Annotated in this window: 40 protein-coding genes; 32 read left to right on the top strand and 8 right to left on the bottom strand. The window is 56.6% G+C overall.

Annotated elements, in window-relative coordinates:
* The 5 genes from BIS10_RS02125 to BIS10_RS02105 form a co-directional block, all read left to right on the top strand.
* Positions 1-394: DUF6691 family protein (locus tag BIS10_RS02125; RefSeq protein ID WP_253501952.1), on the top strand; the 394-nt coding region annotated here is incomplete at its 5' end.
* 141 nt (positions 395-535) lie between these two features.
* A complete protein-coding gene (locus tag BIS10_RS02120) occupies positions 536-1237 on the top strand; it encodes a response regulator transcription factor (RefSeq protein ID WP_062375013.1) in 702 nt (233 codons plus the stop codon).
* Entirely contained in the window at positions 1234-2547 is a 1314-nt protein-coding gene (locus tag BIS10_RS02115) for an ATP-binding protein (RefSeq protein ID WP_083025616.1), read from the top strand. The genes BIS10_RS02120 and BIS10_RS02115 overlap by 4 nt, the downstream gene beginning before the upstream one ends.
* Before the next feature lie 37 nt (positions 2548-2584).
* Positions 2585-3247, top strand: a complete 663-nt coding sequence (locus tag BIS10_RS02110; protein WP_083025617.1) for a cytochrome c — start codon at positions 2585-2587, stop codon at positions 3245-3247.
* On the top strand, positions 3244-4266 hold the full coding sequence (locus BIS10_RS02105) for a c-type cytochrome (RefSeq protein WP_253501949.1): 1023 nt from the start codon (positions 3244-3246) through the stop codon (positions 4264-4266). The genes BIS10_RS02110 and BIS10_RS02105 overlap by 4 nt, the downstream gene beginning before the upstream one ends.
* 71 nt (positions 4267-4337) lie before the next feature.
* Here the strand turns inward: BIS10_RS02105 and dsbG are convergent, their stop codons facing one another.
* The 3 genes from dsbG to BIS10_RS02090 form a co-directional block, all read right to left on the bottom strand.
* A complete protein-coding gene (gene dsbG, locus BIS10_RS02100; RefSeq protein ID WP_253501946.1) occupies positions 4338-5120 on the bottom strand; it encodes a thiol:disulfide interchange protein DsbG in 783 nt (260 codons plus the stop codon).
* A 51-nt stretch (positions 5121-5171) separates the two neighbouring features.
* Entirely contained in the window at positions 5172-5987 is an 816-nt protein-coding gene (locus tag BIS10_RS02095) for a TlpA family protein disulfide reductase (RefSeq protein ID WP_083025622.1), read from the bottom strand.
* Between the two features lie 98 nt (positions 5988-6085).
* The gene (locus BIS10_RS02090; protein ID WP_253501943.1) at positions 6086-7846 is read right to left on the bottom strand and encodes a sugar phosphorylase; all 1761 of its coding nucleotides are present in this window, start codon (positions 7844-7846) and stop codon (positions 6086-6088) included.
* Positions 7847-8106: 260 nt separating this feature from the next.
* Here BIS10_RS02090 and nrdR point away from each other — a divergent pair, with 260 nt between their 5' ends.
* From nrdR to BIS10_RS02025, 13 genes are all read left to right on the top strand, one after another.
* On the top strand, positions 8107-8604 hold the full coding sequence (nrdR, locus tag BIS10_RS02085) for a transcriptional regulator NrdR (protein WP_044630383.1): 498 nt from the start codon (positions 8107-8109) through the stop codon (positions 8602-8604).
* Positions 8604-9752, top strand: a complete 1149-nt coding sequence (gene ribD / locus BIS10_RS02080) for a bifunctional diaminohydroxyphosphoribosylaminopyrimidine deaminase/5-amino-6-(5-phosphoribosylamino)uracil reductase RibD (RefSeq protein WP_044630382.1) — start codon at positions 8604-8606, stop codon at positions 9750-9752. Before nrdR ends, ribD begins: the two co-directional genes overlap by 1 nt.
* 72 nt (positions 9753-9824) lie before the next feature.
* Complete coding sequence (gene ribBA, locus BIS10_RS02075; RefSeq protein ID WP_213262907.1) at positions 9825-10991, top strand: bifunctional 3,4-dihydroxy-2-butanone-4-phosphate synthase/GTP cyclohydrolase II; 1167 nt, start codon at positions 9825-9827, stop codon at positions 10989-10991.
* A 4-nt stretch (positions 10992-10995) separates the two neighbouring features.
* On the top strand, positions 10996-11484 hold the full coding sequence (ribE, locus tag BIS10_RS02070; RefSeq protein ID WP_044630380.1) for a 6,7-dimethyl-8-ribityllumazine synthase: 489 nt from the start codon (positions 10996-10998) through the stop codon (positions 11482-11484).
* Entirely contained in the window at positions 11481-11984 is a 504-nt protein-coding gene (nusB, locus tag BIS10_RS02065) for a transcription antitermination factor NusB (protein WP_044630379.1), read from the top strand. Before ribE ends, nusB begins: the two co-directional genes overlap by 4 nt.
* A gap of 34 nt (positions 11985-12018) precedes the next feature.
* The gene (gene thiL / locus BIS10_RS02060; protein ID WP_058578374.1) at positions 12019-12996 is read left to right on the top strand and encodes a thiamine-phosphate kinase; all 978 of its coding nucleotides are present in this window, start codon (positions 12019-12021) and stop codon (positions 12994-12996) included.
* Positions 12993-13466 (top strand): phosphatidylglycerophosphatase A, encoded by a 474-nt coding sequence (locus BIS10_RS02055; protein WP_044630377.1) that lies wholly within the window; start codon positions 12993-12995, stop codon positions 13464-13466. The genes thiL and BIS10_RS02055 overlap by 4 nt, the downstream gene beginning before the upstream one ends.
* Positions 13467-13562: 96 nt before the next feature.
* Entirely contained in the window at positions 13563-14816 is a 1254-nt protein-coding gene (locus BIS10_RS02050; RefSeq protein WP_062375004.1) for a DUF945 family protein, read from the top strand.
* 117 nt (positions 14817-14933) lie between these two features.
* A complete protein-coding gene (gene lon, locus BIS10_RS02045; RefSeq protein ID WP_253501940.1) occupies positions 14934-17393 on the top strand; it encodes an endopeptidase La in 2460 nt (819 codons plus the stop codon).
* Positions 17394-17553: 160 nt separating this feature from the next.
* Entirely contained in the window at positions 17554-19725 is a 2172-nt protein-coding gene (locus BIS10_RS02040) for a PAS domain-containing methyl-accepting chemotaxis protein (RefSeq protein ID WP_253501937.1), read from the top strand.
* 202 nt (positions 19726-19927) lie between these two features.
* Positions 19928-22120, top strand: a complete 2193-nt coding sequence (locus BIS10_RS02035) for a methyl-accepting chemotaxis protein (RefSeq protein ID WP_253501934.1) — start codon at positions 19928-19930, stop codon at positions 22118-22120.
* Between the two features lie 144 nt (positions 22121-22264).
* A complete protein-coding gene (gene ilvD / locus BIS10_RS02030) occupies positions 22265-24109 on the top strand; it encodes a dihydroxy-acid dehydratase (protein ID WP_253501931.1) in 1845 nt (614 codons plus the stop codon).
* Positions 24110-24185: 76 nt separating this feature from the next.
* On the top strand, positions 24186-25241 hold the full coding sequence (locus BIS10_RS02025) for an oxidoreductase (RefSeq protein WP_253501928.1): 1056 nt from the start codon (positions 24186-24188) through the stop codon (positions 25239-25241).
* 61 nt (positions 25242-25302) lie between these two features.
* Here BIS10_RS02025 and nudE read toward each other — a convergent pair whose 3' ends face one another.
* Positions 25303-25917, bottom strand: a complete 615-nt coding sequence (gene nudE / locus BIS10_RS02020; protein WP_253501925.1) for an ADP compounds hydrolase NudE — start codon at positions 25915-25917, stop codon at positions 25303-25305.
* 70 nt (positions 25918-25987) lie between these two features.
* Between nudE and yrfG the strand changes: the two genes are divergently transcribed.
* The 9 genes from yrfG (at position 25988) to rsd (ending at position 35890) form a co-directional block, all read left to right on the top strand.
* Entirely contained in the window at positions 25988-26665 is a 678-nt protein-coding gene (gene yrfG, locus BIS10_RS02015; RefSeq protein WP_253501923.1) for a GMP/IMP nucleotidase, read from the top strand.
* 25 nt (positions 26666-26690) lie between these two features.
* Positions 26691-27080, top strand: a complete 390-nt coding sequence (gene hslR, locus BIS10_RS02010) for a ribosome-associated heat shock protein Hsp15 (protein ID WP_062361748.1) — start codon at positions 26691-26693, stop codon at positions 27078-27080.
* Positions 27081-27134: 54 nt separating this feature from the next.
* On the top strand, positions 27135-28010 hold the full coding sequence (hslO, locus tag BIS10_RS02005) for an Hsp33 family molecular chaperone HslO (RefSeq protein ID WP_253501921.1): 876 nt from the start codon (positions 27135-27137) through the stop codon (positions 28008-28010).
* Between the two features lie 310 nt (positions 28011-28320).
* Positions 28321-29877, top strand: coding sequence for a phosphoenolpyruvate carboxykinase (locus BIS10_RS02000; protein ID WP_253501918.1), 1557 nt, complete (start codon positions 28321-28323; stop codon positions 29875-29877).
* Between the two features lie 137 nt (positions 29878-30014).
* Entirely contained in the window at positions 30015-30512 is a 498-nt protein-coding gene (msrB, locus tag BIS10_RS01995) for a peptide-methionine (R)-S-oxide reductase MsrB (protein ID WP_083022890.1), read from the top strand.
* 88 nt (positions 30513-30600) lie between these two features.
* Complete coding sequence (locus BIS10_RS01990) at positions 30601-32955, top strand: Tex family protein (protein ID WP_253501915.1); 2355 nt, start codon at positions 30601-30603, stop codon at positions 32953-32955.
* Between the two features lie 142 nt (positions 32956-33097).
* Positions 33098-34738, top strand: a complete 1641-nt coding sequence (gene gshA / locus BIS10_RS01985) for a glutamate--cysteine ligase (protein ID WP_253501912.1) — start codon at positions 33098-33100, stop codon at positions 34736-34738.
* On the top strand, positions 34735-35235 hold the full coding sequence (locus BIS10_RS01980; RefSeq protein WP_253501910.1) for a disulfide bond formation protein B: 501 nt from the start codon (positions 34735-34737) through the stop codon (positions 35233-35235). The genes gshA and BIS10_RS01980 overlap by 4 nt, the downstream gene beginning before the upstream one ends.
* 166 nt (positions 35236-35401) lie before the next feature.
* Entirely contained in the window at positions 35402-35890 is a 489-nt protein-coding gene (rsd, locus tag BIS10_RS01975; protein WP_253501907.1) for a sigma D regulator, read from the top strand.
* Positions 35891-35958: 68 nt separating this feature from the next.
* On the opposite strand, the gene BIS10_RS01970 is transcribed toward rsd, so the two are convergent.
* Both BIS10_RS01970 and BIS10_RS01965 read right to left on the bottom strand, forming a co-directional pair.
* Positions 35959-39021 (bottom strand): efflux RND transporter permease subunit, encoded by a 3063-nt coding sequence (locus BIS10_RS01970; protein WP_253501904.1) that lies wholly within the window; start codon positions 39019-39021, stop codon positions 35959-35961.
* Positions 39005-40096 carry an efflux RND transporter periplasmic adaptor subunit gene (locus BIS10_RS01965; RefSeq protein ID WP_253501902.1) on the bottom strand — a complete coding sequence of 364 codons (1092 nt, stop codon included), beginning with the start codon at positions 40094-40096 and terminating at the stop codon, positions 39005-39007. Before BIS10_RS01965 ends, BIS10_RS01970 begins: the two co-directional genes overlap by 17 nt.
* A gap of 225 nt (positions 40097-40321) precedes the next feature.
* Between BIS10_RS01965 and BIS10_RS01960 the strand changes: the two genes are divergently transcribed.
* Positions 40322-41296 carry a malate dehydrogenase gene (locus tag BIS10_RS01960; protein ID WP_253501899.1) on the top strand — a complete coding sequence of 325 codons (975 nt, stop codon included), beginning with the start codon at positions 40322-40324 and terminating at the stop codon, positions 41294-41296.
* 100 nt (positions 41297-41396) lie between these two features.
* Here BIS10_RS01960 and BIS10_RS01955 read toward each other — a convergent pair whose 3' ends face one another.
* A complete protein-coding gene (locus tag BIS10_RS01955; RefSeq protein WP_253501896.1) occupies positions 41397-42053 on the bottom strand; it encodes an HAD family hydrolase in 657 nt (218 codons plus the stop codon).
* A 163-nt stretch (positions 42054-42216) separates the two neighbouring features.
* Between BIS10_RS01955 and BIS10_RS01950 the strand changes: the two genes are divergently transcribed.
* Positions 42217-42711 carry an RNA pyrophosphohydrolase gene (locus BIS10_RS01950; protein WP_253501893.1) on the top strand — a complete coding sequence of 165 codons (495 nt, stop codon included), beginning with the start codon at positions 42217-42219 and terminating at the stop codon, positions 42709-42711.
* 87 nt (positions 42712-42798) lie between these two features.
* Positions 42799-45060: a phosphoenolpyruvate--protein phosphotransferase gene (gene ptsP, locus BIS10_RS01945; protein WP_253501891.1), complete on the top strand. Its 2262-nt coding sequence runs from the start codon at positions 42799-42801 to the stop codon at positions 45058-45060.
* Between the two features lie 7 nt (positions 45061-45067).
* Here ptsP and BIS10_RS01940 read toward each other — a convergent pair whose 3' ends face one another.
* Entirely contained in the window at positions 45068-45835 is a 768-nt protein-coding gene (locus BIS10_RS01940; protein WP_253501888.1) for an NRDE family protein, read from the bottom strand.
* 149 nt (positions 45836-45984) lie between these two features.
* On the opposite strand from BIS10_RS01940, the gene BIS10_RS01935 reads away from it, so the two are divergent.
* Together BIS10_RS01935 and BIS10_RS01930 are read left to right on the top strand one after the other, a co-directional pair.
* On the top strand, positions 45985-47148 hold the full coding sequence (locus BIS10_RS01935; protein WP_253501885.1) for a response regulator: 1164 nt from the start codon (positions 45985-45987) through the stop codon (positions 47146-47148).
* Positions 47145-47745, top strand: a 601-nt coding sequence (locus BIS10_RS01930) for a sulfite exporter TauE/SafE family protein (protein WP_253501882.1), incomplete at its 3' end; no start/stop codon positions are given. The genes BIS10_RS01935 and BIS10_RS01930, both read left to right, overlap by 4 nt.

The raw sequence follows: 47745 nt of genomic DNA, 5'->3' as shown, positions 1-47745 counted from the left end.
GGGTTACATTGCAGGCCTGCTGTTTGGTTTGGGGCTAGCGATCTCTGGGATGACAGACCCCGCGCGGGTGCTGGGTTTTTTAGATATTACCGGTGTCTGGGACCCAACGTTGATGTTTGTACTAGGAGCCGCTGTGGGCACTACCTTTGTGGGCTACCGCTTAGTATTCGCTCGCGGTACGCCGCTTTTTAGCACCAAATTTCAACTGCCAACCAAGCAGGAGCTTGATGCCAAGCTGCTAGGCGGCGCGGCGCTGTTTGGGGTGGGCTGGGGGCTTTCCGGTTACTGCCCTGGGCCTGCCATTGCCTCCATTGGTGGGCTAACGCTGCCGCTTCTTGCACTGCTGGCGGCGATGGTGCTGGGCTGGTTTATTGCCCAGCGTATCGCTCGCTAAGTGAGCAACTCCGTTCACGATGACGCCCTTACTTTCCCTGGTAAGGGCGCTTTTTTTGATCTGGTGCAAGGGTTTTGCCAAAGGGCTTAACGTTCGGTTAATGCACGTTTGTCATGCTGCTTCCATCACAAGGAAACCGCTATGCACGTCCTACTCATAGAAGATGATCCACTGGTGGCCTCTGGCATTCGTTCTGGGCTGATGATGTACCACTTCGTGGTAGAGCACGTTACCTCGGTGCAGGCTGCGCGTCAGGCGATGCAAAGTGTCGCTAGCGACGTGGTGATTCTTGATCGTGGACTACCCGATGGCGATGGCTTGGCGCTGCTGCAATCCTGGCGCGATGAGGGCGTGACGACACCTGTGCTCATGCTGACTGCCAGGGATGCCGTGCGCGACAGAGTGGATGGGCTGCAAAGCGGGGCCGATGATTATCTAGTGAAGCCCTTTGATTTAGATGAGCTGGTGGCAAGACTACATGCGCTACTGCGGCGCGTAGCCGGGCGCAGCCAAGGGCTGACCGTGCATGGCGCGCTGACACTAGACCCCAGCGCTCGGGAGGTGCGGGTAGCGGGCGAACTGATAGCGCTCTCCCGCCGTGAGTTGGTGCTGTTAGAGGCTTTTTTACACGCCCCGCGCAGCGTGCTCTCGGCGGACCAGCTCAAAGATAGCCTCTATGGGCTAAGCGATGACGTAGAGAGTAATGCGCTCAATGTCCATATTCACCATCTGCGCCGCAAATTGGGCAGTGGGATTATCGAGACCGTGCGCGGCCTGGGCTACCGCTTGGGCAAGCCAGAAGCCGTGCTTGCGCCGGGGCAAACGCCTAAGGGGCAGCGATGAGTCTACGCGCCCGCCTGCTACTCACGCTTGGGCTGACGTTGGCGCTGCTATGGGGCGTTGCGGCTGCTTGGCTGCTCAACGATTTGCAGAAAACCTTTGTCGCCACCCTGGACCAGCGTTTGGCTCAGTCCGCGCGCATGGTGGCCGGGCTGGTGCATCAATTGCCGGAGGAGGTGTGGGAACAGAGCATGATGACGACGCTTGCCATTCCACCCATCGAGGGGCTGGCCTGCCAGGTGCACTCGCCACGCGGAGAGGTGATTGCTCGCACCCACGCCAACATGGATAGCGTGCTAGCGCCAGGGCAGCGCGGTCACACCTACCGCCAGGAAGGCGATACCACTTGGCGCGTCTTTACCTACGAGCGCGGCGGCCTGGTCATTACCACGGCGGATCGAATGGATGAGCGCACGATGCTGCTAAACGGGGTAGTTCGGGTAGCCGTCGTGCCGTTTGTGGTGGCGTTAACCGGCATCCTGATTGCGCTATGGGTGGGTATATGGCGCGGGCTGGCACCGCTGTCACGGTTGCGTGAGTCGTTAGCCAGCCGCCACCCAGAAGCGCTGGCACCGGTGGCTACCTACGGCGTGCCGAAAGAGATTAAGCCCCTTATCGATACGCTCAACAGCCTCTTAATACGCGTGCAGCAAACCCTGGTGCGGGAGCAGCGTTTTACCAATGACGCCGCCCATGAGCTGCGCACCCCTCTCACCGCTATTAAGACGCACCTACAGGTCGCCCAACGTGCTGAAGGCCCGGCTGCTCAAGAAGCCCTTAAGTATGCCGAAGCAGGCGTCGTGCGCTTGGCCCACACCTTAGACCAACTGCTCACGCTGGCCCGTGTGGAAGGCCGCATGCGCTTTGATGATGGTGAGCCAAGCGAAGTAGCCCAAGTTGTTGAGTTAGCTGTTGCTGATAGCGCCGCTGCTCAGGGGCAGTGCCAGTGGCCTGAAGTGCTGCCTCATGTGTATTTGGCCATGCCCAGAGAGCTGGCGATTACGGCGCTGCGTAACCTAGTGGATAACGCATTGCATCACGGGCCACGCGGAGCGCCCATCACCCTGACGGCAGAACAAACGCATAGCGACATTACCTTCACCGTGCATGACCAAGGCCCCGGGGTGGATGAAGAGACACTGGCCCAACTGACACAACGTTTTTGGCGGGCCAGTAAGCAGCAGGGCAGTGGTCTGGGGTTGGCCATCGTTGCAGCGATTGCCGAGCGTTTTGGTGGCGACGTGCGTTTTGAGAACGCAAAAGCAGGGGGCTTCTATGCGCATCTCACGATTCCCACGGTGTCACCGCTATAAAGCAATTCCATAACAACCGACGCGATCAGGGGGAGTAATGAAAACATCAATGTGGGGCAGGCTTAGCCTGCTGATGGGCGCTTGCTTGATGGCGAGTGGCAGCATAGCTCAAGAGGGAGATGCCGAGCGGGGTGAAGCGGCATCGGCGACATGTGTGGCCTGTCACCAAGCCAACGGAGGAGGCATGAACATTTCCGGCGGCGAATCCTGGCCGCGCTTGGCAGGCTTAAATTCCAACTACATCGCTAAGCAGCTGCACGATTTTAAAGCCGGGGACCGTCAGAACGCGACGATGGTGACGTTCGCCAATATGCTCGACGATCAGCAAATTGCCGACGTAGCGGCGTATTACAGCCAGCTACCCGCGACGCCAGGCCAAGGCGGCGACAATGCCGATGAAGCGCTGCTGGCTCGCGGCGAGCAGCTGGCCGAACGGGGCGACTGGAACGCTTATATTGTCTCCTGTAAGAGTTGCCATGGCCCGGGCGGCCAGGGTGTGGGAGAGACGTTCCCCGGCATTGCTGGGCAACATGCGGGCTATATCAGTGCACAGCTCAACGCTTGGAAGAATGACACACGCAGCAACGACCCTCAAAACCTAATGGGGGCGATTGCCAAGCGCATGAGTGAAGAGGATATTCAGGCGGTCTCCGCGTGGTACGCCACCCAGCCCGCCGCTGAATGGGAGGCCACACAATGAGCACTTACCATCGTTATATAGTGATCGCGCTATCCAGCAGCGCGCTTGCAGTGGGCACCGGTTTGAGCCTCTACGCAGCGAATGCGTTTGCCCAGCAGGAGGAGCGGGCCGATGCCGCGCTGAATCAGCTAGTACACGAACCGCCCACCATGGAAGACTTGGAGGCCTCGGATCTCCATCCAGAGCTTAAAAAAGTCATCCGCTACGGTTATGACCTATTTACCAATACCCAGCAGCTGCGAGGGGAGTATGTGTTCAACGATATGAACTGCTCAAGCTGCCACCTGGGAGAGGGTCGCGTACCGTTTAGCGCGCCGGTATGGCCAGCAGCGGTCACCTTGCCGGATTTTCGCGGCAAAAATCAGCATGTGAACAACCTAGAAGAGCGCATTGCAGGTTGCTTTGCCTACTCCATGAACGGCACGCCGCCTGAGTATGGCAGCGATGAAATGCTGGCGCTTAGCGCCTACCATCAGTGGCTCGCCACCGGCGCGCCGATGTACCCGGATAAATCGATCTATGGCCGTGGCTTCCCAGCGCCTGAACAGCCAGAAACACCCAGCTATGCCAGAGGCGAGGCGGCGTACCAGGAAAACTGCACCATCTGCCACCAGGAAGATGGCTCCGGGCACTATGAAAACGGCGAGTATGTGTTCCCTGCCCCCTGGGGCGATGGCTCCAACAACTGGGGAGCTGGTATTGCACGGGTAGAGACCATGGCCGGCTTCATCTACCAAAACATGCCCCTGGGCCAGCCGCGCTCGTTAACCGGCCAGCAGGCCTGGGATATTGCCTACTACATCAATAGCCAAGAGCGCCCCCAAGACCCGCGCTACACCGGCGATGTTGCAGAAACCGCCGAGCGATTCGGCCCCACATTCCACAACCGCTCGCTCTACGGCCAAACCCGCGAGCATGACGGCCATGTGCTAGGCGACCACGCTAATTTTGGTGAGAAAGGTGACATCCAACCCTGGAACGTTGGCATGCCACGGTTCGAAAATCTCTCTGAAGAGTAAAACGCGTTAAGACACACCAAAAGGGCGGCTATAAGGCCGCCCGTTTAGTAAAAGCCTGTGCTGTTAGCTACTTAAGGCGCTTCGCTACCCATCATCTCAATGAGGCGTTCTTGGCTGGGGAGGCCTTGGATTCGGTCAATGCGCACAGTGCCGCCTTCAGCCTCACGTTGGAAAGCGCTGGTGGGGGTGGCGTAGAGGCCTAGCTCTTCAAAGAGCTGGTTGTTGGCATATACCTGCTCTTCGATATCCCGTGGCTGTGCGCTGGGGGAGAGTTCATCACCTTCACTGTGACGGTGCAGGGCAGCGGAGGGGTCGTCAGCGCCGAGAATGGTGGCGGCTAACGCAGGGCTATTGGGGGCGAGAATACCGACCATAATATGGCGCAGCTGAACCTCGCCAGCCTCTACCCAGGGACGTGTTTGTTGCCACAGTTGACGGCAATAAGGGCAGTTGGCGTCGGTGAAGGTGTAGATGATGCGTGGGGCATCCGGGTCGCCATCCTGAATCCAGCGGCTCTCTTCAAGCAGTTCCCAGGTTTCGGCCTCTAAGGGTGCCCGTACGTGCTCGTCAAGCTGTGCCTCAGTCAGGTCGCTGCCTTCGCTGTCTACCAGCGTGCCAATAATGGCGTGTTCTCCATCAGGTGTTAAATAAATCGCCATATCTTGCCCTTGCACGCTGGCCCCAAAGCCGCGCATTCCACCTGGCGCATCAAACTGTCCATGAATCGTTAAGCCCTGGTTGGCCAGCGCCTGCACGGGGGCTGGTAGCTCGTCGGCATGGCTGGCTGCCGCTGGGCTACCCAGCGCGGCAAGTAAAGCGAAACGGCCAACATGGGGTAATAAAACACGTTGCATAGCACTATCCTTATGAAAACGGCTTGGTGTGGTGCCGTGAGGCAAAATATATTAGCGAATACGTGAAAGGCCATCTTGCAAGGTGGCGCGGGAGAGCTCGCCAAAATGGGTGCTCACGAGCTGTCCATCCGCGTTGTAGTAAAGCGTTGTGGGCATGGCATGAGCACCGGTGGTTTGGCCCAGGGCATTGCGCGGGTCCTGCCATACATTATTCAAATCAAAGCTGTTTTCGCTCATAAAAGCTTCGATTTGCTGAAGGCTTTCACCTTGGTTAACGAACACAAAGGTGATGTCTTGCGCTTGTTGCTGGGCCTCTTCAAACACCGGCATTTCACGAATACATGGCGGGCACCAACTTGCCCAGAGGTTCACCACCATGGGCTGTTGCTGCTGCTGAGCAAGTTGGGGCAGGGTAATAGGCTCGCCGCTGAGTGTAGCAAGCGGAGTAGTGGGCAGTGGGCGTGCCTGCTGTTCGATCAGTAGCGTACTGCCAGCCGTCAAGCCCCAGGCCAAACCGCCTACTAAAAGCGCCCCGGCAAGTGGCGCTCGTTGGCGCGGTGAGCGCCACATTGTCCACCCAGCGTAGCCAAGGCCCGCCACTACGCCACCGAGTATATCGAAACCGCCATCGCGAATATCCAGGCGCGACAGCAAGCCGTCATAGTCGCTCCAGTAGCGCACAACAAAGACGAGGCGTGCGGCCACCATCGCCACAAATAGCAGGGTAAATAACGTATCGCTGACCGCCACGCGATGCCGCTGACCAATAAGCGCACCCGCTAGCAGGGCCAGTAAAAAGGCAAATCCAATCATCAATTGATGCAGACTAAACCCCATGGGCCCAATCGCAACGCTTTGCTGCAACATAGTCACTCACGCTTTCACCAGTGGTTTAGCGTGAGTGTGTCAGAACAAGATTATTTAACGATTATCTCTCGTTGCCCTGAGTCGTTATGTCGCAATTTTTACGCGTCAGCAACCAGCCAGCGTACGGCATAAGGCGGCAGTGTTTCCTCGTGGTGAGCTGTGAGTGGGTCAAGCGGCTGCCAGTCGTGCTGAGTGAGCGCTTGGTTCAGGGCATCGCCTGCGAGAGCGAGATCACACTTACCATCGGTGACGTTATACAGCGCGAGCAGTCGTCGCCCGTTACGGAGTGGCCCGCGCTCGATGGCTAGCAGCTCGGGTGGCGTGTGTATCACGCGCTGTGGCGCGTTGGGGTGAAAGCAGGGCTCTTGGCGACGCTGCTCTAGTAGCCGATGAAGGGCATGGAAAACGTCATGGGTGGGGGTGGAAGGGCTCTCCAGCAGCAGTGCCAGCTCATCAAGCTGCCAGCGGCGACGGTTAATCGAGCGTAAGCGGCCGCTGCGCTCCACGCCTTCGACATCATTTAGCGTGCCGGTGAGCGTATGGATATAGAGTGCGGGTATTCCTTGCAGGCTGAGCATGATCGCTTGGCTGCATAGAAAGCGCGCAATTTGCCATGGGTCTGGCCCGCGGCGGGTGCCACGCATGGCCTCAAACCAGGTAATGTTGATCTCGTAGGGCGTGTCGCTGCCATCAGGGTTACTGCGCATGCTGACAAACCCACCAAAGCGATGCATCAGCTCCAGCAGCGCGTCGCGTTCATGGTCAGGCAGCAGGCCTTCTAGCGGCCGTACGCCAATACCATCGTGGCTCGCGGTGAAGTTTAAGTAGGTGCACTGATCAGGCAGCACCGGCAAGCTGTTTAACCACGTTTGTATCGTCGTCGCTTCGCCGCGGGTGAGGGTGTGCAACAGCAATGGCGGCAGGGCGAACTGGTACACCATGTGGGCTTCATCGGGAGCGCCTTCCGCTAATCGCTCCAAGCCAAAGTAGCTGATGTTTTCGGCATGGGGCACGTTGGTTTCGGTGATCAGCAGCGTGCCGGGGGCTATTTCATCCACGATGGCGCGAAGTAAGCGCACCACCGTATGGGTTTCTGGCAGGTGAATGCAGGAGGTGCCCAATCGCTTCCACAAAAACGCCACCGCGTCCAAGCGAATAATGCGCACCCCTTGCTGTAGGTAGAACAGCAGAATACCCACGAACTCTAGCAACACATCCGGGTTTTCGAAGTTGAGGTCTATTTGGTCTTCCGAGAAAGTCGCCCACACGTGGCGCGTACCCCGGCGCGTAGAGATCGGCACTAGAAGTGGGCTACTGCGCGGGCGGGTGACTTGGGAGACATCGGCATCCGCATCAACTTCTATAAAGTAGTCGCGACCGGGCAGGCTGCCGGTCAGGTAATCCACAAACCAGAGCGACTCTCTGGAGACATGGTTCAGCACTAAATCAGCCATCAAGTCATAGTGGCTGGCTAGCGTTTGGATATGCGCCCACTCGCCCAGCTCGCTATTGACCTCGCGGTAGTGAATCACCGAAAAGCCGTCGTCGCTGCTCCAGGGGAAAAAGGGCAGTACGTGAACCCCGCTAATGGTGTCGCCCAGATAGCGCTGTAGAAAAGTATCCAGCACCGCTAAAGGCGGCGTACCTTCATCCAAGATGGAGTCACCGTAACAAATGACCCACTGATCTTTTTCGCTCCATGTTGGTGCATCGTGGCCCGCCGTGCTAGCGGGTGGGGAAGCCGTCGAGGCGGTACGAAAATGCGCAAGATGCTGGCCAATACGCCGCTGTACTTCCCCCGCACGGGGGCCATACAGGTGGGTAAGGTAGTGGTGAACGGTCTGCTCGAAAGGGGTCATAAAGGGCGTCCTATAAATCAACCTTCGACAAACGCTGCAGCTTGTGTGCCAAATCGTTACAATACCGTGTTGATACGCGTTGTATAACACAGCTACGCCGTAAGGGCAGCGATAAGGCTGCCGCTGACAATAGGCGATAAAACAGTTTATAAAATGGCGAATAACGGGCAGGGCATGAAGCCTTGTAGCGCTTTTTATTCGTACAGGCTGACACGCTGCACGCACAGCTACTAGTGCGTACTGATAATAGGTTGACTGCCATGCATTGCCCTTTTTGTGGTGCAAATGATACCCGAGTGACAGATTCCAGGCTGGTGGCGGAAGGCGACCAGGTGCGCCGCCGCCGTCAGTGTGCCAACTGCCAAGAGCGTTTTACGACTTATGAAACCGCTGAGCTGATTATGCCGCGGGTCGTAAAATCCGACGGCTCTCGCGAGAGCTTTAATGAGGCGAAACTACGCGACGGTATGCTGCGCGCGCTGGAAAAGCGCCCGGTAAGCGCTGAAGCGATTGAAGTGTCGGTAGAGCGTATTCGCCAGACGCTGCGCGCCCGTGGCGACCGTGAAGTCAACGCGCGTGAGATTGGTGAAGCGGTGATGAAAGCGCTGCGTAGCTTGGATCAAGTGGCCTATATTCGTTTCGCCTCGGTATATCGTAAATTTCAGGATTTAGACGAGTTCCGGGCGGAAATCGACCGCCTCTCCCAAGAGCCCACGGATGAGCCAGAGGGCAGTGGGACACAGCACGGAGCATCGTAATGGGTGAATTCTCCACCGCCGACTATCGCTACATGGCTCGCGCTATCCAGCTAGCCAAACGCGGGCTTTATACCACCGACCCCAACCCCAGGGTGGGGTGTGTGATGGTGCACTTTGATGGCAGCGCGGAAGGCAGCATTGTGGGCGAGGGATACCATGTGCGTGCGGGAGAACCCCATGCAGAAATTCACGCCCTAAAGGCGGCAGGCAGCGCCGCCCAGGGTGCCACCGCTTATGTCACGCTAGAGCCTTGCTCACATACCGGGCGAACAGGGCCCTGCGCGGTGGCGCTGGCGCAAGCGGGTGTTGCGCGCGTGGTGGTGGCGATGGGGGACCCTAATCCCCAGGTCAGCGGTGGCGGTATTGAGTATTTGAAAGCAGCAGGCATTCAGGTGCAGGTAGGCCTGTTGGAAGCAGATGCCCGGGCGCTGAATCCGGGCTTTATTTCCCGTATGGAGCGTCAGCGCCCCTTTGTGCGGCTGAAAATGGCGATGAGCTTGGATGGCCGTACCGCCATGGGGTCGGGGGAGTCCCAGTGGATTACCGGCCCGCAAGCGCGCACCCAAGTGCAGCGGCTGCGCGCCCGCTCAAGCGCTATTCTGAGCGGCGTGGAATCTATCATTATGGATGATTCACGCTTAACGCTGCGTGCCGACCAACTGGCACTGGATAACGCCGCCGAGATCGTGCAGCGCCAGCCGCTAAGAGTGATCTTGGATTCGCGCCTTCGCTTACCGCTTGCCGCGGCCTGCCTACGAGAGCCAGGGCGCACGCTGATTATCACCACCGATCAGCATAGCGAAGAGAAACGGCGTAAACTGGCGGCGGCGGGTGCTGAGATTCAGGTGCTTCCTGCCGAAGGGGGCCGGATTGCGCTGGCTGACATGCTGCGTTGGCTGGCAGATAATGAGCAGGTTAACGAGCTGTTGGTAGAGACCGGCGCAACGCTAGCGGGAGCGGTACTGGAGGCGGATTTAGTCGACGAGCTGCAGCTATTTGTCGCTCCTACGCTATTAGGCGGTGAAGCAAGGCCACTATTTGCACTGCCGGGAATTACCCAGATGGCCGATCAGAAACGCTTGACGATTAAAGAGTCGCGAACCGTTGGGCAAGACTGGTGGATTACCGCCACCCCTCACGCTGACTAGCGCAAGCCGTCATTGCAAGGTACCCTGACGCCCGAAATCGCATACGATGCGACCACATTTTTTGGAGATTCCATGGCGCACTCCTCTTCTGAGGGCTTATCCCCTATCGCTGAGCTGGTGGACGATATTCGCCAGGGCAAAATGGTGATTCTCATGGATGATGAGGATCGCGAGAATGAAGGTGATATCATCATGGCCGCCGAAATGGTGAAGCCTGAGCATATCAACTTCATGGCACGATACGCGTGCGGCTTGATCTGTATGCCGATGACCCGTGAGCGCTGCGAGCAGCTCAACTTGCCGCTGATGGTACGGGACAATGGCTCAGGCTTTGGCACCAAGTTCACGCTCTCTATTGAGGCAGCCGAAGGCGTCACGACCGGTATTTCAGCGGCTGACCGCGCGCGCACTGTGCAGGCAGCCGTTGCACCGAACGCTAAACCGTCGGATATCGTTCAGCCAGGGCATATTTTCCCGCTGATGGCCGAGCCGGGCGGCGTGCTTCGCCGTGCCGGTCATACGGAGGCGGCCTGTGATTTGGCAGCGCTGGCAGGCTTCGACCCCAGCGGTGTGATTTGTGAAATTATGAACGATGACGGCAGTATGGCGCGTCGTCCGGAACTGGAAGTGTTTGCGAAGACGCATGGCATTAAGATGGGCACCATTGCCGATCTGATCCACTACCGTATTGTGAACGAGCAAACGGTGGACCATATAGAAACCTCTCAGGTGTCGACCGTTCACGGCAAGCTTGCGCTACATGTGTTCCGTGATCGCATTCAAGGTGCGCACCATTTGGCGCTGGTAAAAGGGCAGCCAACTCCAGAGCAGGCCACCACCGTACGCGTGCATCTTGCCGATACGCTGCGCGACGTGATGGGCTTAATGAAGGGTGAGCAGTGTCGGTGGGATGCCAACCGCGCTATTCATGAAATTGCCCAAGCCCAGGCCGGTGTGTTTGTACTGATTGATGATGGGCGTCCTAATCAAGATTTGAAAGACCAGCTAGATATCTTTCTGGATCGCGTACGCCAGCCGCGTACCAACGACTCAGACGGTTCTGGCAACTACTTAACGATTGGTACTGGCTCGCAGATTCTGCGCCACTTAGGCGTTGGTAAAATGCGGCTACTCAGCTCTCCGTGGAAATTCTCAGCGCTCTCTGGGTTTGGTCTTGAAGTAGTCGAGCGCCTGGGGCCCAATGACACGGCGTATGAGCCAACTTTTCAGCAGGAATAAATTGATGCAACCCCTTTCGCAAATTGAAGGCACTTTTGTAGACGTTGATGGACGCTATGTCATCGTGGTGGGCCGCTTTAATCACCACGTGGTCGATAGCTTGGTGGAAGGTGCCGTCGATAGCCTGACACGCCACGGTGTGGATGTGGAAAATATCCATATCGTTCATGTGCCGGGCGCGTGGGAACTGCCCCTGGCCGTGAAGCGTGTACTCAATGTGATGAAGCCGGATGCGGTGATTGCCCTCGGTGCGGTCATTCGTGGCGGCACGCCACATTTTGAGTACGTGGCGGGTGGCTGCAACACGGCTATTAACCATCTCCAACTTGAGTTTGATACGCCCGTAGCCAATGGCGTATTAACCGTTGAGTCTATTGAGCAAGCCATTGAGCGTGCAGGCACCAAAGCCGGTAATAAAGGCACCGAAGCGGCGATGGCCGCGATGGAAATGGTGTCTCTACTGCGCGCGTTGCCGGTAGGAGACTCTCAATGAGCGAGCGTCGTGAGCGCAAGCCCTCTGCGGCACAGCAGGGGCGTCACGCCGCAAGGGAGTTAGCGGTACAGGGGCTTTACCAGTGGCAGATGACCGGTAAGTCCATTACCACGATTGAAGCTGAGTTTCGTAGCCAAGTGGCTGACGATGACTTAGAAGATCATGAGAACTGGGTAAAGGTCATGGAAATCGCGGACAAAGCGCTGTTCCATGAGCTACTGCATAACACGGTGCGTTTCAAAACCGAGCTGGACCGTGAAATTGCCCCATTGCTTGATCGCCGTTTGGAAGATTTGGACGCGGTGGAGCTGGCGATTCTTCGTCTCGGCGCTTACGAGCTTTCCCGGCGAATGGAAGTGCCTTACCGCGTAGTGATTAACGAAGGCGTTGAGCTGGCAAAATCATTTGGCGCCACCGACGGCCATAAATACGTGAATGGCATTCTCGATAAGCTGGCAAACCGCTTACGAAGTGCCGAAGTCAGCGCCCGCCGCTTGTAAGCGGGCCGCCTGATCAAGCGTTTAAGGGGCCTTTGTGCTTGCCGAATTCGATCTGATTCGACGTTACTTTATGTCGCCGCAGGAGGCACAAGCGACAGATGGCGTTGCCCTAGGATGCGGCGATGACGCCACTCTATTGGTACCCCAGGCGGGGCAGCAGCTGGCGGTGAGTGTTGATACATCCGTCGTCGATGTACACTTTCCCCACGATGCCCCCGCCTATGCGATAGGACACCGGGGGTTAGCCGTGGCACTCAGCGACTTAGCCGCGATGGGAGCTCAGTCGCGCTGGTGCTTGATGGCTATCACCTTGGATCAGCGCGCCTTTAAAGATGACACTGCCGCTGAGCAGTGGCTTGCCGATTATGCCAGCGGTTTTCACACGCTTTGCCAGCAGCACGCGACGACACTCGCTGGAGGCGATGTTACCTCTGGCGCGCTCAGCATTAGCGTCACCGTGATGGGCGAAGTGCCTACTGGCACGGCTATAACGCGTTCGGGCGCGCAGGTGGGCGATGTGGTGGCCGTGACCGGTGCATTAGGTGGCGGTGCTGGCGGGCTAGCGTTGTGGCAACAGGGTGAACGCGACCTGAAACACCCGTTGCTACAGCGCTATCTCTTGCCTCAGCCCCGGCTAAAGGCCGGCATTGCGCTACGCGGATTGGCCACAGCGGCGATGGATATCTCCGATGGCCTGCTAGCGGATCTGGCGCATCTGCGGGAAGCGTCCCAGGTAGGTGTCGCTTTGCAGCCCGACTCGCTACCCCTAGCCGAAGGATTAGCCGAAGTGCTGGGCAGCGAAGCGGCCTTAACCGCAGCGCTATCTGGCGGTGATGACTACGAACTGCTGGTGACACTACCTCCCTCCCAGGTTGCTCAAGCGCAAATGCAGCTGGCCGAGTTAGGCCTTTCGCTTAGCATTATTGGCCGCTGCACCGAAGCGCTTGGGGTGGCGGGAGTGCCTGTAGAAGGGGCGACTGGCTGGCAGCATTTTCGTGGGGGTGACCAATGAACCGAGCACCGGCGAGCGTCTGGCGGCGCCCCACCCACTTTTTTGCTTTTGGCCTCGGCAGTGGCACGGTGCCTTGGGCACCGGGTACCTTTGGTACTCTGGCTGCGATTCCTTTCTACTGGATGATGGCCGACCTGACGCTAGGCTGGTACCTAGGCATTGTGCTGGCAGCCTTTGTGGTTGGCGTATGGCTTTGCGATAAAACGTCTCATGACCTGGGGGTGCATGATCACTCAGGGATCGTATGGGATGAGTTTGTTGGTTACTGGATTACCATGGCAGCGGTTCCTTTCTCCTGGGAGGCAGCGCTGTGGGGGTTTGTGGTATTTCGCATCTTCGATGTCTTTAAGCCATGGCCCATTCGCTGGGCTGACCGCCGAGTAGCCGGTGGCTTTGGCATTATGATTGATGATGTGATGGCAGGGGTCTACGCCTGGAGTACTATGCACCTTTGGTTTTGGCTGCATTAAGTTAAGCCTGCGCATCAACTGCTATGCTTACTGTGTTGCACGCCTACTGCTTGTATGGAGCGAAGCCTTCTTGGGGAGGCTATTCAAGGAGATAGCATGCGCAAGGAACGTTTGATCGTGCCTATCCTCGCGGCCGTGGCCGTGATCTGGATGGTCGCGCAACTGCTATCCAGCGTTCTTTTTGAACGTAGCCTACGCCAAGCGCTGGAAGATCTGGAGGCGCGGGGCGAGTGGCGTGTCAGTCGAATTGAGAACCACCAGGGGTGGCTAACCTCCCGTGGAGGGCTGGTTCTTTCTCCTCTTTTAGGTCGGCCTTGGCGTTTGGAACTGACCTACCGGGCCCGTCATGGTGTGCTCAGCACGGATGTTGAAGGCACCCTATTGCCGCGCTTGGATAGTGTATTGCAGAAAGCGGTGGGTGAGGTCTCGGCGCCTTCGGTGCCACGCTGGCAAGGCCGCTATCAAACGTTGAGTGGGCACACCGAGCTGCGTCTGGCCCTGGCGCCCTTTGTGATTCAGCAGAGCGGGCGTGAGCTGGCGGTTCGTGGTGCTCGCGTTCGGCTAGAGGGGCTGTTTGGTGACTGGCGTTTGCGCGGGTTGCTGGAACAGCTCACGCTGACCGATGGCCTTGCCCAACTCACGCTGGGGCCAACCCAGCTAGAAAGCCGTTATACCTATATTGAAGATGCCTACCATTTTGCTCAGCGCGACCATCTGCATATTGAAAGTTTAGCGCTGCGCTATCCCGCTTACGATATTCATGTCACACCCTTAGATGTGCATAGCCATATGGAGCTGGATGAGAGTGAGTTGCGCTTGAAGGGCGAGCTGATTATTGGCGATGTGCGTGTGCCTAGCGAAGCACCTGATACCTCGCTGTTAAGCGGCCGTATAGAAGCGGAGCTTTCCCGGCTAAACGGAGATGCAGTGCGGGCAACCATTCGTCGGCTGCGTCAGGAGGCTGCTTGGGGCGATGCTAGCCTGCCTATGGCAGAAGGCTTATTGTCACGCTTAGAGCCAAATTTGCTCCAGGTACTCAGTAATTCTCCGCGCTTAGATGTTACCACTATTGATATTGATAGCCCGTTGCTTGGCTTGCAGGTGGATGCCGAGGGGGCTCTGTTTTTTGATGCGCGCCGCCTGGATGAGTTAAGTATCACGGCTCTTGGTAAATCCGATGAACGTGCTCGCTGGCTAGAGCGCATCGACGGCGATTTTATTTGGCATGATGCCCCAACGGTTGCCGCCCTTTGGTTGGGCTTGCCTTTAGGCACGCGGGATCTGCAGTTTGATGTCGTTCGTGGAGTATGGCGTGTAAATGGCCGCCCTATGCCGACGCTTTGGCCATGAATGCTTTCATAACCATTGGCTAAATTGCCTTGAGGGTTGAAGTTTTCCCTGTGTGCCCACATTCCTTTAGCAATGCTGAGTGGCCCAAGCCACTAGTGACTGTTGATGGGAGGGCGCATGAGCGACCAGGATTACGATCGAGAACACGAACATCAAGACTGGCTTACTGAGAGTGAGTCGCACGATTCTCAAGAAGATAACCCCAAAAGCAACGGTTACCGCTCTGATGGGGAGCGGGTAAATTCGCTATTGCCTGCCAGTGAGATGCTGCCCGAGCGCATCTACCTGCTACCGATTCATAACCGTCCTTTCTTTCCTGCCCAGGTTCAGCCGCTGGTCATTAACCGCGAGCGCTGGGAAGAGACCATGCGCCGGGTCAATAACACGCCACACCACACTATCGGCGTTGCGTTTGTTGGGGAGCATGGCGTTGAGTCGCTGGATCATGAAGTCTTCCCCGAGATTGGCACCGCAGTGAAGGTGCATAAGCTCAAAGGCGAAGATCAACAGATTCAGTTCATTGCTCAGGGGTTGCAGCGTTTTAAAATCCAGCGCTGGCTCTCCAAAGAGCCGCCTTACTTGGTGGAAGTGACTTACCCGAAAGAGCCGGTCAATGCCGAAGATGAAGAGACCCGTGCCTATGCCATGGCGATCATCAACGGCATTAAAGAGCTGCTGCCCATTAACCCGCTCTACGGGGAGGAGCTAAAACACTACCTTAACCGTTTTAGCCCCCATCAGCCCGGCCCGCTGACCGACTTTGCCGCCGCGATTACCTCGGCCAAAGGCCCAGAGCTGCAAGACGTGCTGGCAACGCTACCCGTTGCCGAGCGGATGCAAAAAGTGCTGCCGCTGCTGCGTAAAGAGATCGATGTCGCCCAGTTGCAAAGCGAAATCAGCGAGCAGGTCAATGCCCAGATGCAGGAGCGTCAGCGGGAATTTTTCCTACGCGAACAGCTGAAGGTGATTCAGCGTGAGCTGGGCATCTCTAAAGATGACCGCGAAAACGACGTGGATACTTTCCGAAACCGGCTGGAATCCTTGGTGGTGCCAGAGCGAGTTCAGGCACGTATCGATGAGGAGCTGAATAAACTCAGCGTGCTGGAAACGGGCTCGCCGGAGTATGGCACCACCCGCAACTATCTGGACTGGTTAACCTCGCTGCCTTGGGGAGTAACCAGCCAGGATAAGCTGGATCTTGCCCATGCTCGAGAAGTCCTCGACCGCGACCACGATGGCCTAAAAGACGTGAAAGAGCGGATTGTCGAGTTCCTTGCCGAGGGCACCTTTAAAGGCGATGTAGGCGGCTCGATTGTGCTGCTGGTTGGCCCGCCAGGGGTGGGTAAAACCTCCATTGGGCGCTCGATTGCGGAAGCGTTGGGGCGTGAGTTTTATCGTTTCTCTGTGGGCGGTATGCGGGATGAGGCTGAGATAAAAGGCCACCGGCGTACCTACATTGGCGCGATGCCCGGCAAGCTCGTTCAGGCCTTCAAAGAGGTTGAGGTAGAAAACCCGGTCATCATGCTTGATGAGATCGATAAGCTGGGTCAATCTTTCCAGGGTGACCCCGCCTCGGCACTGCTCGAAGTCCTCGACCCCGAGCAAAACGTCGACTTTCTGGACCACTACCTCGACGTACGGATGGATCTCTCCAAGGTGCTCTTCGTCTGTACCGCCAACACGCTGGACAGCATCCCCGGCCCGCTGCTGGATCGCATGGAGCAAATTCGCCTGTCGGGCTATATCGCCGAAGAGAAGCTGCAAATCGCCAAGCATCACCTCTGGCCGAAGCTGCTCAAACGCGACAACCTGACGAAAAAGCGCATTAACTTGAGCGATGCGGCGCTGAAGCAGGTGATCGACGGCTATGCACGTGAAGCAGGCGTTCGCCAGTTGGAAAAACAGCTGCACCGTATTGTGCGCAAAGCTGCAGTGAAGCTGCTGGAAGAGGACGTTGAAACCGTCAAAGTCTCGGTCAAGAACCTGGAAGAGTTCCTGGGCGCGCCGCTATTCCGTAAAGAGAAAGTGCTTAAAGGCGAAGGGGTGGTGACAGGCCTTGCTTGGACCTCGATGGGTGGCGCTACTTTGCCTATTGAGGCAGGCAAAGTCCACTCGTTAGATCGTGGCTTCAAGCTAACCGGTAAATTGGGCGACGTGATGAAAGAGTCGGCTAATATCGCCTACAGCTATACGCTTGGCCATTTGGCTGAGTATGGAGCCGATGCTGACTTCTTTGACTCCGCTTTTGTGCACCTGCACGTACCGGAAGGGGCGACGCCCAAGGATGGTCCGTCGGCAGGCGTGACCATGACGACTGCACTGCTGTCGTTGGCTAAACATCAGTCGATTAACCGCCCGTTGGCGATGACTGGGGAGCTAACCCTTACCGGCCAGGTATTGCCAGTCGGTGGTATTAGAGAAAAAATCATTGCAGCACGGCGCAGCGATATTTTTGAGGTCATTTTGCCTGAGGCTAACCGCCGTGATTACGAAGAGCTGCCCGAGTACCTGAAAGAGGGTATGACGGTTCACTTCGCTAACCGCTATCGGGATGTTGCTAACGTGGTATTTAAGTAGCGCTCTTCGCTGGTTTTGCTTTAGGCAATAGGATTTGATTAGCGCCGCTCTGAAAAGAGCGGCGCTTTTTTACATCTGTTTACTGGTGAAAAGCATCGCTTAACCTGGATAATAGTGAAAAATCAAAATATTAAAAAATAGCTACCCTGGGGAACCTTCTATGCGCAACAACCAGCCCGTTACCCAACGCGAATATGTGCTTGAGGAAGAAACCGTACTTATTTCACGTACGGATTTGAAAGGCAACATTACTTATACTAACGCGGCCTTTGTGGAGGTCAGCGGCTATACGAGAGACGAGTTACTTGGCGCACCCCATAATCTAATACGCCACCCGGATATGCCTGAAGCCGCTTATGCGAACTTTTGGAAAACCATTCAAGCGGGTAAAACCTGGCAGGGAACGGTTAAAAACCGACGTAAGAATGGCGATCACTACTGGGTGCATGCCACCGTAGCACCGCTGCGCGACGGTGACCGCATTGTTGGCTACACCTCGCTGCGCCGCAAGGCAGGAGCGAAACGTGTCGCGTTGGCAGAGCAGGTCTATGCCGAGATACGTGAGAAAGGCAAATCCCGCCGCTATGCTCTCCACCAAGGGGCGTTAACACGCCGAGGCCTTGGCGGCTTTTTTGCCCGCTTTCAGTTTACCAGCCTGAAGGCCAAGTTGACTGGCATGGTAGTGGCGTCTTTGCTGCTGTTGGGGTTAGCGGGCGGCTTGGGGGTGTATGGCCTAGTGGTATCCGGTGAGCGTCTGGATACGCTTAATCGTTCAGGTTTGGAGGCGGTGGCGGAACTACAGCGTCTAGAACGCCAGTTAGGTAGGTCCGTTGAGTTGCTAGAGCCTGCCGTGCGCAACCCCAGGCGGGTGGATTTAGAGGCCTTATCAGCCTCTCTAGAGAGTGGCAGCCAATCCATATATAGCTTATGGGAGTCGTATCGTGCCACCAGCCATGCGGCCCCAGATGCACTACAGACATTCAATGAGGCGTTGACACGTTGGAATGACGGCGTCACCTCTGCCGCCACGGCGATAGAGCAGGCGCAAGGGTTTGCTGCGTTTGAGGCCTTTAATGACATCGTAAAACCCACCACCGATCAACTGCGTGAACTGAGCAGCCAGCTGGTCAGCGAAGAGCGCGCAGGAGCGCAGGCGCTGGTGGCTGAAGCTCAGCAAGGGCGTCACTATATGTTGATTGCTCAACTGGTGCTGATGTTAATTGGCCTGCTCATTATGGTCGGCTTGAGCGTGGTGATATTTAAATCGGTGTTACGCGGCTTGGAAGGTGCACGGCATATGACCTTCCAAATCGCCGCAGGTAATCTGGCTGCCCGGGAGCGCCGCCAAAGTAATGATGAGCTAGGTGAGCTGCTCTATTCGCTGGATACCATGCGGTTTAGCTTGGCCAGTATCGTCAGCGATCTGGAAAACCGAGTCTCCGTAGTGACGCCTGCTATTCAGCGGATTGCTGCTGAAAATGAAGAGCTGGCGTCACGCACCGAACAGCAGGCTTCTTCGCTGCAGCAAACGGCCTCTAGCATGGAGGAGATGACCTCTACCGTGCAGCAAAATACTGATAATGCGCGTCAAGCTACCGAGCTTGCTCAGCAAAATGCTACTAGTACCCGCGATACCCGCCAGCAGATGGAACAGTTGGTAGAGCGCATGCAGCGCATCGCCAAAAGTGCTGAGAAGATGACCGAAATGATCGGTGTCATCGATAGCATTGCTTTTCAAACTAACATTCTGGCGCTCAATGCTTCCGTCGAGGCCGCCCGAGCCGGTGAGCATGGCCGCGGGTTTGCAGTGGTGGCAAGCGAAGTGCGCACGCTGGCAAGCCGCAGCGCCAATGCCTCTCAAGAAATTCGCAAAATGATCGACAGTACCTCGCAAGAGGTCAGTGGTGGTCGTAGTGCTGTTGAACAGGCTGAGCATGCCATCGAAAATGTAATGAAGCAGGTTAATCGAGTGAGCGAGCTGATGGCCTCTATTAGCACTGCCTCAAGCGAGCAGAGTAGCGGTATCGGCCAGATCAATTCGGCCATTGCCGAGATGGATGGCGTCACCCAGCAAAATGCCTCGAAAGTGCAGTCCATAGCAGCATCAGCAGATAATCTTGCCCTCGAAGCGTTTGAGCTAGCCAATGTGGTTGATGCCTTCCGCCTGGAAGGAGCGCAGGCGGAAAGTACGAGTGTGGCTCGTGAGAAGCTTGGCAACGTTCAGAAAATGGCCAAGCAAGCAGCGCCTCGTCTGACGAATAGTAAGCCGTCTAAGCAGCAGGCCAGCATGCAAAGCTCCAGTGCAAGCACCAATGACTGGGATGAATTTTAACCCCTGTTAACCAGCATCTACTCAAACCAAAGCAGACCGCTTGGATATGCCACCCTTACGGTGGCATATTTTTTGCCTATTTAATTAATACAAGCGTATTAAATAGGCTTAGTAGCTCTGGCCGCCAAGCCATCGGCAAAACATGCCTTCCTTAGAAAAACATGTCTTTTAAAAAAAGGCATATAAAAAGTAGGGGTTCTTAATGAGCACATCCAGCCAAGCAACGTTTGAGCTTTCAGACGATCAAGTGTTGATTTCACGCTCTGATCGTCAGGGAAAGATTACCTACGTCAACCAGACCTTTATAGAAGTGAGTGGTTACTCCCAGGCGGAGCTAATGGGGGAGGCTCATAGCATTTTTCGCGATTCGGAAATGCCATCGCTGGTGTTTAAAAATATGTGGGACACCATCGAGAAAGGAAAAACTTGGCAAGGGGTGGTGAAAAACCGCTGTAAGAATGGTGATACTTACTGGGTACACACCACGGTAGCGCCGCTGCTGGATGGTGTACGTGTGGTTGGCTATACCGCTATTCGCCGTAAAGCAGCACAAAAAGCCATTGCTCGCGCGGTAAAGGGGTACGGCGCTATGCAGCACGGGCGGGGGAGAGGCTTTGCGCTCCATTATGGTGCATTACGCCGCACGGGGCTGCGCGGTTGGGTGCAACGCTTTAGCTTTAGCAGTATGCAAGCTAAGCTCATGGGCATGGTGATGGCTGCGATTGTGCTGCTAACAGTGGCAGGAGCAGCCGGTGTTTATGGCTTGACCAGCTCAGCCGAGCGACTGCGTATCCTTAACCAAACCGGGCTTGAAGGGGTAGCCGATCTTCAACAAATCGAGCAAGGTGCCGCACAGCTATTGCAGGCACTAGAGCCCGCAGTGCGCAACCCCCGCCGAGCTGATTTAGACCTACTTGAAGAGCAGTTAACCACGCTCCAAGCCGATATCAACCAAACATGGCAAAGCTTTACCGATGAGCATACGGAAGCCAGCGGCGTGCAGCAGGGGCTCACGGCGCATTTGGCCACATTTTTAACCGGTGCTGAAACGGCCTTTACGGCGATACGCGATGGAAATGGGTTTGCCGCCTTTGAGGCGTTTAACGATGTGGTGAAACCCACCTCAGACAGCATTAGTGCCACCATTAATTTGCTAGTGGATAACGAACGTGCCGCCGCCCAAGCGTTAATGGCCAATGCGGAGCGTCAGCAGCAGTGGCTACTATGGGGGCAGTTAGGCGTTCTGTTGTTCGGCATTATCTTGATGGTTTGGCTGAGTGTGGCCGTCCTGAAATCATTGCTGAAGTCGCTGAACGAAGCCCGCCGTGTCACCTTCCAAATTGCAGCGGGCAACCTTGCCAATCGGGTGACCCTCAAGCGTGATGATGAGCTGGGTGAACTGTTGGCATCTCTGGAAACGATGCGGGCCAGCTTGTCAGGGCTGATTACTGAGGTAGGCAGTAAGGTAGAGGTCGTTACCCCCGCTTCGGAGCATATTAAGCAGCAGAATGAGGAATTGGCTTCCCGCACCGAGCAGCAGGCTTCCTCGCTGCAGCAAACTGCCTCCAGCATGGATCAAATGACCGCGACGGTTCAGCAAAATACCGAAAATGCCCGCCAAGCCAACCAGCTTGCGATGCAAAATGCGACCACCAGCCGCGAAACAGGAGAACGCATGCAGGCGCTTGTGGAGCGCATGGAACGAATTGCCGAGAGTGCCAGTAAGATGAACGATATCATCACGGTGATTGACGGCATCGCTTTCCAGACCAACATCCTGGCGCTGAATGCCTCGGTGGAAGCTGCTCGAGCGGGTGAACAGGGCCGCGGTTTTGCCGTGGTCGCCAATGAAGTACGTAACTTGGCTGGCCGCAGTGCCGATGCCGCGGGTGAGATCCGCCGTTTGATCGATACCTCCTCCCAGGAAATTGCCGGAGGTGCTGACGCTGTGAAGGAGGCCGAGCAGGCTATTGATCAGGTGGTCAATCAGGTCATGCGCGTGAGTGATATCATGGGAGAGATCAGCACCGCCTCTGACGAGCAGAGTAGTGGTATCGCTCAGATCAATACGGCGGTCTCTGAAATGGATCACGTCACACAGCAGAACGCTAGCAAGGTTCAATCAATTTCCAGTGCTGCACAGCGCTTAACCAACGAAGCGTTGGACCTGGCTAACGTGATTGCTGCGTTCCGTTTGGAAGGGGCGGGCGAAGAGAGTAGTGAAACGGCTCGTCAGCGTTTGTCTCGGGACAGTTCACTGATGCCGAGCCTGTCACACCAGGAATCCTCACAACAAAATCTTTCACAAAAGAACCTTTCACCGCCAAAAGAGCCGCGTTCGGCACTGAAGCGCCCTGCAGCCGCTGTTGCTGAAGAGGAGTGGGAAACCTTCTAATAACCGACGGGCGGCTTCCTCCCGCCTTTGGTTGCCCTCTACATCTAGTCTCGGCGGTGCGCTCATGCCACAATCTAAGGCCGCTGGATTCAACTGCCTGTTGCCACGTATGCGGCAGGCCATGATAAAGATGTAGAGGACACCATGCCCGAGTATCGCTCCCGTACCACCACCGCTGGCCGCAATATGGCTGGCGCCCGTGCCCTTTGGCGTGCCACCGGTATGAAAGATGACGACTTTCATAAGCCGATTATTGCGGTCGCCAACTCCTTCACCCAGTTTGTACCCGGTCATGTGCATCTAAAAGACATGGGCCAGCTGGTGGCGCGTGAGATTGAAAAAGCGGGCGGCGTAGCCAAAGAGTTCAACACCATCGCCGTGGACGATGGCATCGCCATGGGTCACGACGGCATGCTCTACTCGCTGCCGAGCCGCGATATCATTGCCGACAGCGTCGAGTACATGTGTAACGCCCACTGCGCCGATGCGCTGGTGTGCATCTCCAACTGCGACAAAATCACCCCAGGAATGCTGATGGCTGCTATGCGCCTCAATATTCCGGTGATCTTTGTATCAGGCGGCCCGATGGAAGCCGGTAAAACCAAGCTGCTCAACCACGGCCTAGACTTGGTAGATGCGATGGTCATGGCTGCCGATGACAGTGTGGATGATGAAACACTGGCGGAAGTAGAGCGCAGTGCTTGCCCCACCTGCGGTAGCTGTTCAGGTATGTTCACCGCCAACTCCATGAACTGCTTAATGGAAGCATTGGGGCTGGCGCTACCCGGTAACGGCACCGTGCTGGCAACCCACTCAGACCGTCGTCGGCTGTTTGAAAATGCCGGTCACCGTATTGTCGAACTCGCTAAACGTTTCTACGAAGGCGACGAGGCCCACCTGTTGCCCCGTGCGATTGGCAACAAGTCGGCGTTTAAAAACGCCATGACGCTCGACATTGCCATGGGCGGCTCCACCAATACCATTCTTCACCTATTAGCAGCCGCTCAGGAAGCAGAAGTTGACTTCACTATGGCGGATATCGACCGCCTTTCTCGTGAAGTGCCGCAGCTGTGTAAAGTGGCCCCCAATACCCAGAAGTACCATATCGAAGATGTACACCGCGCCGGCGGCATTATGGCCATCTTGGGTGAGCTGGACCGGGCAGGCGTGCTGGATACCTCTGTGCCCACTGTCTATGGCGATAGCCTAAAGGCCGCGCTGGAAGAGTGGGACATCATGCGCTCGCCTAGCTCAGAAGTGGTTGAGTTCTTTAAGGCTGGCCCTGGCGGTGTACCGACTCAAACCGCTTTCTCCCAAAGCGCCCGCTGGCCAAGCCTGGATGGCGACCGCGCCACCGGCTGTATACGCGATTTGGAGCACGCGTTCTCCCGCGAAGGCGGCCTAGCCGTGCTTTACGGCAATATCGCGCTGGATGGTTGCGTGGTGAAAACCGCAGGGGTCGATGACTCCATTTTGGTATTTGAAGGCAAAGCCCACGTGGTGGAGTCTCAAGACCAAGCGGTGGCCAACGTGTTAGATGGCAAAGTGAAAGAGGGTGACGTGGTCGTCATCCGCTACGAAGGCCCCAAAGGCGGCCCTGGTATGCAGGAGATGCTTTACCCCACCTCCTACCTGAAATCGAAAGGGTTGGGTAAGGCCTGTGCACTGCTCACCGATGGTCGTTTCTCCGGCGGCACATCAGGCCTGTCGATTGGGCATGTTTCCCCGGAAGCGGCAGCAGGGGGCGCCATTGGTTTGGTAGAGCAGGGCGATACCATCCTGATCGATATCCCCAACCGCTCCATCAACGTGCAGCTTAGCGACGCCGAGCTGGCTAAACGCCGTGAAGCCATGGATGCCAAAGGCAAAGATGCATGGAAACCGGTCGAACAGCGCCCGCGCAAGGTTACCCCTGCGCTCAAAGCCTATGCGCTACTCGCCACCTCCGCCGATAAAGGCGCGGTGCGCGACCTCTCTAAGCTAGATTAATCTCTTCATCAAACAGCCCGTCTCGTACGGGCTGTTTTTTTGCCAACCTGAACCGTCACATCGACTAAGGATTGTAATGAAGGCGATCATCAACGTTGGCCTTGTTGGCTATGGGTTTGCAAGCAAGACGTTTCACGCCCCTTTGATTCAAGCGACCGAAGGGCTGGATTTAGTGGCCGTTTCCTCAAGCGATGCGGCCAAAGTGAAGGCGGACCTGCCTAACGTGGAAATAGAGAGCCAAGCGTTAGCACTATGTAAGCGCCCAGACCTTGATCTCATTGTGATTCCCACGCCGAACGATACCCACTTCCCCTTAGCCAAAGCGGCGCTCGCTGCGGGCAAGCATGTAGTGGTGGATAAGCCCTTTACCGTCACACTCTCAGAAGCAAAGCAGCTAAAAGCCCTGGCGGTGGATAAAGAACGGCTGATTTCGGTATTTCATAATCGCCGCTGGGATAGCGACTTCCTGACCATTCAAGCACTCTTAAAGGAAGGTACGCTAGGTCGCATGACCGGCTTTGAGTCGCGCTTTGATCGCTTTCGTCCTGAAGTGCGCGACCGCTGGCGGGAAAAAGCCACTCCAGGGGGCGGTATTTGGTACGACCTAGGCCCGCACCTGCTGGATCAGGCCTGCGAGCTATTCGGCACGCCCAACGCCATTTTGCTAGAGCTAGGCGTACGCCGTGACGGCGCCAAAGCCGATGACGACTTTCTCGCCTTGTTGGAATACGACGGTTTCCGAGTGAGTTTGAGTGCCGGTACGCTGGTGGCAGAACCCACGCCGCGCTACCGCATCCATGGCACTAAAGGCAGCTACATTAAGTACGGCTTAGATCCGCAGGAAGATCGCTTGAAAGCCGGGGAAACGCCGTCGTCTTCCTGGGGAGAGGACAGCCCTGGAACGCTTACCCTGCGCGAGGGAGAAGGCGAAGACGCGCCGCTGGTTCGCCACGACCACCCCACGCTGCCCGGCGACTATCTCGCCTATTACCAGGGCGTGACTGCTGCCATTCGCGATAAAGCACCGCTGCCGGTGGATATTGATGATGCCCTGCGTTGCATGGCACTGCTGGAGGCAGGTTTGGACAGCCACCGCCAGCGCCGTTGGATAGCGCTGAAGCATCATCTTTAACGTCTGCGCTTTCTAAGCATTAAGGGTGCCGCGTGGACACCCTGTCTATTTATCTCATGCTTTACAGCAAATCCATCCCGCCACGGCGCTTCTCTTCGCGCAGCTTGTCTCGCGCAATATAGAGCGCAGCGATGGCGCGGGCTTCGTGGAAGTCTTCGCGCATGAGTAGGGCAGGCAGCTCTTCGATGGCATGGGTCTCTACAATCAGCGGTTCGGGCTCGTCACCCGGTAAGCGTTTAGGGTAGAGGTCCGTTGCCATTAGCACCTGCATGCGGTGGCGCATATAGTTGGGCGCTAGCGACAGCTCCACCAACGGCTCAATGCGGTGTGCACCGAAGCCGCACTCCTCCATCAGCTCGCGGTTGGCGGCGGTAATGATGTCTTCGCCCGGGTCGACTAACCCTTTCGGCAATGTCAGTACATAGTCCTCAAACCCCGCAGCATACTCACGAATGAGCAGCACATGTTCTGGGTCTGGCATGGCAATAATCATCACCGCGCCGCGATCAGCACCGGTTAAACACTCAAACTGTCGCTCTTCCCCATTAGAGAAGCGCAAATCCAGTGACTCAATTTGAAATAAACGGCTTTGGGCGACGCGCTGGCGGGCTAAGATTTGCGGCTTGCGCGGGTAACCAATCGGCGTATCGCCTGTTGCTGTGTCGTCGCGTGACATCATGCCTCCGTGGCTGCAAAAAACGGGTTACGCTACAATAGCACGCTTACTCTTTCAGACTGGAGCGGCAATGATTGATTGGCGCGAGATCGATACCGTCCTACTCGACATGGACGGCACGTTGCTGGACCTTCACTTCGACAGCCACTTTTGGCTTGAGCACCTGCCTCGGCGCTACGTAGAGCTGCACCAGCTTGATCAGGCCAGCCAGGAGGCCCTCAAGGCGCGTATCATGGGTGAGCAGGGCACGCTGAACTGGTACAGCCTTGCCTACTGGAGCCGCGAGCTCAACGTGGATATCGTCGCGCTCAAGCGCGAAGTGCAGCACTTGATTGGGCTACGCAGCGATGCTTTAGACTTTCTAACATGGCTCAAGCAAGCGCATCCTCGCGTGGTGCTCGCTACCAACGCCGACCGCGCCAGCCTAGCGTTAAAACTGCCGCTGACAGGGTTGGAAAACTACCTAGACGCCATCATCTCATCAGAAGACGTGGGCGCTGCGAAAGAGGAGCAAGCCTTCTGGTTTGCACTTCAAGAACGCGAGCCATTTGATCCCGCCCGCACCCTGTTTATTGATGATAATGCCCGGGTGCTAGAGAGCGCTCGCGAGTTTGGCATCAAGCATCTGTTAGGTATTAAGCAGCCTGACAGCCAACGCCCAGAGAAAGAGCTACAGGAATTTATTGCCCTTGACCGATTTGCCCAGCTGCTACCCGCAGAGTTGCCAGGGCAGCGCTCACACATCTGAGTTCACACACATTAGGAGAGCGTGAATGAGTGACAGCGTTCGCTTGGATAAGTGGCTATGGGCAGCGCGGTTTTTTAAAACCCGTGCTCTGGCCAAAAAAGCCATTGAAGGCGGCAAAGTCCATTACGACGGAGCTCGTGTAAAAACCAGTAAGAACGTTGAGCTGGGTGCGCTGATCCGTGTGCCGCAAGGCTGGGATATCTTCGAGGTGGAAGTTACCGCGCTATCCGACCAGCGTCGAGGCGCACCGGAAGCGCGTAAGCTCTATGCGGAAACCGAAGAGAGCGCTAAACGTCGTGCCAAAGAGGCCGAAGCGCGCCGCTTAACCAACGAAGCCATGCAGCACCCGCTTAAACGCCCTGATAAAAAACAGCGGCGTGATATCCAGCGCTTCCAGCGTCAGCAGGGGGAGTAAGCAGCCGCTTACCCTGCTGTGCTCTCCTACTATTTCTCCTCCTATGGTCTTTTTATGTCTGATCAAATACAACGCTTTTTGTTTGACCAAACCAACGTGCGTGGCGAGATCGTTACGCTCAGCACGGCTTACCACGAAGTGCTCGACCGCCACGCCTACCCACCCGCAGTTAACCAACTGCTGGGTGAATTGCTAGCGGCGGTCGCCCTATTGACCGATACCGTTAAGCTGGATGGTACGCTCAGTATCGAAGTGCGCGGCCAAGGAGCGCTCGCCCTGTTAATGGCAGAGTCCAACCCCGGCGGCGAGCTGCGGGCCATTGCACGTATTGCCGAAGACGCCGCACTGCCCAGCGAACACGCTAGCTTCCGCGAGCTGGTAGGGGACGGCCAAATCGTGATTACCCTAGACCCTAAAGAAGGGCATCGCTATCAGGGCATCGTCGCGCTGGATCACGATACTCTGGGCGGCTGTCTGGAAGCCTACTTCGGCCAGTCGGAGCAGTTGCCCACGCGGCTTTGGCTAGCTGCTGACGGCGAACGGGCAGGAGGGCTACTTCTCCAGCGCTTACCGGATGCGTCGCAAAACCAAGATGTAGACGCCTGGGAGCGCAGCGTTCACCTAGCCGATACCATCAAGCAAGAAGAGCTGCTGGGCTTAGAGCAGCGAGAAGTGCTGTATCGCCTCTATCATGAAGAGACCGTGCGGGTCTTCGACCCCAAAGCGCTGCGCTTTGGATGCACCTGCTCGCGGGAGCGCATGAGTCATGCGCTCTACACACTTGGCAAGGATGAGCTTCGGGATATTTTGCGCGAACAGGGCGCGATTGACACCCAATGCCACTTTTGTCACACGAAATATCACTACACCGCAGCGGATATTGAAATTTTGTTGGAGGACCCTGGCGCGCCACCGCCGGTGATTCACTAATTGTGTAGTCGGCGCATAGGGCCAGCTCTGTTCAGGTCTTTTGCTGCTACCCTAGAGCACACCGTGCTTTAAGCCGAAAAGCCAAACAGATGTTTGAAAAATATACTGCGCCGCAACACAAAATGTAGTGCTATTGTAGTAGTTTAACTACAAGATATTTGGTAAAAGCCCCCGTTTCCTGGGGGCTTTCTTTTTGCCATAATGCGCCAAACTTCAGCGCACCTAGCCTGCTGTAACCGCTATAACAGGGGCTAGGATGATTTCTCAAGGCGTCGGCGACGCCCGGAAAATTAGAGACCCAGGAATCGACATGACCACGACTCAAGCCGCTCCCCAAGCCCACGTTAATCTCAGCAGCGCCGAACTGATCGAGCGCGCCGTGGCCCGTGGTGAAGGCCGCCTGTCAGCAAACGGTGCCCTGGTGGTAAACACTGGCCTGCGCACTGGGCGTTCACCGAAAGATCGTTATATTGTCGATGAGCCTTCCACCCGTGACAGCATTGATTGGGGCAGCGTTAACCGCCCCTTCGACGCTGAAAAATTCTCAGCTCTTTGGGCGCGGGTTGAAGATCACCTGGGTAACGGCGAGCACTTCATTTCTGAGCTGCACGTGGGCAGCGACGCCACTCACTACCTACCGGTACGCGTGACTACTGAAACCGCTTGGCAGAACCTGTTTGGTCGCACCATGTTTGTTCGCCCTTTGGCCTACAACCAAGCGGCGAAAGAGGAGTGGACCATTCTTAACGCCGCAGGCTTTGAGTGTGACCCGAACCGCGACGGCACCAATTCCGATGGTTGTGTAATCATCAATTTCGCCGAGCGTAAAGTGCTGATCGCTGGCATGCGCTACGCAGGCGAAATGAAGAAAGCCATGTTCTCTGTGCAGAACTTCCTGCTGCCCGCTTCCGACGTGCTGCCGATGCACTGCTCGGCCAACGTGGGTGAAGACGGCGAAACTTGCCTCTTCTTCGGCCTCTCTGGCACCGGTAAAACCACGCTTTCCGCTGACCAAGCACGCTACTTAATCGGTGATGACGAACACGCCTGGGGTGACGGCATTGTCTTCAACATGGAAGGCGGCTGCTACGCCAAATGCATCGACCTTTCTGAGAAGAACGAGCCGGTCATCTGGAACGCGATCAAGTTTGGCACCGTGCTGGAAAACGTCGTACTCGACGACCGCCGCGAGCCGGATTACGCCGACGACAGCCTGACTCAGAACTCCCGCGCCGCCTACCCGCTCGAGCACGTCGAAAAGCGCGTCGCAGAAAACCTAGCAGGCGAGCCTAATGCCATCGTCTTCCTGACCTGCGATATGTCCGGTGTGCTGCCGCCGGTCTCCGTGCTGTCTAAAGAAGCTGCGGCTTACCACTTCCTGTCAGGCTACACGGCGAAAGTCGGCTCCACCGAAATGGGTTCTTCCGAAGGCTTGGCGGCGACGTTCTCTACGTGTTTCGGCGCTCCATTCTTCCCGCGTCCGGCGCGTGAATACGCCGACCTTCTGATCAAGCGCGTTGAGAAGAAAGACGCCCAGGTTTACTTGGTCAACACTGGCTGGACCGGCGGTGCGTACGGTGAAGGCGGTTCGCGCTTCTCCATTCCGACCACTCGCGCCATTATCAGCGCGATTCAGTCTGGCATTCTGCGCGATGTAGAAACCAAGCACATTGAAGGCCTAAACCTGGAGGTGCCGGTAGCCGTACCGGGTGTTGATTCCAGCCTGCTCGACCCTCGCGAGACCTGGGCAGACCGCGACGCTTATGACCGCCACCTGCAAGAGTTGGCCACCAAGTTCGTTGATAATTTCAAGAAGTTTGAAGGCGTTAACGAAGCCATCATCAAAGCAGGCCCGCAGTTGACATAATTTTTACACCCAAGTGTAAGTTGTCGAACGTACGGACAACTAAGTAGTCAGAAAGGGACAGCGCCACGGCACTGTCCCTTTTTCATATCTGCTTGTTTCTCTTTACTATCCAACCGTTGTCGATGGGAGTTACGCCAATGAAACGTCGTCACTTTTTAGGCTTAGCAGGGTTAACCGGCTTAGCGGGTGTTTTGCCGGGTGTCTCGTTTGGCTTTCCGCGCCTTGATCTTGAGGCTGCCCCAGATTTAGAAAAACTGGAGCTGAGCGAAGATGAATGGCGCGAGCGCCTTTCTGATGATGCCTTTAATGTGCTGCGCGAAGAGGGTACAGAGGCAGCATTCTCAAGCCCGTTGGATAAGCAGTACGATGAAGGCGCATACCACTGTGCAGGCTGCGATTTGCTGCTGTTCACCAGCGCCATGAAGTACGATTCTGGCACTGGCTGGCCGAGCTTCTTCGAACATGTAGAGGGTCACTTACTGACCAAACTGGATTTCAAGCTGGTTTGGCCCCGCACCGAATACCACTGCGCCCGCTGTGGCGGCCACCAGGGCCACGTATTTGAAGATGGCCCAGAACCTACCGGCCTGCGTTGGTGCAATAACGGCGTTGCGCTGCGCTTTGTGCCCGCCTAACGGTGGGGCGAAGGGCAATCCATGCCAGTCTAGGTGGTTTGTGGTACCTTGTCGGCACCTCGAATGCTGCATGAGTTAGTTGCACGTTATGGATGTCAAACAACGCATTACTGCACGCTTGGCCGAAGAGCTAAGCGTCCGGCCTGAACAGGTCGCCGCAACGGTAGAGCTTCTGGATGGTGGCGCTACCGTTCCTTTTATTGCCCGTTACCGTAAAGAAGTCACTGGCGCGCTGGATGATACGCAGCTTCGCCAGTTGGACGAACGCCTGCGCTACCTGCGCGAGCTTGAAGAGCGTCGTGAAGCGGTACTGGCCGCCATCGATGAGCAGGGCAAGCTGGACCCCGCACTCAAAGCGACCATTCAAGCCGCAGACACCAAGCAGCGTTTGGAAGATTTATACCTCCCCTTTAAGAAAAAGCGCCGTACCAAAGCCCAAATTGCCCGTGAAGCCGGGTTAGAGCCGCTGGCGGATGCGCTGTTAGCGAACCCAATGCTTGACCCCGAAAGTGAAGCCGCCCAATACCTGCGCGAAGCCGAAGGGGATATCCCCGCCATTGAAGATGCCAAGGCGGCGCTGGATGGCGCCAAGCAGATTCTGATGGAGCGCTTTGCAGAAGACCCCGAGCTGATCGGTCAACTGCGGGAGCGTCTATGGCAAGAGGGCGAGCTCAGTGCGCGCGTGCTGGATGGCAAACAGCAGGAGGGCGCGAAGTTCTCCGACTACTTCGAGCACGATGAAAAGCTGGCGAAAGTGCCGTCGCACCGGGCGCTGGCCATGTTCCGTGGCCGCAATGAAGGCGTCTTGAGCCTAGCGATCCGCTTGCCGGGCGAAGACGACGCACCCATTCACCCCGCTCAAGTGGCGATTGCTAAGCAAGTGGGCATTAGCGATGAGGGGCGCGCGGCGGATAAATGGTTAAGCGAAGTAGTTCGCTGGACCTGGCGTGTGAAGCTTTACACCGCGCTGGAAACCGAGCTGCTGGGCCGCTTGCGTGAACATGCTGAGCAGACCGCCATCGACGTATTTGCCGCTAACCTGAAAGACTTGTTACTGGCAGCGCCTGCCGGGCAGAAAGTAACGCTGGCGCTAGACCCAGGCCTGCGTACTGGCTGTAAAGTAGCGGTGATCGACGCCACCGGTCAGTTTATTGACCAAGCAACGATTTACCCCCATGCGCCGCAAAACCGCTGGGATGAATCCCTCAACGTGCTGGCCAAGCTAGTAAAACAGCACGGCGTGGAGCTGATTGCTGTAGGTAACGGCACCGCCAGTCGCGAAACCGACAAGCTGGCAGGGGAGTTGATTAAAGCGCTGGCACCAGAGCACCGTGCCAGCAAAGTGATGGTCTCTGAAGCGGGCGCTTCTGTTTACTCGGCCTCAGAGTATGCCTCCCGCGAGCTGCCGGATCTGGACGTGACGATTCGCGGCGCTGTCTCTATCGCCCGCCGCTTGCAAGACCCCTTGGCCGAGCTGGTGAAGATCGAACCGAAATCCATCGGCGTGGGCCAGTACCAGCACGATGTTTCCCAAGTGCAGCTCTCTCGCAGCCTGGAAGCCGTGATCGAGGATTGTGTTAACGCCGTGGGCGTGGACCTCAACACCGCGTCCAGCGCGCTGCTTTCTCGGGTGGCAGGCCTAAGCGCCGCTATTGCCGAAAATATCGTCGCTCAGCGCAACCTGCAGGGGGCATTCAAGAGCCGTAAAGAGCTGCTTAAAGTGAGCCGCCTTGGCCCGAAAACCTTCGAGCAGTGCGCAGGCTTTTTGCGTATTAGCAATGCCGAAAATCCGCTGGATGCCAGCGCCGTTCACCCAGAGGCGTATACGCTGGTGGAGCGCATCGCCAAGCAGAATAGCCGTGATGTGAAAGGCCTGATTGGCGACAGCGCCACCCTGAAGGCGCTCAAGCCCGCCGATTTCGCCGACGAGCGTTTTGGTGTGCCGACGGTCAGCGACATCCTCAAAGAGCTGGATAAGCCCGGACGCGACCCGCGCCCAGAATTTAAGGCCGCTGAATTCCGCGAGGGCGTCGAAACACTCAAAGACCTCAAGCTCGGCATGGTGTTGGAAGGCACCGTTACCAACGTGACCCATTTCGGGGCATTTGTGGATATCGGCGTTCACCAAGATGGTTTGGTGCATATCTCGGCGCTTTCCGACCGCTTTATCGATGACCCACGTAGCGTCGTGAAGGCGGGTGATATTGTCACGGTGAAAGTGATGAGCGTGGATATTCCGCGTAAACGGGTAGGGCTATCCATGCGTTTGGATGACGAGCCGGAACAGCCCGAAGCACCAGGCAGCACTGCCTCGGCAGCGCCGCGCAAACCCGCTCGCAGCCAGCGCCAAGGCGGGCAGCGCCAGGGCAATCAGCAGAGCGAACCCCCTGCTGCGATGGGTGCGCTTGGGGCTGCCTTAATGAAAGCCAAGCGGGGCAAATAGTCGCGCGTCTTGAATATTTAACCATTGCCGCCATATCCTGCTGTCTATTCTCGATTAGAAAGCAGGGTAATGGTTATGGCGATGCCAGCTGACTTCAACAAGGCCTGCTTAATGCAGGCCTTACTAACAAGGAGTGTTCACCTTGTCTGAACCTCTCACTGTGCCATCTTCGCTCACCGCCCAGGTAGAGCGGCTGCTGCCAAGCGCGCGACTTGGGCGCTTAGGGCGCTTGCGTCGCGGGTTGGAGAAAGAGGGTCTGCGTGTTGATGCCAACGGCCATATTGCCCAAACGGCTCATCCGCAGGCGCTGGGGTCAAAACTGACTCATCCGCACATCACCACCGATTACTCTGAGGCGCTGCTTGAGTACATCACTCCGGTGTACTCCGAGCCCAAAGAGGCGCTGGCGTTTTTATCTGATCTGCACACCTTTACCTATCACCACTTGGAAAACGAGTGGATCTGGCCGGGCAGCATGCCCTCGCGGCTTTCAGGTAACGATAGTGTGCCCATTGCGGATTACGGCAGCTCTAACGTCGGCACCATGAAGCATGTCTACCGTAAGGGCTTAGACGTACGCTATGGCCGTATTATGCAGGCCATCGCGGGCGTGCATTACAACGTGTCGCTGCCGGACGATATGTGGCACGCGCTGCGGGAAATGGAAAAAGCCACCAACATCCCGTTTAACGATTACCGCTCGACCCGCTACTTCGGGATGATTCGCCACTTCCGCCGCCATAGTTGGTTGCTGCTCTACTTGTTTGGCGCGTCTCCTGCGATAGACAAAAGCTTCCTGCCGAATGGCCAAGTGCCGGATAAGCTGCAGCCGCTCAGCGACGATACCTATTACGCGCCTTATGCCACTACACTGCGTATGTCGGATCTTGGCTATCAGAACAAAGTGCAGTCGCAGCTTAAAATTTGCTTCAATTCGCTGTCGAACTACGTCAACACGCTGCGCCATGCCATTTCCACCCCCTGGCCGGACTACGAAGCGCTGGGCGTGAGAAACGGCGACGAGTGGCAGCAGCTTAACGCCAATATCCTGCAGATCGAAAACGAGTACTACAGCGATATTCGGCCCAAGCGCGTAGCCAAGCACAACGAAACCCCCAGCCAAGCGTTGGAGGCCCGGGGCGTCGAGTACATCGAAGTGCGCTGCCTGGATCTCAATCCGTTCGACCCGTTGGGCGTCACGGAATCCCAGATGCGCTTTGTCGATACCTTCCTGATGTGGTGCCTACTCAGCGACAGCCCCTGGATTTCCGATGAAGAGTGTGACCGCCTAGACGATAACCGCCGGCTGGTCGTAGAGCGCGGCCGCGACCCGGAACTGCGCCTAACTCACAACGGGGAATCGGTCACGCTGCCTGCTTGGGGCGAGCAAATTTTTGCTGAAATGGCTGAGGTGGCACGCTTGCTGGATGCTGTCGAGGAGGGGGAGCCCCATGCAGCAGCGCTTGAAGCCCTTGCACCACGCTTGAAAGATCCTTCGTTGACCCCCTCGGCGCAAATGCTGGCGCGCTTGCAAGAGGGCAATGGATCACTAAGCGACACGCTACTGAGCATGGCGCAGGCCCAAGCCGATAAGCTGAAAGCTACGCCGATGCTGCGTTCCCGGGAAGCGCTACTCGCTCAACTGATCGACACCTCTCACCAGCAGCAGAGGGATATTGAGGAGGCCGACCAAGAGAGCTTTAGCGAGTTCCTAGAGAGTTATTTCACCAAAGCGCGAGAGTCTCGGGCGCTTTCTGCACTGCCACCCGAGGATGCGCAATGACATCATCAGCCATTCGTCCGACGGCACTCGCCGGTGTCGCGTTTTGCGTACTGATGATGGCCGTAGCGCTGAGCCTTGAGCACATTGTGGGCTTAGAGCCCTGCCCGCTATGTATTTTTCAGCGAGTAGCGGTTATCGCCGCCGGGCTAGTGCTAGCTGTGGCAGCCATTCACAACCCTAAAGGGGGCGTGGGTAGAGGCATTTATGGCTTGTTGGGGCTAGCTGCCGTGGGCACCGGTGCCTTTATCGCCGGGCGTCATGTATGGCTGCAGGGCTTACCAGCAGATGAGGTGCCTAGCTGTGGCCCAGGGCTGGATTACATGATGGATATCCTACCTATGCAGGAAGTCGTCGCCATGGTGCTTACCGGCTCTGGGGAGTGCGCTGAAATCGATTTCATGCTGTTAGGACTATCGCTGCCCGCCTGGACCCTCATCGGCTTTTTATTGCTGGCGTTGGTGCCGCTGCGTATTTTATGGCTAGCTATTAAGCGCTAGGATGGGTAATGGCAGCCGGTAGCCCACCGGCTGCTTAATATTGGCGTTGACTATTGACGGCGCACTATTCAGTATCAAGGAAACCATACCCGCCAAGATTGACAGAGGTAGAGGGAAAGGCGAGTCTAGCCCTGTTAAAGGCGGCTATCTGCAAGGAGAAAGCCCCATGCTCGACGATTGCAAAAATGCCCTGGAGCGCTGGGGAGGCGTACACAGCTTGATTGATCGCTGGCTTGATCAGCGTCGCGCGCTACTCGTGAGCTTTATCGAACTAAAAGAAGCCTGCGATGCGGAGTTGGAAGACGTGAGCAAAGCGCGCATTGATACCTTCAGCGAACTGCTGATGGACTATATCAGTGCTGGGCACTTTGAGATTTACCCGCAGCTTGCGGAAGAAGCGAAAGCCTTTGATGACGAAAGCGCGCTTCACATTGCCGCACAACTGCTAGAGCGCCTGGAAATGTCTACTGCTATGGTGCTGGAGTTTGATGAAGACTTCGCATCCCCGGTGCGCTGCCAACAAAACCTAGCGCGGTTACCCGCTTGGATTGACCGTCTCGCCAAAGGCCTGACTGAACGCTTTGCGCTAGAAGATCAGCTCATTGCTCGCTTGCACGCCGTCCATAGCCCCAAGCAAATGAAATCTCCCGCCTAATTTTCCGCTAAGGCAGCATTTCTGGCTGCCTTAGCGGATGCTGACTTGCTAATTACTCACTCGCATCCTTAGCGGCGCAGCTTGCCGCCAATCACTAGCATGCAGGGAGTGAGCAGCAGTGTGAGGGCGGTGGCGAAGGTGAGGCCGCCGGCAATCGCGCTGGACATCTGGGTCCACCACTGGGCGGAAGGGGCGTTAAACCCAAGCGCTGGGGCGAACAGGTTAACGTTTACCCCCAGCACCATCGGCATTAAGCCCAGCACGGTGGTAATGGCGGTGAGCAGTACGGGGCGAAGGCGTAAGCAGCCTGATTCCAATGCTGCTTGAACGGGTGTCATCCCATCTGCGCGCAGCTCATTGTAGGTATCGATCAATACGATATTGTTGTTCACCACGATCCCTGCCAACGCGATGACCCCCATGCCTACCATCACAATGCCGAACGCTTGGCCGGTGATGAGTAGTCCCATCAATACCCCTGCCGTTGAGAACACAATCGCCGATAGCACCAGCACTGCTTGATAGTAGCTATTGAACTGGGTCACCAAAATCAGTGCCATTAAGCCAATCGCAATCAAAAAAGCGCCCACTAAGAACTGCATCGATTCCTGCTGATCCTCCTGTTCACCGGCCACATTCACCATTAGCCCATCGGGCAGTTGGCCCTGGCCAGCGTCTAGCAGTGCGCGCAGCCGCTCATCGGCTAAGAAGCCTGGGGCTAAGTCGGCTTCCACCGTAATAGCACGGCGGCCATCAATGCGGTTAAGCGTGCCCACTTTTGGTGCAGGAGTAATCTCCACAAAGTGCGAAATAGGCACCTGCCCCCTTGGGGTATTAATCGTCAAACGCTCAAGCTGGTTTAGCGTGCGCCAGTTTTCTGGCAGGCGAACGCGTATATCCACCTCATCATTCACCGTCGGCGGGCGGTAAGTAGCGACTTGCAGCCCGGTGGTGAGCAGTTGAACGGCACTGCCGATGGTGGTGATATCGGTTCCCATACGGGCAGCGGCTTCGCGATCCACATGCACCTGCCACTCGACGCCCGGCAGGCTGCGGTTATCCTGAATATCGGTAAAGCCGCCAAGGTTGCGCATCATCGCCGTGATTTGATCAACCCCTGCATCGGCAATGTCCGGGTCGGTAGCGCTCACTTCCAGCACAATCGGCTTGCCGCCGCCGGGGCCCATCTCCTGCTCTTGAAACTCCAGGGTAATGCCTGGGATATCCTGGGTGCGCTCAGCCATATCCGCCAGAATAGTGCGAGCAGGACGGCGCTGATACCAGTCGATAAACTGGAACTGCAGCATGCCTATCACATCGCTGCCCATTTGCTGGTCGGGCACAGCGTAAGAGCGGGCGTAGAGCGCCTCCACTTCCCCCATACCACCCAAGCGCTGCTCCACGCGCTGCAATATCGCGTCAGTTTCTTCCGCCGAAAAATCGCCACGGGCGCGTACCAGTACCTGGGCGCTGTCCGGCTCGACACTGGGAAAAAAGTCTACGCCATGGTTAAAGCGTGCATAGCCGGTGTACAGCAGTGCGATGAGCAGTACGGCAAACAGCAGTACCCAGGCTGGGTGCTGCAGGAGACGGCTCAGTATCCGACGGTAACCACGGCCTAGCGCCGTGCTTTCATCTATCGGCCCGGTACCACTGGCATGAGTGGTGCGCGTGAACAGGCGGCCCAGCGTAGGCAAGAACACCAGTGCCATCGCTAAGGAGGCCAGCAGGCATAAAATCACCGTGGCGGGCAGGTACTTCATAAATTGGCCTACCACGCCGGGCCAGAACAGTAGGGGGATAAAGACCATCACGGTCGTCGCGGTGGAGGCGATCACTGGCCAGCTCATACGCGAAGCGGCATTAAGCCACGCCTGATAAGGGGCTTGCCCCTCGTGCAAGTGGCGGTCTGCCAGCTCGCTGACCACTATGGCACCGTCTACCAACATACCTGCCACCAGGATGAGTGCAAACAGCACCACAATATTGAGCGTAAATCCAAACGCCCACACCAGCAGAATGCCGGTGAGGAACGCTCCTGGAATGGTCAGCCCTACCAGCAGTGCCATCCGCCAGCCCATCACCGCCACCACCACAATCAGTACCAGCACAACGGCGGTTAACACGTTATTCAGCAGCTCCGAGAGCATGTTCTGCACGGTAACCGACTCATCCAGGATAGTGGTTATCCGTAGCTGTTCGGGCAGCAGGTCTTCCGCGAGTGCGAACTGCTCTCGCACTGCTTCAATGGTCGCGATGATGTTGGCCCCAGCGCGTTTGGAGATTTCCAGCACCACGGCGGGCTGGCCATCAATACGGGCAAATCCTTCGGCCTCTTTGTAGGTGGGGTGAATCCAGGCCACATCGCCAAAGGTGACCACTTGATCTCCTTCTACTTTCACCGGCATGTTCATCACGTCGTTTAACGACTCAATAATGCCCGGAACCTTTAACGCTAAACGCCCCGCGCCCGTATCCAGACTGCCTGCGGCGACCAAGCGGTTATTGCGCGATATCTGATTGAACAGGGTGTCGAAATCAACGCCGTAGCTCTCCAGCACCAGCGGGTCGACGACGATCTCCAACAGGTCCTCCCGTTCGCCAGCAATCTCTACCTCGAGCACATCGGCGATGCCTTCGATTTCCTCTTTCAAGCGCCGGGCAATCGTCATCCGCTCCCGGGTATCCAGCTCGCCGGAGAGGCCGATACTCAGAACGGGAAACTCGGAGACGTTAACTTCCATCACCCGTGGCTCTTCCGCTTCATCGGGCAGGCTGCTGCGGGCAATATCGACGCGCTCGCGCACATCGGCCAGGGCGGTGTCTGGGTCAAAACCAGGGTCGAACTCAAGCGTTACCGAGGCGTGGCCTTCACTGGACTGAGCGGTGAATTTACGCAGTCCCTCGATGCCACGCAGCTCCTGCTCCATGGGGCGGACCAGTAGGCGCTCGCCATCTTCGGGGCTGACGCCCTCCAGCGCGAGAGAGACGTAGATAATCGGAATGGTAACGTCGGGGTTGGCTTCTTTGGGAATCGCCTGCCATGCGGCAGTGCCCGCCAGTAGCAGCCCTACCAGTAGCAGCAGCGTGGTACGGGTATGGGTGAGGGCGGCATTAATTAACTGGCGCATGTCCACCTTCCTGGGCAGGCACGGGGGTTACCGCTTCGCCGGGGCTGACCAAGCCAGCGCCAAGGGTAATCAGCGTGACCGGATCAGGCAGCCCGGTGACATAGGCACGCTGGGTATCTGCACTGATCAGTTCCACGGCGGTTTGCACCACGCGGTTCTCTTCATCCAGATGCTTGATGGCTAACTGGCCCTGCTCATCCAAGCTAAAGAGCGCAGGGGAGAGGGAATGTACCTGGCGGGGAGGTTGGGTAATCGTAAACTCAGCGCTACCGCCCGCTAATCGTTGACGCTCTGGGTTGTCCAGCGACACTTCGATATAGAACGTGCGCGTAGCCTCTTCTGCCCGGCTGCTGATATAGCTAACCTCACCCGTTAAGGAGCCACCGTTAAGTAGTCTTGCGGTAACGGGTAAGCCAACGCTCAATTCGCCGACCTGTTGCTGTGAAGCCCAGGCAGTGCCGGTTAAGCGACGATCATCAATCAAGCGAGCCCACTCCTCGCCTGGCTGGAGTAGGTCGCCAAGCTCTACCTGTATTCGGTCGAGGGTGCCGTCAAAAGGCGCTGTTGGGCGGGTGTCTTGCAGCTGTTTCTCTAGCTGCGCCACCTGCGCCGCGCTGGCGCTGAGCGCGCTTTGCAGGCGCAGCAGCTCCGGCTGTGAAATCAGCTCACGACGACGTAGGTTCTGGGCGCCCGCGTACTCGGCTTCGGCCAGTGCCAGCTCGTCCCGCGCTTGCTGCAACCTTTCGGGCAAAGCGTTGTTATCAAGGATAAGCAGCGTCTCCCCCTGGCGAACGCTTTCCCCCTGCTCAATCGGCTTCTCTGCTACGTAACCCGCGACGTTGGCACGCAGCACCGTTTCGCGATCAGCGGTTAGCTGGCCCTGCAGCACTTGTTGGGGAATATAAGGCGTGCTCTGCTGAGTGCTGATTTCTACTCGTGGCAGGGCATCGCGCTCCTCCGCTGCCGAGTCGGGGGGCGTGGATTGAAAACGCTGAAAATCGCCAACGGCCAGCCATACCACTAACGCCAGCACCAGCAGGCTAGCCAGCGCGTAAGAGGGGGGGATTCGTCGCATGGAGAGTCACTATTCCAAAAGGTCACAAAGATACATAGCGCGGTAAGGATGGGCCCGCAGCCCGTGACACCATAGCGCAACTGGCCGTACTCAGCGAGTACCAAGCCCGCTCGGGAATGGGTAGTCGTCTCATGTCTGATTGAGTTTTTAGGCATCTGGGCATAACATCATGGCGCTAATCTTTACCAGGCGAACCTCCAATAGGCGAACCATCAAGGAGCAATGATGAAAGATCCAGTACGTATTGCGATTACCGGCGGTGCCGGCCAGATCAGCTACTCTTTAATTTTCCGCATTGCCGCTGGCGATATGCTAGGGCCGGATCAGCCTGTCATTCTCCAGCTTCTCGAAATTCCGCAAGCAATGGACGCGCTGAATGGCGTGGTCATGGAAGTGAACGACTGTGCATTCCCGCTGGTGCAGGATATCGTTGCTACTGACGATCCGAACGTTGCGTTCAAAGATGCTGACTTCGCTCTGCTGGTAGGTGCACGTCCGCGTGGCCCGGGTATGGAGCGTAAAGATCTGCTGGAAGCCAACGCCGCGATCTTCTCTGTACAGGGTAAAGCACTGAACGACCATGCTAGCCGTGATGTGAAAGTGCTGGTCGTCGGCAACCCTGCCAACACCAACGCACTGATTGCTTCCTGCAACGCGCCGGATCTGGACGCTGGTCAGTTCACTGCCATGACGCGTCTGGACCACAACCGCGCGCTGACCCAGCTGGCTCAGAAAACCGGCAAGCACGTCACTGACGTTGAAAACATGATCATCTGGGGCAACCACAGTGCCACCCAGTACCCGGATCTGGCCCAGTGCAAAGTAGACGGCAAAGCCGCTTTCGATCTGGTGGAGCGTGACTGGTACGAAAACGACTTCATCCCGACTGTACAGCAGCGCGGTGCCGCGATCATCAAAGCGCGCGGTGCTTCCTCTGCCGCTTCTGCTGCGTCATCTGCCATCGACCACATGCGCGATTGGGCGCTGGGTTGCGAAGGCATCGTCAGCATGGCGATTCCTTCCGACGGCAGCTACGGCATCGCCGAAGGCATCATCTACTCCTACCCGGTTCGCTGCCAGGGTGGCAAATACGAAATCGTACAAGGTTTCGAGCTGGACGAGTTCAGCAAAGAGAAGATGCAAGCCACCGAGAAAGAACTGCGTGAAGAGCGTGCTGCCGTTGAGCACCTGCTCGGCTAAACGTGCCTACTAGCACTCTTAAATGAGCGCTTAGTTAGCAAAAACCCCGCCAGCTCAGCGCTGGCGGGGTTTTTTGTTACGTCTTACCACTCACACTCAATTAGTCCCGCAGGCTCATGATCCGCCAATGGCGCTCTTCTGCCACTTTACGCAGGGTGTCGTCTGGGTCGACGGCAACCGGGTGATCAACTTTCTCAAGTAGCGGTAGATCGTTGTGAGAATCGCTATAGAACCACGCGCCGTCCATGGTGATATCTTGGGCTTCTAGCCACGCTTGTAGGCGGATGACTTTACCCTCGCGGTAACTGGGCACGCCGTCAACACGGCCGGTATAGCGGCCATCGACCATTTCCGGGTCTACAGCGATTAAATCATCAACACCTAAGCGCTCGGCAATGGGGCCGGTAATAAAACGGTTGGTGGCAGTGATAATCAGCATCGTATCGCCTTTGGTGCGGTGGCGGGCCAGCAGCTCCTCGGCTTTGGGCAGAATATGCGGCTCAATTTTGCTCGCCATAAACTGCTGATGCCACGCCGCCAGCTGCTCCGGCGTGTTTTCAGCCAGCGGTTTCAGCGCCATTTCCAAAAATGCCGCCATATCCAGAGTGCCCGCGTTGTAATCGGCCATAAAGCGCTCGTTGGCTTCACGATAGGCAACCGGATCAACCGCCCCTTGCTCGAGTAAGAACTCCCCCCAGGCATGATCGCTGTCGATGGATAGCAGCGTATTATCCAAATCGAAAATGGCCAGACTCACGGCGCTCCCCTTATGGTTAATGTTGGACGTTGGTCGTCGGACACAAAGCGCCGGATTATCGCAGAGTCACCTAGGTTTCACCACTTAGCGTGATATTGTATTGATACGCTTGTCTCCCTTGTGGAAAAATGGGCATAACTGAAAATTTATGAAGGTGATGTCCGTGATCGACGCTGACGGCTTTCGCCCTAATGTTGGCATTATCATTGCCAATAGCCAGGGGCAGCTGCTTTGGGCGCGTCGTGTAGGACAAAATGCGTGGCAATTTCCCCAGGGAGGCATTAAGGCAAGCGAGACGCCACAACAAGCGCTTTTTCGTGAACTCCACGAAGAGATCGGCCTAACCGCCGACGATGTTGATATTGTCGCCTGCACCCGGGGCTGGCTGCGCTACCGTCTGCCACGACGCATGATTCGTACCCACTCAAGGCCAGTGTGTATTGGCCAAAAACAGAAGTGGTTTTTACTAAGAATTCGTTGCCAAGAAAACCGTATTTGTATGACGGCCACGCCCAAGCCGGAATTCGACGGTTGGCGATGGGTTAGCTACTGGTACCCGTTAGGGCAAGTAGTGCCGTTTAAACGAGAGGTCTATCGGCGTGCGCTAAGAGAGCTTTCTCCTCGCGTGCAGCGCTTGGCACAAGATAACGAAGGATAACGCGCGCATCATTGCAGGATAAAAGCAGTGTTAGCCCAGCCGGACAATCCCTCAGCGAGGCAAATAATAGTGAATAGGAAAACGTCCATGCTTGAGGTGCTGCGACGCGTTATTCAAGAAGTGAATGGCGCACGGAACCTCGACGCCGCGCTGTCGACCATGGTTCGCCGCATACGCAAAGCCATGCAGACCGATGTTTGCTCTTTTTATCTTTACGATAAAGAACTGGAGTCGTTGGTTCTGATGGAAACCATTGGTCTGCGTACCCAAGCCGTTGGCCGCGTAGTGCTGCCGTTAGGCGAAGGCTTGGTGGGTCTGGTGGCTAAACGCAGCGAACCGCTGAATCTGGAAGATGCCCAGTCGCACTCCCATTTCCGCTACTTTGAAGCGACCGGTGAAGAGCGTTATTCAAGCTTTCTTGGGGTGCCGATTATCCACCAGCGCCACATGTTGGGGGTGCTGGTGGTGCAGCAGGCGGAAAAGCGCCGCTACGATGATGAAGATGAAGCCTTCCTGGTCACCATGGCTGCACAGCTTGCGGGCGTGCTGGCTCATGCCTTAGCCACCGGTAATCTCACTCGCCCCGCGCTACCCGGTGGCCAGGCGATGTTCAAAGGGGTCGCGGCCTCGCCCGGCATGGCCATGGGCGAAGCCGTGGTGATCACTCCTCCCGCCGACCTCAATAGCGTTCCTGATCTTATTCCCAGAGACCAGGAGTACGAAATTGCCCGGCTAAAAGAGGCCATCGGCAAAACCCGCGATGAAATTCGTGCCGCTGCAGAGCGTTTGGTTAACCGGATCTCTTCTCAGGAGCTAGCGCTGTTTGATGTTTATCAACAGATGCTGGGAGAGGCCGCGCTCTCTGAAGAGGTGGAAAAGCGCATTCGCGAAGGCCAGTGGGCGCCGGGGGCGCTCGCCGATGTCGTTCGCCGCCATGTGCAATACCTAGAACGTGTCGATGATGACTACCTGCGCGAGCGGGCAGCAGATATTCGCGACCTGGGCCGTCGCGTGTTGGCGCATCTGCAAGAAGATACGCCTTCCACGCCGGAAACCTATCCAGACAACGCCATTTTAGTTGGCGATGAAATCAGTGTGGCCATGCTGGGCGAAGTGCCGCGCGACAAGCTAAAAGGATTGGTGTCGGTACGTGGTTCCAGTACGTCTCACGTGGCGATTGTCGCCCGTGCCATGGGCATTCCCACGGTATTAGGAATGGTAGACCTGCCGCTGCCACGCCTGAACGGTGCGCCCGTGGTGTTAGATGGCCACCGGGGGCGGCTATTTGTGCGTCCTGCCGCCGAGCTGCAAACCCGCTACGCCAGCCTGATTGCCGAAGAGAAAGTGCTCAGCGAAGTGCTGGAGCATGAACAGGATCTGCCCAGTAGAACCCCCGACGGCCATGAAATGCCGCTGATGGTGAATACTGGCTTGGCGGTGGATGCCTCTGCACTGCTGAAAAGCCGCATTGGCGGGGTAGGTCTCTACCGCACCGAAGTGCCATTTATGATTACCGAGCGCTTCCCAGGTGAAAAAGAGCAGATGCGCATGTACCGCGAGCAGTTGGAAGGCTTTGCGCCGCTGCCGGTGGTGATGCGTACTCTAGATATCGGTGGCGACAAAGATTTGCCCTATTTCCCGATTGAGGAAGCCAACCCGTTCCTGGGCTGGCGGGGCATGCGCGTTACCCTGGATCATCCTGAAGTTCTGATGGTACAGCTGCGCGCCATGCTTAAAGCCTCCCACGATTTAGGCAATCTCTACGTGCTGTTCCCCATGATCACCAATGTGGAGGAGGTCGATGAGGCAATACGGCTGCTTGATCGCGCCATCTTAGAGTTGGGCGAAGAGGGCATTAAGGTTGAGCGGCCAAAAGTGGGGGTCATGATTGAAGTGCCCGCGACTATTTATCAAATGGACGCGCTGGCTAAGCGTGTCGATTTTTTCTCGGTAGGCAGTAATGACCTTACCCAGTACCTGCTAGCGGTGGATCGTAACAATCCGCGGGTCTCTAGCCTGTACGACGCGCTACACCCGGCACTGCTGGGCGCATTACAAGAGCTCGCCCAAGATGCCAAGCGGTTGAATAAACCTATTTCGCTGTGCGGTGAGCTGGCAGGCGACCCAGCAGGCGCGCTGCTATTGATGGCTATGGGCTTTACCAGCCTTTCCATGAACGCACCCAGCTTGCCAAAAGTGCGTGCCGCGATTCGTCGGGTCACGCTGGCCGATGCACAAACGCTGCTCAAAGAGATCATGCAGTTGGATACGCCCGCACTTGTCCATGAGCATCTTAATAAACGGCTGGATGAGTGGCAGTTGTCGCACCTGCTGCCCCCTCGTGATTAATAAGCTACTATCGTTGGCGTAGCGCCGTAAGTGTCGTTTCGCCAGTAAAGCGCCCGAGCGGCCCAAAGCGCTGCTCAGTGATAGCCACATCGCCCCGGTGGCTAAGCGTCAGCCAAGTAGTAGCGCGGGTGCCGTACTGCTCGCCGACGATAAAAGCCGCCGAGAGCTGACGCTCAAGAGTAACGCCAACCCCCGTATCGGGTAGCAAGTGATCGGCGGCTTGCCCTGGGTTTTGCAGCGCCTGTCGCGTGGCGGGCCGCCACAGGTGATTATTACTACCCTCCATAGCGCAACGTACAGCCTGTAGTTTAGGCCAAGGCGTGTTCAAACTGGCATTGGAAAGCCCATGCACCCCAGGTGGCACATTAACAAGGGATATGCCATCGCTTCCCCGGTGCAGATGCCAGCATTGGTGGGTGGTAGCGACTAATAAATTAAAGCCAGCGTAGCGCTCGGCTTGGTGGCTCGCCATGGTGTCTAGCCATGCGGCGGGGTCGTCACTGGCAAGTACCCCCGCCACCAGTTCGCCTCGGCTGGGCGCGTTAGGGGGCGTGGGTAAGGTGGTATCGCGTACGTTGGTAAGTGCCGCCACAATGCCGTATCGATTTGCTGCCAGCCATGTACCACCCGCTTCCAAGTCTCTGCCACCCAGCAGTGCTTTGTCGCTCCACGCACTCAGTGGGGCAGTAGGGCGTGTATGGAACTCATCACGATTACCCGCTAAGCGTAGAGGAGTGTGGCTATCGGGTGACCAAATAAACGTAATTAAACACATAAATGACTCATAATAGGCATTATTCGGGGCATACTTAAGTGGCGCGACATGACACTCTTCCGGTGGAGACGTACACTGACTTTCGCACCGTGATTAATGATGCGGGCTATCTCTACTAGCCTAACGCCCTGCCAACTGGGACATCGCGAATGACACAACGCTATCAGCGAGAGCACTTCTGGAATGCCATTATCTGGCCAGTTCTATGGCCATTATTACTGGTTCAGGCCGCGCTTGTCCTGCTATGTGTGTTGGTAGGAGCCGTTATCTGGCTAATGTCACCCAGCCAAGCGTCATGGGCAACCACGGTGTGGCTAATGCTTGCCCTTCTGTTGGGCAGCTGCATGAATGTAGGCGTTTTTTTAATGTTAATCAAAGCGCGGGGCAAGTATAAGGACACACTCTTCACGCAGGGGCTTAGCGAGCTTGAGCAGTGTATTGACGAGCTGCGCAGGAGGGTGGCCCTTAACTCTTTACCAGCGCTTGTTGAGCCGAAGGCCGATGAACAGCCCTGCCAGCGGCTTACCCTGGCGAACGACCAGCTAGAAGGGGTTATTCGAACGCTTGATAAAGCGGGTCATGTGGTCACACAGGATGGTCATGCTAGAAGTGACCAAGCGTTGTTGGATGACTTGCATCACCAGCAGAAGCAACTCAAACATTTAATGGCAGGTAGGGAGCGGGCACGAGAGGAGTCTCGGCTTAAATCAGGCTACCTAACGTTGATGCAACGAGAAGCCGATAGCCTGTTTGAGCACCTTGGCAGCATGCTTACGGAGGATGCCTCTGAGAGCTGCCGCCAGAACGTTACCCACGTGCGTGAACGCCTTGCTGATATCCGCTCACTATTAGCTAATTTCGTGCAGCAGAGTGTAAATGAGACAAGCAGTGACGATATATCAGGGGGCGGTGAGCACCGGCCTCGCGTATTGGTCGTTGACGATGGGCCGGTAAACTTAATGCTGGCGCGGCAAATGTTAGAGTCCCAGGGCCTTAAGGTGGAAGGTGTCAGTAGCGGTGAGCAAGCCCTAGAGCGCCAGCAGTCCACTTTTTATGATTTAGTCTTTATGGATATTTTTATGCCCACTCTCGATGGGCTTGAGACGACTCGCCGCTGGCGTAAGTTTGAGCAATCAAACCAAAAGCAGCGCAGTGTGATGATTGCGTTGACCGCCAATGTCGATAACGCGGGCAGAGATACCTGCGAAGCCGCTGGAATGGATGACCTTCTAGCCAAACCCTATCAACCGGATACCTTGCATAGCATGATTAATAAATGGTTGCCTCACGCCCTGGAGAAGCCGAACCAATGACCTTTGCAGCCATTTTAGCCAGTTACTTGGCGCTAGGGGCAGTCGCTGGCACGATGGCCGGGCTATTTGGGGTTGGTGGCGGGATCATTATTGTTCCTGTGCTGGTGTTTGCCTTCGGGCTACAGGGCATTTCCCCTGAGATCACTATGCATCTTGCTGTTGGCACCTCGCTTGCCACTATCGTCATTACCGGCGCTTCTTCAGCCCTTGGGCATTTTCGTAAAGGTAGCGTGCATCGTGCTTGGTTTATGGCCCTGCTACCCGGCTTAATGCTAGGCGCGATTGCTGGGGTGTTTATTGCTGATAACTTGTCGGGCACTGTGCTGGGTACGCTTTTTGGCGTCTTCGTACTTCTATTAGCTACCAAAATGGTCATCGGGCTTACACCGAAACCCGGCACTATTGCCCCTGGAAAAGTAGCAATGTCCATTGCGGGTGGCGTAGTTGGGGCGATTTCTGCGCTGTTCGGCATAGGCGGTGGTGCCATGACAGTGCCTTGGCTCTCTCGCTGCGGTGCCACTATGACACAAGCGGTGGGAACCTCTGCCGCCTGTGGCTTACCAATAGCAGCGGTAGGGGCGGTGACCTTTATCGTGG

This window comes from Halomonas sp. 707B3 (genome assembly GCF_024158645.1).
GTDB lineage: Bacteria > Pseudomonadota > Gammaproteobacteria > Pseudomonadales > Halomonadaceae > Vreelandella > Vreelandella lionensis.
Note: the sequence above shows the minus strand (reverse complement) of the source record. Positions and strands in the feature narration are given on the sequence as shown.

Excerpts from the sequence above, each read along its gene's own strand:
- BIS10_RS02120 (WP_062375013.1), top strand. The coding sequence starts at position 536 with ATGCACGTCCTACTCATAGAAGATGATCCACTGGTGGCCTCTGGCATT.
- BIS10_RS02115 (WP_083025616.1), top strand. The coding sequence starts at position 1,234 with ATGAGTCTACGCGCCCGCCTGCTACTCACGCTTGGGCTGACGTTGGCG.
- BIS10_RS02110 (WP_083025617.1), top strand. The coding sequence starts at position 2,585 with ATGAAAACATCAATGTGGGGCAGGCTTAGCCTGCTGATGGGCGCTTGC.
- BIS10_RS02105 (WP_253501949.1), top strand. The coding sequence starts at position 3,244 with ATGAGCACTTACCATCGTTATATAGTGATCGCGCTATCCAGCAGCGCG.
- dsbG (WP_253501946.1), bottom strand. The coding sequence starts at position 5,120 with ATGCAACGTGTTTTATTACCCCATGTTGGCCGTTTCGCTTTACTTGCC.
- BIS10_RS02095 (WP_083025622.1), bottom strand. The coding sequence starts at position 5,987 with ATGTTGCAGCAAAGCGTTGCGATTGGGCCCATGGGGTTTAGTCTGCAT.
- BIS10_RS02090 (WP_253501943.1), bottom strand. The coding sequence starts at position 7,846 with ATGACCCCTTTCGAGCAGACCGTTCACCACTACCTTACCCACCTGTAT.
- nrdR (WP_044630383.1), top strand. The coding sequence starts at position 8,107 with ATGCATTGCCCTTTTTGTGGTGCAAATGATACCCGAGTGACAGATTCC.
- ribD (WP_044630382.1), top strand. The coding sequence starts at position 8,604 with ATGGGTGAATTCTCCACCGCCGACTATCGCTACATGGCTCGCGCTATC.
- ribBA (WP_213262907.1), top strand. The coding sequence starts at position 9,825 with ATGGCGCACTCCTCTTCTGAGGGCTTATCCCCTATCGCTGAGCTGGTG.
- ribE (WP_044630380.1), top strand. The coding sequence starts at position 10,996 with ATGCAACCCCTTTCGCAAATTGAAGGCACTTTTGTAGACGTTGATGGA.
- nusB (WP_044630379.1), top strand. The coding sequence starts at position 11,481 with ATGAGCGAGCGTCGTGAGCGCAAGCCCTCTGCGGCACAGCAGGGGCGT.
- BIS10_RS02055 (WP_044630377.1), top strand. The coding sequence starts at position 12,993 with ATGAACCGAGCACCGGCGAGCGTCTGGCGGCGCCCCACCCACTTTTTT.
- BIS10_RS02050 (WP_062375004.1), top strand. The coding sequence starts at position 13,563 with ATGCGCAAGGAACGTTTGATCGTGCCTATCCTCGCGGCCGTGGCCGTG.
- lon (WP_253501940.1), top strand. The coding sequence starts at position 14,934 with ATGAGCGACCAGGATTACGATCGAGAACACGAACATCAAGACTGGCTT.
- BIS10_RS02040 (WP_253501937.1), top strand. The coding sequence starts at position 17,554 with ATGCGCAACAACCAGCCCGTTACCCAACGCGAATATGTGCTTGAGGAA.
- BIS10_RS02035 (WP_253501934.1), top strand. The coding sequence starts at position 19,928 with ATGAGCACATCCAGCCAAGCAACGTTTGAGCTTTCAGACGATCAAGTG.
- ilvD (WP_253501931.1), top strand. The coding sequence starts at position 22,265 with ATGCCCGAGTATCGCTCCCGTACCACCACCGCTGGCCGCAATATGGCT.
- BIS10_RS02025 (WP_253501928.1), top strand. The coding sequence starts at position 24,186 with ATGAAGGCGATCATCAACGTTGGCCTTGTTGGCTATGGGTTTGCAAGC.
- nudE (WP_253501925.1), bottom strand. The coding sequence starts at position 25,917 with ATGTCACGCGACGACACAGCAACAGGCGATACGCCGATTGGTTACCCG.
- yrfG (WP_253501923.1), top strand. The coding sequence starts at position 25,988 with ATGATTGATTGGCGCGAGATCGATACCGTCCTACTCGACATGGACGGC.
- hslR (WP_062361748.1), top strand. The coding sequence starts at position 26,691 with ATGAGTGACAGCGTTCGCTTGGATAAGTGGCTATGGGCAGCGCGGTTT.
- hslO (WP_253501921.1), top strand. The coding sequence starts at position 27,135 with ATGTCTGATCAAATACAACGCTTTTTGTTTGACCAAACCAACGTGCGT.
- BIS10_RS02000 (WP_253501918.1), top strand. The coding sequence starts at position 28,321 with ATGACCACGACTCAAGCCGCTCCCCAAGCCCACGTTAATCTCAGCAGC.
- msrB (WP_083022890.1), top strand. The coding sequence starts at position 30,015 with ATGAAACGTCGTCACTTTTTAGGCTTAGCAGGGTTAACCGGCTTAGCG.
- BIS10_RS01990 (WP_253501915.1), top strand. The coding sequence starts at position 30,601 with ATGGATGTCAAACAACGCATTACTGCACGCTTGGCCGAAGAGCTAAGC.
- BIS10_RS01980 (WP_253501910.1), top strand. The coding sequence starts at position 34,735 with ATGACATCATCAGCCATTCGTCCGACGGCACTCGCCGGTGTCGCGTTT.
- rsd (WP_253501907.1), top strand. The coding sequence starts at position 35,402 with ATGCTCGACGATTGCAAAAATGCCCTGGAGCGCTGGGGAGGCGTACAC.
- BIS10_RS01970 (WP_253501904.1), bottom strand. The coding sequence starts at position 39,021 with ATGCGCCAGTTAATTAATGCCGCCCTCACCCATACCCGTACCACGCTG.
- BIS10_RS01965 (WP_253501902.1), bottom strand. The coding sequence starts at position 40,096 with ATGCGACGAATCCCCCCCTCTTACGCGCTGGCTAGCCTGCTGGTGCTG.
- BIS10_RS01960 (WP_253501899.1), top strand. The coding sequence starts at position 40,322 with ATGAAAGATCCAGTACGTATTGCGATTACCGGCGGTGCCGGCCAGATC.
- ptsP (WP_253501891.1), top strand. The coding sequence starts at position 42,799 with ATGCTTGAGGTGCTGCGACGCGTTATTCAAGAAGTGAATGGCGCACGG.
- BIS10_RS01940 (WP_253501888.1), bottom strand. The coding sequence starts at position 45,835 with ATGTGTTTAATTACGTTTATTTGGTCACCCGATAGCCACACTCCTCTA.
- BIS10_RS01935 (WP_253501885.1), top strand. The coding sequence starts at position 45,985 with ATGACACAACGCTATCAGCGAGAGCACTTCTGGAATGCCATTATCTGG.